Below are 46,043 nucleotides of genomic sequence, written 5' to 3' on the forward strand. Positions count from 1 at the left end.
CTCGGGTGAAGCCGGGGCGTGCGCCACCGGCGCCGCCCGGAGCGCCACCGGGACGCTGGAAGCCACCCGGACGCTGGCCGAAGCCGGTCGGGCGGGGTGCCTGGCCGGGTCCGCCCGGACGCGGGGCGCCGGGACGGGGTGCGGCGGGGCGGGGGATGTTGCTGGGCGAGGACGTGGACGGCGGACGCTGTCCCATGCCCTGCGCGCTCGCGAACGGGTTGTTGCCCGGACGCGGGGTGGGAGTCTTGCCCATGCCCTGGTTGCTGGCGAACGGGTTGTTGCCCGGACGGGCTCCCGGACGCGGGACGCTGCCGCCGGGCTTGGCGGTCGGAGCCGCGTCGCCGTCAGCCTTGGCGGCCGGTGTGGCTGCCTCGGTGGTCGTCTTCTCGGTCGCGGCGGTGCCGGACTCGGCGGCGGCCTTCTCGGTCGCTGCAGCCTTTTCGGCAGCGGCGGCCTTCTCGGTCGCTGCGGCCTGACGCTCCGCTACGGTGAGCGGCGCGGCGGGCATCGGCGGTGCATCCACTGCAGGAGCCTCGACGACGGGTGCGGGCACCGGTGCGGCGGGACGTGCCGGGGACGGACGTGCGCCACCGGGCTTGGCCGTGGTGGTCGACGCGGGCTTCGCGGCGGCGGCAGGGGCCGCCGGGGTGGCAGCGGCGCCGCCGGTGGCGATTCCGTCGGCCTCGAGTGCTGCACGCAGACGGCGGGCAACGGGGGGTTCAACGCTGGAAGACGGTCCCTTGACGAACTCGCCCATCTCTTTCAATTTCGCAAGGGCTACCTTGCTGTCGACACCGAGTTCAGTTGCGATCTCGTGTACGCGTGGTTTCGCAGCCACAATTCTCCTGTTCCGGGCCTGCACCCGGAAAGGGGCAGACCGTTAGTAACGGACGGTTCTCATTTCGAGCCGCTCATTAGTTATCCATTAGCCAAGTCAGCCTGTTCTCTAGTTGTTTTGCGTCCAGGGGGCTGGTCACTCGAAGAGCACGCCCGAAAGCGCGCCGCCTCACGGCCTCCTGGAAGCACGCGATGGTGGGATGAATCCACGCGCCTCGCCCAGGGAGGGTGGCGGTTTCATCAACCACCAGGTCCGAATTCTGGGCGACGATCCTCAGAAGTGAGGAGCGTGAGGCGCGGGAACGGCATCCAATGCACGTTCTAACGGGATCCATCGTACCCCCTATTCGTCGTCCTCCAGAATGCTGTCCGGCTGGATGTCGATTTTTGCGCCGGTCAGTTTGGCGGCGAGGCGGGCGTTCTGACCCTCCTTGCCGATCGCGAGCGACAGCTGGTAGTCGGGCACGAGGGCCCGAACTGCTTTGATCGACTCGTCGATGACGTAAGCGCTGGTGACCTTGGCGGGCGACAGCGCGCTGGCCACGAAGGTGGCCAGGTCCGGCGAGTAGTCGACGATGTCGATCTTCTCGTTGTTGAGCTCCGACGTCACCGCGCGCACGCGCTGGCCGAGCTCGCCGATGCAGGCACCCTTGGCGTTGACACCGGGCTCGGTGGCGCGCACGGCGATCTTGGTACGGTGGCCGGCTTCGCGGGCCAGCGACACGATCTCCACGACACCGCTGGCGATCTCGGGGACCTCCAGCGCGAACAGCCGACGCACGAGCGACGGGTGGGTGCGCGAGACGGTGATCTGCGGGCCCTTCATGCCGCGGCCGACGGCCGTGACATACACCCGGATGCGCGAACCGTGCACGTAGCTTTCGCCGGGCACCTGCTCCTCGGGGGGAAGGATCGCCTCGATGGTGCCGAGGTCGACGTGGATCATGCGGGGGTTGGGGCCCTGCTGGATCACGCCGGCGACGATCTCGCCTTCGCGGCCCTTGAATTCGCCGAGCACCGCGTCATCCGCGATGTCGCGCAGACGCTGATTGATGACCTGCTTGGCCGCGAATGCGGCAATGCGACCGAAGTCGTCGGGGTTGTCAACGGCCTCGCCGATGATGTTGCCCTCTTCGTCGTGCTCAGGAATGTAAATGTCGACGTGACCGGACTTGCGGTCGAGTACGACGCGAGCTCCGGGTTCTTCTTCCGCAGCCTGCTTCAGCGGCTCACCCTGGTGGGTGTGCTTGAGGTAGGCCGTCAGAATTGCTTGCTCGATGATCTGCACGAGTTCCTCGAAGGGAATCTCTTTCTCGCGCTCCATCAGCCGCAACACGCTGAGGTCGATGTCCATGGCCGGCCTCCTCTATTCAGATCTTGCCGCCGCGAAACCGCGCAGCGGGCTTCTCCCTACGGTACCGGAATCCCAGCGCGCCCGTCACCCGCCCGGGTGGTACCCGCAAGGACTCACCGAGGCGCTCTGGTGCGCGCAGCAGCCTGCGCGGTTACGCTATCCCGATGATTACTCGATCCAATGCAGAGTCCGCCGCCAATTCGGCCGGTCATGCCGCGCAGAGCGCCGGTAACAACCCGCACCTGAAGACCCTGGCCAAGGCCGGCTATGCGGTCAACGGCCTGCTGCATGGCCTGATCGGCGCCATCGCGATCGGGCTGGCTGTCGGTGCCGGCGGTGAGAGCGCCGATCAGTCCGGCGCCCTGGGCCAGCTCGCCCAGTCCCCCGGCGGTGTCTTCGTCATCTGGATCATCGTCGTCGGCCTGACGGCGCTGGGCCTCTGGCAGGTTCTGCAGGCTTTCCTGGTGCCGGGCACCGATCCGAAGAAGGTCTGGGCGCACCGGCTCAAGGAGATCGGCAAGGGTGTGGCGTACCTGTTCGTGGCCGGCACGGCCCTGACGGTGGCGCTGACGGGGTCGGCGGACTCATCGGGGAGCACGGCGTCGGCCAGCGCATCCGTGCTCGCCCTGCCCGGCGGGCCGGTGCTGCTCATGATCGCCGGGCTCGCGATTCTGGTGATCGGCGGATACTTCGTCTACAAGGGTGTTGCGAAGAAGTTCACCGAGGACCTCGCCGTGCCCGCCGGCACCCTGGGCACTGTCACGGTGGGCCTCGGCATGGCCGGGTACATCGCCAAGGGCATCGCCGTGGGTGTTGTGGGCATCCTGGTGATCGTGGCAGGCTTCACGGTCGACCCGAGCCAGTCGACCGGCCTGGACGGGGCGCTGCGCTCGCTCGCCGCCCTGCCGTTCGGGGTGGCCATCCTGGTGCTGGTCGGCCTGGGCCTGATCGCGTACGGCATCTACTGCTTCTTCAGGGCCCGCTTCGCCCGACTCTAACCACACCGGCGCGCGAAAGCGGTCATCCGGTTGCTTCAGCGTCGCTGAGGCAACCGGATGACCGCTTTCGCGATTGCGGGTTAGGCGAAGTGGGCGGCCAGCTCCGTGACGGCCACCTGGGTGCGCTCGCCCGAACGGCGGTCCCACAGCTCCACGATGCCGTCGGCCGCGCCGCGGCCCACGATCACGATGGTGGGGATGCCGATCAGCTCGGCATCGCCGAACTTGACCCCGGGCGACACCTTGCGGCGGTCGTCGTAGAGCACGTCGCGACCGGATGCCTCGACCATGGCGGTCACGGCCTCGCTGGTCTCGAAGACGATCTCGTCGCGGCCGGTGGCGATCACGTGCACGTCGAACGGTGCCACCGCCTCGGGCCAGATCAGGCCCTTCGCGTCGTTGTTGAGTTCGGCGATCACGGCGAGGGCGCGGGTGACGCCGATGCCGTATGAACCCATCGTGACGGTGACGAGCTTGCCGTTCTCGTCGAGCACCTTGAGCCCCAGCGACTCGGCGTACTTGCGGCCGAGCTGGAACACGTGGCCGATCTCCATGCCGCGGGCCAACTCCACCGGGCCGGAGCCGTCGGGGGCCGGGTCGCCGGCGCGCACGTCCGCGGCCTCGACGGTGCCGTCCGCGATGAAGTCACGGCCGGCGACGAGGCCGAATACGTGGCGGCCGGCCTCGTTGGCGCCGGTGATCCACTCGGTGCCGTCGACGATGCGCGGGTCGACGAGGTAGCGGATGCCTGTGGCCGATTCGGCGCCCAGCATCGCGCCGGCGGCGGTCCACGGGCCGATGTAGCCCTTGACCAGGCCGGGGCGGCCGGGGCTCTTCGCGAGCTTGGCGAAGTCGCCGTCGTTGGCGGCCTCGACCTCGGCGGGGGCGAAGGCCACCTCCACGCGCTTGAGGTCGACCTCACGGTCGCCGGGCAGGCCGATGACCACGATCTCGCGGCTGCCATCGGGCTGCACGAGGGCGAGCACAACGTTCTTGAGGGTGTCCGCGGCGGTCCAGTCGCGGCCATCCGGGCGCGGCTGGTTGGCGTTGGCCGAATCGACGAGGGTCTGGATGGTGGGTGTGTCCGGGGTGTCGTGCACCTGCGCGGCGGGGAAGCCGGCGAAGTCGATCGGCTCGGGTGCCAGGGTGCGGAACGCCTCGACGTTGGCCGCGTAACCGCCGGCCGAGCGCACGAAGGTGTCTTCACCCACCGGGGTGGGGTGCAGGAACTCTTCGCTCTTGGAACCGCCCATCGCGCCGGCATCCGCCTGCACCACGACGTATTCGAGGCCGAGTCGGGTGAAGATGCGCTCGTAGGCGTCGCGCTGAGCCTGGTAGCTGGTCTCAAGGCCGGCGTCGGTGTGGTCGAAGGAGTAGGCGTCTTTCATGGTGAACTCGCGGCCGCGCAGCAGGCCACCGCGGGAGCGGGCCTCATCGCGGTACTTGTCCTGGATCTGGAAGATCGACAGCGGCAGGTCCTTGTAGCTGTTGTAGAGGTCCTTCACCATCAGGGTGAAGACCTCTTCGTGGGTGGGGGCCAGCAGCAGGTCGCTGCCCTTGCGGTCCTGCAGGCGGAACAGCCCATCGCCGTACTCGTCCCAACGGCCGGTGATCTCGTAGGGTTCGCGCGGAAGCAGGGCCGGGAAGTGCACCTCGAAGGCGCCCGCGGCGGCCATCTCCTCGCGGATGATGGTCTCGATCTTCGCCTTGACCTTCAGGCCCAGCGGCAGCCAGGCGAAAATGCCCGGCGCCTGACGACGGATGTAGCCGGCCCGCACAAGCAGGCGGTGGCTGGTGACCTCGGCATCAGAGGGGTCTTCGCGAAGGGTTCGGAGGAAGTAGTTCGACATACGAATAGGCACGCACCTACTTTACGGCGCGCGGAGACCACCCGTCGGCGCGGGCTGGCCTCGAAAACGGGCAACAGTTGCGGCGCGCGCGGCTGGGTCGGGTGCGGCTAGCGGGAGCCGACGGTCACCACGGGGGCGCCGAGGGAGTCTTCGCTGGGCGGCATCTCGGCGGCCATCCGGTTGGCCTCCTCGATCAGGGTCTGCACGATCTCGGACTCCGGCACGGTCTTGATGACCTCGCCGCGCACAAAAATCTGGCCCTTGCCGTTTCCGGATGCCACGCCGAGGTCGGCGTCGCGCGCCTCACCGGGGCCGTTCACGACGCAGCCCATCACGGCCACACGCAGCGGCACCGTCATACCCTCGAGGCCGTCGGTGACGTCGTTGGCGAGCTTGTAGACATCCACCTGAGCCCGACCACAGCTGGGGCAGGAGACGATCTCGAGCTTGCGTTCGCGCAGGTTCAGCGACTGCAGGATCTGCAGGCCCACCTTGATCTCCTCGGCCGGCGGGGCGCTGAGGGACACCCGGATGGTGTCGCCGATGCCCTCGCCGAGCAGGATGCCGAACGCCGTGGCGCTCTTGATGGTGCCCTGGAAGGACGGGCCGGCCTCGGTGACGCCGAGGTGCAGCGGCCAGTCGCCGCGCTCGGCGAGCAGGCGGTAGGCCTTGACCATGACCACAGGGTCGTTGTGCTTGACCGAGATCTTGAAGTCGTGGAAGTCGTGCTCCTCGAACAGGCTGGCCTCCCACACGGCGCTCTCCACGAGAGCCTCCGCGGTGGCCTTGCCGTACTTCTGCAGGATGCTGGGCTCGAGCGAGCCGGCGTTGACGCCGATGCGGATGGAGACGTCCGCGGCCTTGGCGGCGGCGGCGATCTTGGCGACCTGGTCGTCGAACTTGCGGATGTTGCCGGGGTTCACCCGCACGGCCGCGCAGCCGGCGTCGATGGCCGCGTACACGTAGCTCGGCTGGAAGTGAATGTCGGCGATCACCGGGATCTGGCTCTTCTTGGCGATGATCGGCAGCGCCTCGGCGTCGTCGCGGCTCGGCACGGCGACGCGCACGATGTCACAGCCGGAGGCGGTGAGCTCGGCGATCTGCTGCAGGGTCGCGTTGATGTTCGTCGTCGGAGTCGTGGTCATCGACTGCACGCTGACTTGCGCGTCGCCGCCGACGAGGACCTTACCGACCTTGATCTGGCGGGACTTACGTCGGGGAGCGAGAGTTACGGGGACTTTGGGCGTACCCAGGTTTATAGCGGCCACGAATGTAGCTTACGCGTGCGCGATCCCGTGAAGCTGAACCCTTCCCGAACGCCCCGATGGTGTGGCGTGGGCTCAGCCGAACAGGTTGATCGGCTTGACGATGTCGGCGTAGATGAGCAGCAGGCTCATGCCGCCGAGCACGACCACGACGGCGAAGGTCAGCGGCATCAGCTTGGCCGTGTCGACGGGGCCCGGGTCGCGGCGTTTGAACAGCTTGGCGAACCACCGGCGGATACCTTCCCACAGGGCTCCGGCGACATGGCCGCCGTCCAGTGGCATCAGCGGAACCAGGTTGAAGACGAACAGGGCGATGTTGAGCGAGGCGAGCAGGCCGATCAGGCTCGCGGCCTTGCTGTTGAACGGGATGGTGTCGATGCTGGCGATCTCGCCGGCGACCCGGCCGACGCCCACCACGCTGATCGGGCCGTTCGGGTCCCGCTCCCCCGGCCCGAACGCGGCGTTGGCCACGTCGATCAGACGCTGGGGCAGGTTCAGGATCATGTGGAACACACCGGAGATGTTCTCGCCGACGGCGGGCAGCACCGCCGTGATGGGCTGCTGCACGAGTTCACCCGCCGGGCCGATGCCGACGAAGCCGACATCGATGGTCTGCGGGTCGCCGTTGGCGTCGGTGACGATCTGATTGGCGTCATCCGTCACGTAGCGTTCGGTGAGTTTCGGAGTGATGACCAGGGTCTGCTCGGCACCGTCGCGTTCGACGATCACCTGCAGGGGCGTGCCCGATGACGCGCGGATGATCTCGGTGGACTGGTCCCAGCTGGTGATCGCGGTGCCGTCGATGCTCACCAGACGGTCGCCGGGCTTGAGGCCGGCGGCGGCGCCGGGTGCGACCTCGTCGCCCTCCGCGCAGGTCTGCCGGTCGCTGGTGGCGGGCAGCACGCACGCGCTGACACTGCCGACGGTGGTGCTGGACTGGGTGGTGCCGAAGCCCATCAGCAGCACGGCGAAGAGCACCACCGCGATGAGCAGGTTCATGGTGGGCCCGCCGAGCATGATGATGATGCGCTTGAAAACCGGCAGTTTGTAGAACGCGCGGTGGTCTTCGCCCTCGCCGATGGTGTCCGCGCTGGCCTGACGGGCGTCGTCGACCATGGTGCTCAGGGCGCCGGGCTTCTTGGCGGGTTCACCCTCCTGCACCAGCTGGTTGAAGAAACCGGTGCTGTTGGGTCGGGCGGCACCGTCCTTCGAGGGCGGGAACATGCCGATCATCGAGATGTAACCGCCGAGGGGAAGCGCCTTGACGCCGTACTCGGTCTCGCCCTTACGCTTGGACCACAGAGTGGGCCCGAAGCCGATCATGTACTGGGTGACCTTGACCCCGAACAGCTTGGCCGGCACCAGGTGGCCGATCTCGTGCAGGCCGATGGACAGCGCAAGGCCCACGACGACCACGGCTACGCCCAAGATATATAACAGCACGGTTTCCACATCGGTAGATTAGCCTTCTCTTGCTGCAAGTCGGCTGGCCGTTGACCGGCAGCAGGCTATCCGCAAGATTTGCCACCCACCCGCCAGCATCCCGATTCACCGCCCCGGAGGCTCCCCCTGTCTGCACCGACCGAACCGCTTCGTGATCCGTCGCGGTCAGACAGCCTGATCGGGCTGGTCCTCGCCGACAGGTTTCGTCTGGTCAGGCTGATCGGCACCGGCGGCATGGCCACCGTTTACGAAGCCGCCGACCTGGCGCTGGGGCGCACTGTCGCGCTCAAGCTGTTCAGGATGGACACCGCCGACGATTCGGGCCCGCAGCGGCAGAGCGGCGAGGTCATGGTGCTCGCCAGCCTCAACCACTTCGCACTGGTGACCCTGTTCGATGCCGGCACCGAACACGTCGACGGCGTGACCCGGTCGTTCATCGTGATGGAATACGTCGATGGTTCCGACCTGCGCAGCCGCATCAACCAGGGTGTTGTGGCCCCCGCCGAGGTGGCCCGGATGGGCGCCGACCTGGCCGAGGCGCTGCACTACGTGCACGCGAAGGGCATCATCCACCGCGACATCAAGCCCGCCAACGTGCTGCTGGCCCCGTCGGATTTTCCCGGCCGAGTTTCGCACGCCAAGCTGGCCGACTTCGGCATCGCCCGGCTTTTCGACGCCACTCACCTCACCCGAACCGGCTCGGTGCTCGGCACCGCCGGCTACCTCAGTCCGGAGCAGGCGCTGGGCCAGCCGATCGGGCCGCCCAGCGACGTGTACTCGCTCGGCCTGGTTCTGCTCGAAAGCCTCACCGCCACTCGCAGCTACCCGGGCACAGCGATCGAGTCGGCCATGGCCAGGCTGCAGCGCCAGCCGGAGCTCCCCGCGGAGCTCGGCGCCGAGTGGTGCGCCGTGCTCGCCGGCATGACCGCCCGCGAGCCGGCCGACCGTCTCACCTCGGCGGATGCCGCGGTGCGCCTGCGCGAACTCGTTCCGGCCGGGTCGACTGAGTCCTCCCTCGCGGCAATCCCGGCATCGGCAGACGACTCAACCGAGCTGATGGCGGCCGGCGCTGCACCCATGAATGCGGCGCCCCTGCAGACCGCACCGCTGACCCCCACCGAGAGGCTGCCCGCGGCCACCGGCGACGAACCCACCCGGGTGCTCCCCTCCGCAGGCATGGCGGAGCACACCGCGAAGACCGAGCGTTTGAACGCGGCCGCACCGCTGGACCGCACGGCGGTGTTCCAACCGGCCGGGGCCAGCGTGCCGGCCGCCGGCCACCGGCCGGCCCGTCGTCAGCCCAAGGTCGGCCGGCGACCGTTGATCATCGGGGTGCTCGTCGCGCTGGCCGCGGTGATCGTGCTGGTGTTCCTGGTGCAACCGGGCGATCCGGCCCCGGAGGCACCCACGTATCCCGCGGTCGACGGCGACCTCGGCACCCACCTCCAGCAGCTGCAAGAGAGCGTGAACCCATGACCGCCACCCGGACCATCCGCACCCGGCTCGTCCTGACCGTCGCCGGCCTGGGCCTCGCCGGCAGCCTGCTCACCGGCTGCGCAGGCACCACCGCCGCGCTGGATCCCGCCGCGGCGGCCGACCTGCAGGACGGAGTCCTCAAGGTGACCTCGGCCGCTGCCGCCGGAGACTTCCTCACGGCGCAGACCGAGCTCGGCAGCGTGCAGACCGCCCTGACCGCCGCGTCGGCCGAAGATGCCGTCACCGCGGCCCGGGCCGCCGAGATCCAGACTGCCATCGACCTCGTCGGGGCCGACCTTGCGGCCTCGATCGCTGCGAGCACACCCGTGGAGGTGCCGGTGGAGACGCCGACGCCAGATCCTGTCAGCACGCCTGACGAGGGCAACGACGACGACGAGAAGGACAAAGACAAGGACAAAAAGAACGACGAGGAGGACAGCGACGACAGCGAGGACATCGACACGCCGACGCCTTCTGTAACGCCGGCTCCTGCTCCGGCCACACCCGAAAAGCCCGGCACCGACAAAACCGGAACCGGAGCCTGCGAGAAGAAGGACGACTGCGAGTAGGGGCTGGACGGCCTTGACTGTCGGCGGGCATTGACAAAGAATTGCTGCCAACAGACATCAGGAGGCCCGCCTGACTACTTCAACCGAGCCGATTCGCGAACCGACGCGAACCGATACTGTGCTCGGACTCACGCTCGCGAATCGATACCGCCTCGACGCATTGATCGGGTCGGGTGGGATGGCCGTGGTCTACCAGGCCTCTGATCTGGCCCTGGGCCGCACCGTCGCCGTGAAGCTGATGCGATTCGATGCCGCCGGCGGTGCCGGATCCGCGCGGCACCGCGACGAGGTGGCGGTGCTGGCCCACCTCAATCATTTCGCCCTCGTCACGCTGTATGACGCTGGAGTCGAAGTGATCGACGGCGCCCCGCGGTCGTTCATCGTGACCGAATTCGTCGATGGCACGGATTTGCGTAGTCACCTGCTGGCGGGCCCGATGGATCCCGGCGAGGTGGCGAGGCTTGGCGCCGACCTCTGTGAGGCCCTGCACTGCATGGGCGCACTGGGCATCACCCACCGTGACATCAAGCCCGCGAACGTGCTGCTGGCACCGTCGGATTTTCCGGGCAGGGTCGTTCGCGCCAAGCTCGCCGACTTCGGAATCGCCCGGCTGTTCGACGCCGCCCACCGCACCGAGACGGGCGCTGTGGTGGGTACGGCCGGCTACCTCAGCCCGGAACAGGCCGGCGGCCTGCCGGTCGGCCCGGCCGCCGACGTCTACTCGTTGGGGTTGGTGCTGCTCGAGTGCCTCACCGGAAAACACAGCTACCCGGGCACCGCTGTCGAGTCGGCCATGGCCCGGCTGCAACGGCAACCGGAGATTCCCGACTGGGTCGGCGCAGCGTGGCGAGCGGTGCTCACCGGGATGACGGCGCGTGAGGCCGAGGATCGGCTCCGACCCGCCGAGGCAGCCGGCCTGCTGCGCGCCCTGGTTCCCTCGGTCGACGCTCCTTCGGTCGAGGTTTCCTCGGTCAGCCCCGAGCCGGCAGCTGTGGGGGTCCGAGAAGAGGACAGCGCCACCCGACCGCTCGACCTGCCAACGACGCTGCAGCGTAAAGTGGCACCTTTCGTTCCGACCTCGACGCTTCATCCGCGAGCGGCGCCGGCCACGGCCCCCTCGCGTCGGCCACGCCGGTCGCGCAAGTCCCGCCGGTGGTCGCTCGTCGTCAGCGGAGTGCTGGTGGCGGTGCTCACCGCGGGGGCCGTGTTGTTCGTCGTTCCCGGCGCGGACCCGCCGCCGGAGCCGCCGGCGTATCCGGCGGTCGACGGTCAGCTCGGGGACCACCTCGAGCAACTGCAAGAGAGCGTCGACCCGTGACCCACCGCCGACGTACGCTGGGCAGCCGCATCCGCGCCGGTGTGGCGGCCGGTGTCGTGGTCGCGGGCACCCTGGTGGGGTGCACGAGCAGCACGCCCGGTGTGCCGGCCGACACGACAGCGCAGCTGCAGGCCGCCGTGCTCTCGGTGACGGCAGCCGCCGCGACCGGCGACTATGCGGGCGCGCAGTCCGCCGTGGCCGGGCTGAAGGCCGCGCTGGCCGCTGCCGTCGAAGACGGCAGGCTCACCGAGGCTCAGGCCGCGAGGATCAACGCCGCCATCGCCCTCGTCGACGCTGACCTGATCGCGGCGCTGACGGCCGCGACCCCCGCGACACCGACCGTTCCCAGCACCCCGGCTCCTGCCACCAAAACCCCGGAGCCCAGCACCGAGCCGGAGGTCCCGGCCACCCAGCCGCCCGTGCCGACCCCGGAGCCAACGGGCAGTCCCAGCCCGGCGCCGACAGAACCCGTTCCGACGGCCGAGCCGACACCGCCACCGGAAACGCCCGACCCGGAGCCGACCCCCGAACCAGAGCCAACAACCGAGCCCGTTGTGCCCGACAACTCCGGTGAGACACCGGGCGAGCCCGGCACGGGCGATCAAGGCGCCGGCTGAGGCAGAACCGGGCATCCGACCGGTAGCCTGTCCCCGTCGGCCCACTCTCCTCGGAGGTTCCCATGCCCCAGCACCTCATCGTCGGAGCCGGCTGGATCGGCGGTGAACTGGCCCGCCAGCTCGTGGCCCGCGGCGACGACGTCACCGTCGCCACCCGCTCCGGCACCGCAGTTCCCGGCGCCATCGCCCGGGTGCTCGACGCGTCGGACCCCGTCGCGTTCTGCCTCGCGGCCGAGCGGATGCAGACCATCTTTCTGTGCACCAATCCTCCGTACCCGGATTGGGCCCGCCGGTGGCCGCCGGTGTTCGCGGCGGCAATCGCCGCAGCATCCGTCTCGGGCGCCAACCTGGTGGTGATGGGCAACCTCTACCCCTACGGGTCGCCGGCCGGGCCGATGACCGAGCATTCCCCCGAGACCACGACCGAATCGAAGGGTCTGATTCGCCGTGACGGCTGGCACCGGGTGCGAGATGCGCACGAGCGGGGTGAGATCCGGGCCGTGGAGGTGCGCGCGAGCGATTACTTCGGCGCCGGCGTGGGCGGGACCGCGCATTTGGGCCAGGCGTTCTTCCGCGCGGTCCTGGCCTCTAAGACGGCCAGAGTCGTCGGCCGGCCCGATCTGGTGCACAGCTGGAGCTACGTACCGGACATCGCCGCAACGATGATCGCCGCAGCCGACTACACCGGCACGTGGGGTCGTCTCTGGCACGTGCCGAGCGGCGCCCACAGCCGCACCGACATCGCCGGACAGCTGAATGCGCGCTACGGCAGCCACGGCACCGTGGCCGGCTACCACACCTGGATACTGCGCTCACTCGGCATTCCCAGCCCGTTGATGCGCGAGGTGTACAAGTCCAGCTACCAGTTCCAGGTGCCGTACGTGATCGACTCCGCCGAGACCGAGCGGGTGCTCGGCGTGGCGGCCACGCCGTGGGATGCGGCGCTGGTCGCCGTGGCCGACAGCTACCGCCGGTAGCAGCCGGTCAGCGGGCGATCGTGTCGATGATGGTGTCGGCCTGCGCCCGCGCCCAGCGTTCGGCGTCGGCGAGGGACTCGAGGGTGAGGTCGCCCTGCGCCTCGTGGGCCTCCACCACCCGCTGCACGGTGTCGACGATGTCGAGGTAGCCGATCCGGCCGGCGTGGAAGGCCAGCACCGCCTGCTCGTTGGAGGCGTTGAACACCGCCGGGTAGGTGGCGCCGGCGCGGCCGACCTGCTTAGCCAGCTCCACAGCGGGGAACGCCTCGTCGTCCAGAGGCTCGAAGGTCCAGGTGTGCGGGGTGGTCCAGTCGATAGGCACACCGACCGCGGCCACCCGGTTCGGCCAGTCCAGGCCCAACGAGATCGGCAAGCGCATGTTCGGCGGCGATGCCTGCGCGATGGTGGAGCCGTCGATGAACTCGACCATCGAGTGGATGAGTGACTGCGGGTGTACGACAACGTCGATGCTCTCGTACGGCACGTCGAAGAGCAGGTGCGCCTCGATGATCTCGAGCCCCTTGTTCACCAGGGTGGCCGAGTTGGTGGTGATGACCAGTCCCATGTCCCAGGTGGGGTGCGCGAGGGCCTCGCGCGGGGTCACGTCGGTCATTTCGGCGCGCGACCGGCCACGGAACGGGCCACCGGAGGCGGTGAGCACCAACCGGCGCACCTCGTCGGCGGTACCGGAACGCAGCGCCTGCGCGATGGCGGAGTGTTCGGAGTCGACCGGCACGATCTGGCCGGGGGCGGCGAGCGCCTTGACCAGGTCGCCGCCGACGATGAGGGATTCCTTGTTAGCCAGCGCCAGCGTGCGGCCGGCCTTGAGTGCGGCGAGGGTCGGGCCCAGCCCGACCGACCCGGTGATGCCGTTGAGCACGACGTCGGCGTCGACATCCCGCACCAGCTGCTCGGCCTCGTCGGCGCCGACGGCGGTGTCGTCGACGTTGAACGCGGCGGCCTGCTCGGCCAACAACGTTCGGTTGCTGCCGGCCGACAGGCCGACCACCTCGAACCGGGTGGGGTTGGCTTTGATGACGTCGAGCGCCTGGGTTCCGATTGAGCCCGTGGACCCGAGAATGATGATTCGCTGCACGCCCCCATGCTAGGCGCACCGCGGATATATGCCCGGTGCGACTTACCTCGCGCTGTAGGGTCGTTGAGTGACCGGAGCCAAGCACGACCCAGCATCCGAACCCGCAACCGTGCCGGAAGCCCCTGCCGAACAGGTGCCCACCACCGACGAAATCGTCGAGATGCCGGTCAAGGCCAAGCGGCCCGGGTTCGTCTACTTCCTCGGTTACGGCATCATGGCGCCCATCGCACGCCTGGTCTTCCGGCCGCGCATCACGGGTAAGGAGAACATCCCCCGCGAGGGCCGGGTGATCCTGGCCAGCAACCACCTGTCGTTCATCGACAGCATCGTCATCCCGCTCACCGCACCGCGGCGCGTGCAGTTCTTGGCCAAGTCCACCTACTTCACCGGCACCGGCTTCAAGGGTTGGGTCTCGCGCCAGTTCTTCACCTCGATCGGTGCGGTCGGCGTGGAACGTGGCGCCGGCCAGGCCGCCCAGGACGCGCTCGACGCCGGCAAGGACATCCTCGACTCCGACAGCGCCTTCGCCATCTATCCTGAGGGCACCCGGTCGCTGGACGGTCGTCTCTACCGCGGCCGCACCGGGGTGGGCTGGCTGGCGCTCACCACGGGGGCCGTCGTGGTGCCGGTGGGCCTGATCGGCACGCAGGAGATCATGCCGGTGGGTTCGAAGATGCCGCGCATCCGCCGCATCAGCGTGAAGTTCGGCGAGCCGATCGACGTGAGCGGGCACGGCACCGCCGACTCGGGACGCGCCCGTCGCAAGGCCACCGACGAGATCATGGCCGCGATCCACGAGCTGACCGGGCAGGAACTGGCACACAGCTACAACGAATCACCGCCGACGACCGTGGTGCAGCGCGTCAAGCGCGCCATCTGGTGGCGCGAACTACGCTAGCCGCACCGGTCGTCCCCCTGGTGTGACGCACGAATACCAGGACGAAGTGCGCAAAAAAGGCAGATATCCGGTATTTCGTCCTATTAGACTTCCGGATTCCTAACTTCGTGGCGCGCGGGCCCGTGCCCGGATGCGTCTTCGATACGTTGAGGGCATGTCTCACACGGTTTCCCTCATCCGCTCAGCCGACCTGTCCGATGTTGCAGAGTACGCCTACGCCGCCACGGCTCCCGCTGAGGCGCGCCTGATCTTCTTGGCCGGTGCGTGCCCGTTGAACCGCGATGGCAGCACGGCCGGAGCGGGAGATTACGCAGCGCAGGCCGGCAAAGCGATGGAGAACCTGGTTGTCGCGCTGAAGGCGGCGGGAGCCGAGCTCGATAACGTCGTGAGCACCCGGGTTCTTGTGGCATCGTCCAACCGGAACGACCTCGTCGCCGCGTGGGAGGTCGTCCGTGCGGCATTCGGCCGGCACGACGCGCCGAGCACGCTCATGGGAGTGACCGTGCTCGGGTACCCGGATCAGCTCGTCGAGATCGAAGCCGTCGCGGCCGTGAGCGACTGACGAATGTGCGCGAGAGCTGTTGTGGTCGGATTCGGCCGTGCAGCCAGCGGCCTGGTGATCGCGACGGTTCTCGCTTACTTCTACGCCGTCCGCATTGCCCTCGGCGACGGCAACCCATTCGACTACTTCGGCTACTTCACCAATCAGACGAGTCTGCTCGCCAGCCTCATCCTGATCGCTACCGGGGTGCTGGTCGTCCTCGGCCGAAGCGTTCCTCCGGCACTCACCCTCGTGCGAGGAATCATTACGGCGTACTTGCTTGTGGTCGCCGTGATCTACAACATCCTCGTCCCGGGAACAGGGTCGGCACCGCCGTGGGTGAGCGCCCTCCTCCACCTCGTCTTCCTTCTCCTCGTCGCACTCGACTGGCTGCTCGTCGGCGACCGTCCACGCTTGCCCTGGCGACGGCTATGGATGCTGCTCCCCTACCCGGTCCTGTGGCTGACCACGGTCCTGATTCGCGGCGTGACCGACGGTTGGGTTCCCTACGGGTTCCTGCTTCCCGAACGCGGGATCGCCTCGCTCATCGTGCACATCGTCGGGCTGCTCGCGGCGATCATCGCCGCGGGCGCACTCGTCTGGGCTGCCAGCCGATCACCCGGCCTCAACGTCCGAGCCGCGGAACTATCGCCGCACCGCGCGTAGAGCGCTCCTTTTCGCCAACGCTCACGATCGCCGGGCTCGGATCATCCGCCGGTGTACATCTCCATGGCCATCTCGTCACCCGACGCGGCGCACGCATCCGACAGCTCTTGCACGGCACTGATCCACTCCGCGGACCCGATTCCGGTCGTTCCCATGGCACCGAGATCAACCATCGGCGCAACGTCCTTCAGCGCGGCGGTCACCGAATAAGAGTTCCGGCAATGATCCGGATCTGTGACAGGACTGCCTTCGCGTTGGCCCGCTCCAGAGTCTCCGGTCGAGCCAGGCAGTCGATGTGCCGCCCCAGGCCGGGGTGAGCGAGCGGACGAAGGACCACCCCCGGATGCTCACGCAAGTCGGTCGTATACCGGGGCATCAGGGCGACGCACCCGCTCGCTTCGACAACCGAAGCAGCAACGGAGAACTCGTTGATCCGGTGCAGGATGCGCGCCTCGCTCCCGCCGATTCCCGCTATCACGGAGAGAGCCTGCTTGAGCGGGAAGCCTTCGTGCACGGCGACCCACGCCTCGTCGAGAAGATCCGCCGGTTCGATCGCAGCCTTCACCGCGAGTGGGTGATCGCGTCGGACAGCGATATCCAGGGGCTCGAACAGAATCGGTTCCACCCGCACCGACCCCGGCCACGACGGGCTGCCGACCAGCCGGTGTGCGAGGACCAGATCATGATCGGCGGTGAGAAGGGGGAATTCTTCCTGAGCCACGTCGAAATCGCTCAGCCGGACATCAGGCAGCTCCGGACTCGCGCACGCGGCTACCAGCGGACCGAAAATCGCCAGGCCCGCGCTGTGGAACGCCACCACTGAAACGGTGCCCAACGGATCGTCTTGGAACAGCTCCACCGCCTGTCGGGCGCGCTCGAGCGCCACTTCCACGTCGATCGCCGCCAGGGCCAGCGCGCGCCCGGCGTCGGTAAGCGCGGTCCGCCGCCCGTCCCTGAACGTCAGCGGGGCGGCAGAGTGGCGTTGCAAGGCGCTGATCTGTTGTGATACCGACGACGGCGTGACGTACAGCGCGGCGGCGACGGCGGCGATGCTGCCCCTGTCGCCCAGCTCTCTTAGTGCGCGAAGCTGACCCAGTTCCATAAGTTCAAACTAAAGCATTCGACATCAAACTCCTCTCTTGTCTTACGCGAGGGGGAACCGGACGATGGTGGAATGCCTGCTCTCCTCCGCCGATTCCACGTCGACCTGCTCCTGCTCCTGGTCGCCGCCTCGTGGGGATCGACCTACCTCGTGGCCAAGGAACTCGTGCAGCAAGAGTCCGTGGTGGCGCTGCTGGCGCTCCGGATGCTGCTCGCCGCAGCCCTCATGGCGGCGATCGTGGCCGCTCGGCGGAACCGGATCACCGCGGCAGAGCTCTGCGCGGGCGTGTTCCTCGGGGCGATCTTGGCCGCCGTGTTCGCGTTCGAAACCTTCGGGATAGCCCACACGTCGGCCACGAACGCCGGGCTCATCATCAGCCTCACGATTGTGTTCACCCCGATTCTGGATTCCGCGGTTTCCGGCCGCCAACTGCCCGGCAGGTTCTTCCTTGCCGCCACGATCGCGATCGGTGGAGTCGCCTTGCTCGCCAGCAACGGCGTGTTCCACACGCCGAGCCTCGGCGACCTGCTCATCCTCGTCGCCGCGATCATTCGCGCCATCCACGTCACCTCGATGTTCACACTCACCGGCAACAAGCCGATGAATTCGCTTCACCTCACGACGGTCCAACTGGCCACCTGCGCGACACTGTTCTCGGCGGCATCCCTGTTCTACGGCGACTCGATCCCGCACTTCCTGGCCAACCTCGACACCGCGCGCGCAGTCCTGTTCCTCTACCTCGTTCTCGCCTGCACAGTCTTCGCGTTCCTGGTACAAACCTGGGCGGTCCGGCGCACCTCGCCCTCCAGAGTGAGCCTCCTCCTCGGAACCGAGCCGATCTGGGCGGCAATCGTCGGAGTTGCGATCGCTCGTGACACCGTGACCCTCCCTGGATACTTCGGTATCGCACTCATTCTGGCGGGTACAGCATGGGGCCGTTCCCTCGAGCAATGGCATCGCCTCGACGAACGCGCAGGGGACGAAGCGTCTCTCAGCGTCGTGGAAAGGTCGCCCAGCCGGGCGGCGGTGTTCGGTGCCTCAGGTTCGGTCGTGGAGGGTGACCTGGTAGCCGTCGGGGTCGGAGAAGGTGAACGTTCGACCGAATGGGCCGTCGATCGGGGCCGAGACGATCGTGTGGCCGTCGGCGACGAGAGCGTCGTGGATGGCCTGGACGTCGGTCGCGTGGAGCCAGATCGCGGCGCCGATGCCGGGCTGGGCAACTGACGCGAGGTCGGTGCCGGGAACGAGGTCTCGCAGCGCAAACGCAATCGGGGTCGTTTCAAAAACAACGGCGTGAGGCGGACCCGCCAGCGAGCGGACCAAGCCGAGGTACTGCTCGTAGAACGCCTGCGAAGCGGCGAGATCGCGAGCTTGGAGGGAGATGAAGTCAGGGCCGGTGACAGGCATGGGGATGCTTCTTTCTGTTGCATTTGTGTCAGTTAGCTGACACGGACACTGTATGTCAAAATACTGACATGAGTCAAGACGGAATCGACCTGGAGACGTCACTGGGCTACCTGCTGAAAGAGGCGTCGAGCGCCCTCCGCGCCGCCATGGAAGCAGTACTGCGCCCGCTCGGGATGACCGTGACGCACTACTCCTGCCTCGAATTACTCTCGCAGCGCCCTGGCCTGTCCAACTCCGAGCTCGCGCGAGGAGCGTTCGTGACACGGCAATCGATGAATGTGCTGCTGCAGGCTCTGGAACGAGACGGCTACGTGTCCCGCCCGGCGCAGGCTCGAGTTGGGAAAGTTCTTCCCGCACAGCTCACGCCACGCGGTCGACGAAGCCTCGAGAAGGCGACCGCTATGGTTCGATCCGTCGAGGTCAGGATGCTGGGCGGCCTGACGCCGGAAGAGCAGTCCGATGCGCACAACATCCTGCAGAGCATGATCCGTTCTTTGCGCAACGACGACGAGGGTGGAACGTAACCTCACGGTTCGGGCGGATCGGTGTACTCATCGTCAGCAATAGACATCGAAGTGCCCGCTGCCAAGGGGCCGTTGCAGACTCCGTGCACGAATGCCCAGCTGCCGCGGCGGCACGGGGCACCCACCCAGCCGACGTCCGTAAACTGGGGGCATGTCTTCTTCCTTCTCGGTCAGCCAGGAGCGCAAGCTCGTCACCGCCCTCCCGGGCCCACGGTCAATCGCGCTGCAGGAACGACGCGTTCGCGCCGTGTCTGCCGGTGCCGGCACTCTTGCCAACATCTACATGGACCACGGCGCGGGAGCGATCCTGGTGGACGTGGACGGCAACCAGATCATCGACCTGGGTTGCGGCATCGGTGTGACCACCATCGGCCACGCGAACCCGGAGGTCGCCGCAGCCGCCGCCGCACAGGCCGGCAAACTCACCCACACCCTCTTCACCGTCACCCCGTACGAGAACTACGTGCGCGTCGCCGAGAAGCTCGCCGAGATCACCCCCGGTGACTTCGAGAAGCACTCGATCCTGGTCAACACCGGAGCCGAAGCCGTGGAGAACGCGGTGAAGATCGCCCGCAAATACACCGGCCGCCGCGCCATCGTGAGCCTGGACCACGCGTTCCACGGCCGCACCAACCTCACCATGGCGATGACCTACCGTCCGTGGCCGGAGCGCGTGGGCATGGGCCCGTTCCCCGGTGAGATTTACAGCGTGCCCACCAGCTACCCCTACCAGGACGGCCTGTCCGGCGAAGAAGCGGCCGAGAAGACCATCGACTACATCCAGACCCACATCGGTGCGTCGGAAATCGCGGCGTTCTTCGTCGAGCCGATCCAGGGCGACGGCGGCATCGTCATCCCCGCTCCCGGCTACTTCAAGCGTCTGAGCGAGTTCTGCACCGAGAACGGCATCGTCTTCGTCTCCGACGAGATCCAGGCCGGCATCGCCCGCACCGGCGCCTGGTACGCCATCGAGCACCACGGCGTCGTCCCCGACCTGGTCACCACGGCCAAGGGCATCGCCGGCGGATTCCCGCTCGCCGCCGTCACCGGCCGCGCCGAGATCATGGATGCCGTGCAACCCGGCGGCATCGGCGGAACCTTCGGCGGCAACCCGGTTTCGACCGCGGCGGCCCTGGCGGTGTTCGACATCATCGAGCGCGACAACCTGCTCGACGAGGCCAAGCGCGTGGAGAAGGCCCTCTGGGCCCGCATCGGCGACTGGGCAGACAAATTCGACATCGTCGGCGATGTACGCGGCAAGGGCGCCATGTTCGGCGTTGAGCTTGTGCACCCCGGCACCAAGAAGCCGTTCCCCGAGGCTCTCGCGTTCGTGCTCAAGCACGCCACCACCAATGGCGTCATCGTGCTGGATGCCGGCAGCTGGGACTCCGTGCTGCGGATCATGCCGTCGGTGGTCATCTCCCAGGCCCTCATCGACGACGCCGCCTCGGTGCTCGAAGAGGCCCTCACCCTGTTCGCGGCCACCCAGAAGTAAGCGCCGCACCTCGCGAAAGCGGTCCAGTGGTCACCTCCGCTTTGCGGAGGCAGCCACAGGGCCGCTTTCGCGGTTTAAGCGGGCGGGCTTAGAGCAGCGAGGCCGGCTCGGCGATGATGATGATTGGTTCGTGACCGACGGGAAAATTGACCGACGCCGCGATGAAGCAGGCCTTGGACGCCTCGGAGTGCAGGGACTGAGCCAGCTCCGCCTGGTCCGGGTCGGCGATGGTGACCCGGGGACGCAGGGTGGCGGCGGTGAAGTGGCCACCGCCATCCGCCGTCTGCGCCATGGTGCCGATGGCGTCGTCGGAATAGCCGACCACGACCACCCCGTGTCTGGCGGCCACGTGCAGATACGAGAGCAGGTGGCACTGGCTGAGCGCTCCCAGCAGCAGCTCCTCGGGGTTCCACCGGTCGGCATCGCCGTGGAAGGTGCGGTCGGCCGAGCCGGCGATCGGTTCCTTGCCCGACGAGGTGAGAAGGTGGTCGCGGCCGTACGCCCGATAGCTGCTGGTGCCGGTGCCGCGGTTGCCCGTCCAGTGGATCTGCACGGCATAGTGATGTACACCGATCATGGCGTCTCCTTCGGGTTTCACGCTTACTGGTAATTCTCGCAGGGAATGGCCCGGCTGCTCGCTGGTGCGGGCGGTAAACTGGCGCGATCATGACTGACACGCTGACTGATTCCGCTGCCGCATCCACCCCCTCGTCCCCGGTCTACACGGTGACCCAGGAACGCAAGATCGTGACGGCCATCCCCGGCCCGCGATCCACGGAGATGCACCAGCGACGCCTCGCCGCGGTTTCCACCGGCGTCAGCTCCGCTCTGCCGGTCTACATCAAGAAGGCCAGCGGCGCGATCATCGTCGACCTCGACGACAACCAGTTCATCGATCTGGGCGCCGGCATCGGCGTGACCACGGTCGGCCACTCGGAAACCAGCGTCGTCGCCGCCGCGACCGGCCAGCTGAACGACTTCGTGCACACCCTGTTCACCATCACGCCGTACGAAGAGTACGTGCGCGTCGCCGAGCTGCTCGCCGCGCACACCCCCGGCAGCTTCGCCAAGAAGACCGTGTTGATCAACTCGGGCGCCGAAGCTGTGGAAAACGGCGTGAAGATCGCCCGCAAGTACACCGGCCGTCGCGCCGTGGCCGTGCTCGACCACGCGTACCACGGCCGCACCGTGCTCACCATGGCGATGAACTACAAGGCCGCCCCGTACGCCACCGGCTACGGCCCGCTGGCCGGCGACGTCTACCACGCCCCCAGTTCGTACCCGTATCACGACGGCCTCAGCGGCGCCGAAGCCGCCGCCCGCACCATCGCGTACCTGGAGAAGGTCATCGGCGCCAGCGACCTGGCCTGCCTGGTCGTGGAACCCATCCAGGGTGAGGGTGGCTTCATGGTTCCCGCCGAGGGTTACCTGCCGCTGCTGCAGGAATGGTGCACCGCGAACGGCGTCGTGATGATCGCCGACGAGATCCAGAGCGGCATGGCTCGCACCGGCGCTTACTTCGCCAGTGAGCACTTCGGCTGGGAGCCCGACCTGGTGCTGATCGCCAAGGGCATCGCCGGCGGCATGCCCCTGGCCGCCGTGACCGGCCGCGCCGAGATCCTCGACGCGTCGCAGCCCGGCGGGCTCGGCGGCACCTTCGGCGGCAACCCCGTCGCCTGCGCCGCCGCGATCGCGGTATTCGAGGCGATCGAGAACAACAACCTCCTCGCCGAGGGCCAGCGCATCGAGAAGACCCTCCGCGCCGGCCTGACCGCCTTGGCGGACAAGCACGACATCATCGGCGACATCCGCGGCCGCGGCGCCATGATCGCCATCGAGCTCGTGCAGCCCGGCACCCAGACCACGACCAAGGCACCCAACGCCGCCGCGGTCACCGCGATCGCCGCCTACGCGGCGCAGCACGGCGTGCTGCTGCTCACGGCCGGCACCTACGGCAACGTACTGCGGTTCCTGCCCAGCCTGGCCGTGACGGATGCCCTACTGACCGACGCCCTGTCGGTCATCGACGACGCGATGGCGACGCTGTAATCGTGACCACGCCGACCTCTCCTGCCGCCTTCGGTGCCGCAGCGCCCTCCACCTCAGGCACCATCGAAGTGATCGACGCCGTCGAACTGGCCGTCGTGGAACGCTCCGGCTTCATCGAGTCCCGCCACGCGGGCGCCGCCGTCGTGCTCGGCACTGACGGCGCCGTTCTGCGCGCCCTCGGCGATGTGAACGCCCCGGTGTTCCCGCGCTCGTCGATGAAGCCGTTCCAGGCCATCGCGGTGATGGCCAGCGGCGTGGTGCTGCGCGGTGAGGATGCCGCGATCGCGACGTCCAGCCACTCCGGCACCCAGAAGCACACCGACCTCGTGCGGGGCCTGTTGGCCCGCGCCGGGCTCTCGGAGGCCGACCTCGGTTGCACGCCCACCTGGCCGGGCGACTCGGGTACCCGCGACTCGCTGGTGCGCCAGGGCGCCGGCCCCGCCCCGATCTACTCGGACTGCTCGGGCAAGCACGCGGCGATGCTCGTTGCCTGTGTGCAGAATCACTGGCCGGTCACCGGGTACCTGGACACCGAACATCCGCTGCAGAAGCGCATTCTCGACGTCGTCGAGCGGTTCACCGGCGAGCGTCCGGCCGCGACCGGCGTCGACGGCTGCGGCGCCCCGGTGCACGCGCTGTCATTGACGGCCCTGGCCCGCGGCATCGCCCGTATCGCCACGTCGAAGTCCAGCTCACCGTTCGCCATCTACCGCGAGGCCGGGTTCCTGGCCGAGGCGGTACGGGAAAACGGCTGGGTGATCGCCGGACCCGGATTGCCGGACTCGATCGCGATCGAGCGCCTAGGTCTGTTCGTCAAGGGCGGGGCAGAGGGCATCATGGTGGCCTCGGCCGAGAACGGCACCACGGTGGCGTTGAAGATCCTCGACGGCAACCTGCGCGCGGCCACCGTCGTCGCGCTGAGCCTGTTGGCGGATGCCGGCGCGGTGCCTCGGGCCGACATCGATGCGATCATCCCCGAACTGAAGGTCGCCGTGCACGGTGGTGGCCAGCCGATCGGCCAGATCCGCGCCAGCTACGTCTAGGGACGCTCAGTCTCGTCGGCTTCCTGCGCCATCGCCAGCGAAGACGCCCCCGGCACCCACTGCACGTCACCGTGCTCGGCGTTCGCACCCCTGGCCAGCACGAACATCAGGGTCGATAGCCGGTTCAGATAGCGCGCGCACAGCGGGTTGACCGTCGTGGGGTGCGCTTCCACGGCGGCCCAAACCGTGCGTTCGGCGCGGCGCACGACGGCCCGCGCCTGATAGAGCAGCGACGCGGCGACGGTGCCGCCGGGAAGCACGAAGCCGCTGAGATCGGTGGCCTGCTGCTCGAAATGGTCGACGGCGCGTTCGAGGCGGGTGAGGTGCGATTCGCTGATTCGTGCGCTCACGGCACGTGGGTCGTCCAGCGGTACGGCGAGGTCGGCGACCAGATCGAACAGGTCGTTCTGCACGCTGGCGAGGGTGGACGTCACCTCGATCGGGAGGTTACCCACGGCCATCACCACGCTCACGGCAGCGTTGGCCTCATCGCAGTCTTCGTAGGCGGCGACGCGCACGTCGGTCTTGGCGACGTCGCCGTGCCGCCCGAAGGTGGTGCGCCCCGAATCCCCCCTCCCGGTGTACAGCGCCGGTCCGGCAGTTTCGAGATCGTCGCGATCAGCCATAGCGGCAACTATAGTAATGTCCCCCGCATCCGCGTAGCGTTGAGGGACGTCGCGAGCAGGTTTTTTGCGCTTCTCAAACCTGTTCGCACCGAGCATCGATCGACGAGTGTTCGATCAGCGAGGACGGACATGTCCAAGGACCCTTCAGACGACAGCATCGAGGCCGCGCTCGGCGACGCGGTCAGTGAACCCGCCCGCACCGGCTGGGCCACCGTCGACAAAACCGTCTTCGGCGTCTCCGCAGGCATCATCGTGGTGGTCTGCCTGCTTGGGGTGCTGTTCACGCAGACCGTGGGCGACGCCGCCGCATCCGCTCTGGGCTGGGTCACCGGCAACCTGGGCTGGCTGTTCATTCTCGGGGCGTCGGGCTTCGTCATCTTCGCGCTGGTGCTGGCCTTCGGCCGGTACGGCAGCATCCCGCTCTCACGGGAAGGGCAGGGCACCGAGTTCTCGACGCTCTCCTGGGTGTCGATGATGTTCAGCGCCGGCATGGGAATCGGCCTGATGTTCTACGGCGTCTTTGAACCGGTCACCCATTTGGCGTCGCCGCCGCCCTTCGTCGACGCGGCACCGAACAGCCCGGATGCCGCCAACGCGGCCATGGCGTACACATTTTTCCACTGGGGACTGCACCCCTGGGCCATTTACTCGGTGGTGGGCCTGGCCCTGGCGTACTCGACCTACCGGATGGGCCGCGGCAACCTGATGAGCGCACCGTTCCAGGCCATTTTCGGCAAGGACCGGATCGAGACCAAGGGCTGGGGCAAGCCGATCGACATCCTGGCGATTATCTGCACCAAGTTCGGGTCGGCGACCTCGCTCGGTCTCGGCGCCCTGCAGATCGCCGCTGGGATCTCGTTGCTGAGCACCGGCACGTTCTCCGACGACCCGGGCACCGCCTTGCCGATCATCATCATCTGCGTGCTGACCGTGGGTGTGGTGTTCTCCGCCGCGAGCGGCCTTGCGAAGGGGATCAAATGGCTCAGCAACACGAACATGGTGCTCTCCGCCGTGCTCCTGCTGTTCGTCTTCGTGGTCGGACCGACCGTGTTCATCCTGAATCTGCTGCCGTCGGCCATCGGTGCGTACCTGGCCGACCTTGTTCCCATGAGCTTCCACTCGGCGGTGTTCGGCGGCAGCGACTGGCTGGCCAGTTGGACGATCTTCTACTGGGCCTGGTGGATCTCCTGGACCCCGTTCGTGGGCACGTTCATCGCGAGGATCTCCCGCGGCCGCACCATTCGCGAGTTCGTTCTCGGGGTGCTCCTGGTGCCGACGGCGGTCAGTATCCTCTGGTTCGTGGTCTTCGGCGGGGCCGGGCTGCACTTGCAACTGAACGGTGTCGACATCGCCGGCACCGGCAGCGAGGCGGCGGGGTTCTTCGCGGCACTGCAGCAATACCCGTTCTTCATCGGCTCGGCCCTGGTGGTGATGGTGCTCACCGCGGTGTTCTTCGTCAGCGGGGCGGATGCCGGTGCCCTCGTGCTCGGGACGCTCTCGAGTCGCGGCCGCAAGGAGCCCTGGAAGCCCCTGGTGATCTTCTGGGCGGTGCTCACCGGCGCCGTCGCCGCGGTGCTGTTGTTCGTGGGCGGGCTGGGCGCTCTGCAGACCTTCACGATCCTGGCGGCGAGCCCGTTCGTGGTGATCATCGTGGGCCTGTGCGTATCGCTGTATGTCGACCTGCGCCGCGACCCGTTGCGCCAGCGCACCCTCGGGCCGGTGCGCACCTCGTCGGAGGTGCTCGGCTCGGTGCCGTTCACTCGGCCGGCCACCGACGGCGACGGCCCGCCACCGGATGCCTCGCCGCCACCACCCGTCGACAGGTCCGGCTAACCGAGGCGGGCCTGTCGCTTGGCCCGGGCTGCGGCGGACACCTGCGCGGTCACGACAATCACCAGCGCCAGGATGAACACCGCAGACGCGATCACGTTGGCCTCCGCCGGGATGCCCCGCGACGCCGAAATGTAGATGTACTTCGGGAAGGTGGTCACGGCCCCGGAGTTGAAATTGGTGATGATGAAGTCGTCGAAGCTCAGCGCGAACGACAGCAGCGCGGCGGCGAGGATTCCCGGCAGCAGCAGCGGGAAGGTGATCCGGGCGAACACCTGGCCTGGCGAGCCGTACAGGTCCCGGCCGGCCTCCTCGAGCGCCGGGTCCAAACCGGCGACGCGGGCCTTCACCGTCACGACCACGAAGCTGATGCAGAACATCGTGTGCGCCAGGATGATCGTGAGCATGTCCTTGGGCACGCCGAGCGAGAGAAACTGCGCGGCCAGCCCGGCACCGAGCACCACCTCGGGGGTCGCCATCGGCAGGAACAGCAACAGGCTGGTACTGGAGCGAAACCTGAATCTGTAGCGCACCAGGGCGATCGCAATCATGGTGCCGAGGGTCGTGGCGATCAGCGTGGCTGCCAGACCGATGATCAGGCTGTTGCCGAAGGCCTGGCACACGGCGCCGTTCTGCACCGCGCAGACGTTCAGCCATTTGTCGAGGGTGAAGCCGCGCCAGGTGATGTTGGACTTCAGCGAGTCGTTGAACGAAAAGATGAAGGTGTACACGATCGGCACCATCAGGAAGATCAGCGCGAGCGCCGTGTACAGCGGCAGCAGCCACTTGCCGAGCGAGAGACGACTCACAAGAGCTCCTCGGTTCCGCTTCTCTTCACGTAGACGCCCACGATCACGAGGATCACGGTCATCAGGATGATCGACAGCGATGCCGCCGCGGGATAGTTCAGCAGCACCAGGAAGTTGGCCTCGATCACGTTGCCGATCATCTGGGTGTCCGCCCCGCCGAGGAAGTCGCGACTGGCATTGATGTAGTCGCCGGCTGCGGGGATGAAGGTGAGCAGGGTACCCGCCACGATGCCGGGCATCGACAGCGGGATGGTGACGGTGCGGAAGGTGTGGAACCCGCTGGCGTACAGGTCGTTGCCGGCCTCGAGGTAGCGCAGGTCCAGCCGCTCCAGGGTGGTGTAGAGCGGCAGGGTCATGAACGGGATGAAGTTGTAGGTCAGGCCGAAGATCACCGAGAACGCGGTGCCGGTGAGATGGGCGTCCGGGGCCAGCAGCGAGACGGCCTTCAGCGAGGTGACGAGGAACGATTCGTCGGAGAGCAGCTGCTTCCAGGCCAGCGTGCGCAGCAGGAAGCTGATGAAGAACGGTGCGATCACGAGCACCAGCATCAGGCTCTGCAGCAGCGGCCAGCGCCGGGCGGTGACGCCGATGAAGTACGCCAGCGGGTAGCTGAACAGCAGCGCCAGGACCGTGGCGATGAGCGCATAGCCGAACGAGCGCAGGATGTGCGGCCAGTACTGGCCGATCACCTCGACGTAGTTCTCCCAGCGGAACGCGTAACTGTACATGCCGATGTCACCGAACTCGCTCGGCGCCTGCAGCGAGGTGAGGATCAGCGACACCAGCGGAGCCAGGAAGAACAACACCAGATAGAGGATGCCCGGCAGCAGCAGGAGCAGCGCCACCGGACTGCGGCGGCGCTGCGGCGCATCCGTTGGCGCGGCGGCGGTGCTGGCGAACGCGGCGAAGGCCATCTAGGCCTCCTCGAGCTCCGTGACGAGAGCGGCGCGACGCTGTGCGGCGATGCTCTTGGTGCTGGTGTCGGCGACGAACCTGGGGTCCGGTGCGACGGGGTCGTCGTCGAGGCCGAAGCCGTGCTCGACGTTCCAGGTCACCCATACCTCGTCCCCTTCGCCCTCGACCGGCCCGAAGGAACGGTTCTGTTCGAAGACGATCAGGACACCGACGCCGGGCACGCTCACGAGATATTGGGTGCTCACACCGGTGAAGGACACATCCGTCACCCGGCCCGGGCCCATCACATTGTGGCCGGAGTCGTGGACCGGTTTGTCCCGGTGCAGGGTGAGTTTCTCCGGGCGCACCCCGATGGTGACGTCGCCGGCGTGGCGGTGCGAGCGGGTCTTGGGCACCACGATGCTGCGACCGGCGATGTCCACGGCGATGGACGTGCTGGTCTCCCCCACCACGGGCCCGGTGAAGAGGTTGGACTGGCCGAGGAAGTTCGCCACGAACGCGGTCCGGGGGAGCTCGTAGAGCTGCTCCGGCGCGCCCAGCTGCTCGATCCGGCCCTTGTTCATCACCGCGATGGTGTCGGCCATGGTCATGGCCTCCTCCTGGTCGTGGGTGACATGCAGGAACGTGAGACCGACCTCCTCCTGGATGGTCTTGAGCTCAAGTTGCATCTGCCGGCGCAGCTTGAGGTCCAACGCACCGAGCGGCTCGTCGAGCAACAGCAGCGCGGGCCGATTCACGATCGCCCGGGCCAGCGCCACCCGCTGTTGCTGGCCGCCGGAGAGTTGCACGGGCTTGCGCGCGGCCAGGTGGTCCAGTTCGACCAGCCGGAGCGCCTCATGCGCCTTGCCGAGGGCATCCGTGATCTGGCGCCGTCGCAGCCCGAAGGCCACGTTTTCGAGCACCGTCATGTGCGGGAAGAGCGCGTAACTCTGGAAGACGGTGTTCACCGGCCGCTGGTAGGCCTTTTGGGCGGTGACGTCAGTTCCGCCGATCAGGATGCGGCCGCCGGTGGGGTCTTCCAGTCCGGCCACCAGGCGCAGGGTGGTGGTCTTGCCGCAGCCCGACGGGCCGAGCAGGGCGAAGAACGAGCCGGCGGGAATGACGAGGTCCAGGTGTTCGATGGCGGTGAAGCCGGGGAAGCGTTTCTGGATGCCGACCAGCTCGAGGTCGGCACCCCGGTCGGCGAACGCGCCGCTTGGCACGGTTCAGGCTCCCAGCAGGATGCTCTGGAACTGCGCGCCGTAGGTTTGTTCCTCGGCGCCGGTGAGGGTGCGGAACACCTTGGCCTTGGCGAGGGTGGCGTCATCGGGGAAGATCAGCGGGTTCTCGGCGAGCTCGGGGTCGATCTCCATGGCCGCCTCCCTGGCGCCGGCGACGGGGGTGATGTAGTTCACGTACGCGGCGACCTCGGCGGCGACGGCCGGGTCGTAGTAGTAGTTGATCAGGGCTTCGGCGTTGGCCTTGTGCGCTGAACCGATCGGCACCACGAAGTTGTCGTTCCAGATGGTGCCGCCCTTCTCCGGTACCACGAAGCCCCACTTGTCGCCGTTCTCGGCATTGAGTTGCACGATGTCGCCCGACCAGACGATGGCCGCGAGGCTGTCGCCGTTGACGAGATCTTCCTTGTAGGAGTTGCCCTTGATGTTGCGCACCTGGCCGTCACTGACCTGCTTCTTGAGCACGTCGATCGCGGCGGTGAACTCGTCGTCGCCCCAGTCGCCGGCGATGTCGACGCCCGCATCGAGCATGATCAGGCCCATGGTGTCGCGCATCTCGGAAAGCACGCCGACACGGCCCTTGAGCTCGGGAGTGTTCCACAACTCCTCGACCGAGCCGATGCCGCCGGGGAGCTTCTCCTTGTTCCAGCAGATGCCCGCGAAGCCGCCCTGCCACGGCACCGACAGCGCCCGGCCGGGGTCGAAGTCCACGTTCTTGAGGGTGGGCAGCAGGTTCGTCAGGTTGGGGATGTTCGCGTGGTCGAGTTCCTGCAGGTAGCCGAACCTGGCGAGCCGGCCGACCATCCAGTCGGTCAGGCAGACGGTGTCGGCGCCGATGTCCTTGCCGAGGGCGAGTTGGTCTTTGACCTTGCCGTAGTAGGTGTTGTTGTCGTCCACGGCCTCGGTGTAGTTCACCGTGATGCCGGTCTCGGCGGTGAAGGCAGCCAGGGTCGGGTAGTCCCCGGCGTCGTCCACGTCGATGTACAGCGCCCAGTTGTCCCAGCGCAGCGTCTTCTCGCTCTCGGACGCGTCGGCCGCCGCTGTCGGTTGCGCCGCACTGCCGGTCGAACACGCGGCGAGCGCCAGTGCCGCCGCTCCTGCCCCCGCGCCGGTGAGGAGCGCGCGCCGGCCCAGCTGGGCCTGCCTGGCCTGGCGGACGAGCTGCTGGATCATCGGGTCTGCGGGTATCGGCCTGGGCGACATGGACGGTCTCCTTGCATTCTTCAGCGGCGTCGAAAGGCGTCGGGAACGCCCCGGCCCGCTGCGTGACGAGTGGACCGATAGTGGCACAGTCGAAACCGAACGCGCCATAAAATGACCAAAACGTTAACATTCCTGCAATTTTCAACCGATTTCGTCGCTGTCGCTCGGTCGTTGCGTTCGGGATCGACGATCCAGCCACAGTAGGCTGCTCCCAGGCTGGCCCCCACCAGACTGTCCCCACCAGGCTCAGGAGCGTCATGCGAGTTGCAGTCCCCCGCGAGATCAAAAACAACGAGTTCAGGGTCGCGATCACCCCGGCCGGCGTCCACGACCTGGTGCTCCACGGGCACGAGGTGCTCGTCGAGACCGGTGCGGGCGTCGGCTCATCGATCACGGACGCGCAGTACCGCTCCGCCGGAGCCACGATCATGCCTGACGCCGCATCCACCTGGGCCGGGGCCGAGTTACTGCTCAAGGTGAAGGAGCCCGTGCCCAGCGAGTACGGCTACTTCAGGCCCGATCTCGTGCTCTTCACCTACCTGCACCTGGCCGCGGAAGCCGGCCTCACCCAGGCGCTCCTGACGGCCGGGGTCACCGGCATCGCCTACGAGACCGTGCAGCTGCCCAGCCGGGCACTGCCCCTGTTGGCGCCCATGAGCGAGGTCGCCGGCCGGCTGGCTCCGATCGTCGGCGCGAACGCCATGCTCAAGCCCAACGGCGGGCCCGGCCTGCTCGTGCCGGGTGTGCCGGGCACTCACCCGGCCAGGGTCACGATTCTCGGCGGCGGGGTCGCCGGAACCGCCGCCATGCAGGTGGCAATCGGCCTGGGCGCCGAGGTCACGGTTTTGGACACCAACCTCTTCCGTCTCCGCGAACTGGATGCCCTGTATTACGGGCGGGTGAAGACCATCGCGTCGAACGCGTTCGAGATCGACACGGCGCTCGTGCAGTCCGACCTGGTGATCGGGTCCGTGCTGATCCCGGGCGCCAAGGCGCCCAAACTGGTCAGCAACGAGCTGGTGTCGCGGATGAAGCCGGGCAGCGTTCTCGTGGACATCGCCGTCGACCAGGGCGGCTGCTTCACCGACACCCACGCCACCACACACACCGAGCCCACCTTCACCGTGCACGGGTCGCTGTTCTACTGCGTGGCCAACATGCCGGGGGCGGTGCCGAGCACGTCAACCTACGCCCTCACCAACGCCACCCTGCCCTACGTGCGGGCGATCGCGAACCTCGGCTGGCTCGAGGCTCTTCGCTTCGACGCCGCGCTGGCGCTGGGATTGAACACCCACGCCGGTGTTCTGACGAACGCGCCGGTCGCCGCCGCCAATACGTTGCCGTTCCGGCCCCTCGCCGAGGTGCTCGCCTAGGCGGCTGCCTGCCCCGACCTACGGCACCGTGACCCTGTGCACGGTGCCGTCAGGGCGCAGCAGCCAGCCCCGCGAACCGGCCGGAGCCAGCGGCGGCGGCAGGTCGCGCCGGCGGGTCAGCAGGCGGAAGTCGGCCAGGCTGGCGCCGTCGAAGACCAGCGGAGCCACGCCGCGCAACCCGGTCAGCAGCGACCAGTGCGCCTGCCAGGTGTCTGCGTCGCCCACCAGCACGGTGCCGGCGGCGACGTCGGAGACCACCAGGCGATCCTCCCGGGCTCCGACCGACGGGTGCGCGCCGAGCAGCACGACGTGCGGGAAGGCCGGCGAAGCGGCAGCCCGGATGGCTGCGGCGGTTCGTGCGGCGGACCCCGCGACAACGAGCAGCACACGGGTGGACGCGCTGGCGTCGTCCAGCGCGGACGGGACGACGGCCGGCTCGTAACCGTGCCCGGCGGGCTCGGCGAGCATCAGCTGGATGCGCGCACCCCGCCAGCGCCCGCCCCCTGGCGGCACGGTTTCGTCGTAGCTCGCTGCCGGTTCTCCCACAGCCTGGTGCTCGTACACGCTGGGCAGTCGCAGCACCAGGCGGCTCTGGCACAGGGCGGGCAGGGCCTGCAGCGCCCCGGTGAGCCGTTGCCCGGTGACCACCAAGTGCAGCCCGCCCTGGCCGCCGTCACGAAGGAGTCCGGTGAGCAGGTCAACGGCTGCCGCACGGTGTTCTTCGCCCCACCGGGCGAGCACGGCGTCGATGTCATCGAAGAGCAGCAGCCGGCTTTCCGGCCCGGCGTCGTGTCGCCGGCCACCCGCCGGTGCAAGGCCGGCCGGGCCGTCCAGTGCGGCCCTCGCCCGCACCAGGGCGTCCCAAGTGCCCTCGACATCGGCCGGGATGAGGTCGATCCGATGCGGGGCCTGGGCGGCGATCGCGGCCAGCAGTGTCGACTTACCCGTTCCCGCACCTCCCACCACCAGCAGGTGCCCGTCGGCCCGTGGGTCGTACCCGGCCACGGCGTAGCGCTGCTGCTCCGGCTCATCGATCAGTCCCAGCACGAACGGCGGCGGCGGACCCTCGGCGGCGAGCGCGGCGACCTGGGCCGGCGTGACCAGCCGAGGGAGCGGGTCCAGCCAGGGCCGCCGCGGCGGGTCTGCGGAAGCAGGTGCGCCGTTCAGGACCGCCTGGATGTCGGCGTGGGTCGTCGTGGCCACCTGGCAGGTTTGCGCGGGCGCCGACCCGCTGCGCACCACGCATCGGCCAGGCCGGCCGGCGTCGATCCGGGCGGCGGCATCCGACCCGATCACGGCCAGGCTGTCGGCGGCGTTGTTCACCCGTAGCGAGAGCCGCAGACTGCAATTGGCCAGCAGGGCGTCACGCGCCACGCCGGCGGGTCGCTGCGTGCACAGCACCAGGTGCACGCCCAACGACCGGCCCCGGGCGGCGATGTCCACGAACTGGGCGTGCAGCGTGGGAAAGGCGTCCAGCATGGTGGCGAATTCGTCGATCACGATGATCAGGCGCGACAGACGCCCGGCGCTGCGCGGGTCGGTGATGTCACGGCCGCCGGCGTCACGGAGCACCCGTTCCCGGTGCCGCAGCTCAGCGGCGAGGCTGCCCAGGGCCCTGAGCGCCTTGCGGTCGTCGAGATCGGTGATCAGCCCCACGCAGTGCGGCAGCTCCCGCACGAAGTCGAATGCCGCCCCGCCCTTGAAGTCGACGAGCAGGAAGGTGACCTGGCTCGGCGGATACCGGGCGGCCAGCGCTGCCACCCAGGTCACCAGGAGTTCGCTCTTGCCGCTGCCCGTCGTGCCGCCCACGAGGGCGTGCGGCCCATCGGCCACGAGGTCCACACTCAGGGGTCCCCGCTCCCCCACCCCGATGACGCAGGCGAGGCCGGCCGGCGTATCGAGGGGGTGGTCGGCTCCCCCATCGGGGTCAGTGGCCCACTGAGAACATAACGGTGCGAAGGCGACGGTCTCCGGCAGCGCGTCCCCCGAGTCGACCACGCCGGCCGCCTCGGCCGCACGGCGGAGCATCGCACCGAATCCGGCGGTCTGCTGTTCAGCCACCAGGTGCGGCACGAAGTGCAGCGCGGCCGGACTCCCTCCCAGCCGCACGAGTTCAGCGTCGCTCGCCCCGTCCACCCGCACGATGGTCGCGCACCCTGGCGGGAGAGCGGCGCCGGTTTCGGCGAGCGCGATCCGGAAATCGGTGTCGGATCCCCCGGACGGACCGGACTGACCGGGCCGGGCCGGGCCGGCTGGCGTGCCCCCGGTGATCGTGAGCCACCGGGCCGGGGACACCGCCGACCGGTGCGGGAGGCCGGCCGCCCAGGCCCAGTCGTCGCCGGCCGGAATCCGGATGCCCAGGGCGCGGGGGCTGAGCTGGCCGACCAGTTGCACCACCAGGCTGCGGGCCAGCGACCTGACGACCAGGCCGGGTCCGACCAGCCCGATGCTGCCGGCCGGGTCCACGATGATGGGGGCGCCGGTCAGGATCGCCGCCCTGGCCCGCAACTCGCGCTGCTCGGCGTTGGCGCCGCCCTCCAGGCGCAGGCCACTGGGGACCGGTCCGGCCCCGAGCACCAGAGCGGCCGTCGCCGGATCGGCCCAGCGGGTCGGGTCGTGGGCGTCGCCGAGCATCCGGTGCGCCGCGGGTGCGGCACGCCAGGCATCGCGCCGCAGCCGGGCGAGGCTCTGGTCGACGGTATCCTCCGCCTCGGCCATCCGGGTCGCGTAGCCGGCGGCGTCCCTGCGGCGTTGCCGAGATCCGGACCGGCGCCCGTCGACGAGCCCCGCGACGGCGATGATGGGGCTGAGGACCGCGAAGACGAGCACCAGCGCCGATCCGGTGATCGCCCAGATCAGTCCGGCGGCAATCAGGGGTGCCACGCAGGCGATGAGCGGAAAGCCGGGGCGTCCGGGTGGCACGGGCGGGGTCGGCAGCCGGATCGGGTCGATGGTTGGCGGCTCGGGGGCGACGGTCATGTCTCCAGCACACCCGAACGGCCGGCCGGGACGACCGATGCGGCGGTCCCGGTGCAGAACGCGGGAACCGACCGGGGTGTGGAGGAGGGGCGAGGCCTTAGAGCACCATGAAGAACTGGTCGCCGATCTCGACCCTGGCACCCCGGCCCACCAGATACCGCCGGCCCGGCTCGCAGCGCAGCGCCGGCGCCGGCGCCCGCCGCACGACGGTGCCGTTGCCGGAGAACCTGTCGTTGACCCAGAACTCGCCGTCGTGCTGGCCGAATTCGAGGTGGCTCTTGGACACCGACATGCCCAGGTCGGTGATTTGGATCAGGTGGTCGAACTGTTCCGACGGCTGGGGCAGCGGGCGGCGGCCGATGAGACCGCTGCCGCGCACCGAAACGGTTTCGCCGGTGCTGAACTGCAGGGTGTACCGTGCGGGCTCCGACTTCTCGGCCGGTGCCGCCGCGTGAGCGCCGGCGGGGCGAACGGTCGGGGGCCCGCCATCGGCCGGCTGGTCATCGGCAGGGCCGTCACCCGCCGGCCACCACGGCACCGAGATCACCGTGGTGCGGGGTGCGAGCGGCTGGATAATGGTGGTGTCGCTGGGGCGCGGGTCGGCGCGCTTGCGGGTGATGGGGGTCGCCGAGGTCGAGCTGCCGCAGCCGCCGCAGAACATTGCGCCTTCTGGCAGGTGCGCCCCGCAAATTTGGCAGTTCACTGACCCGGTCCCTTCGTGCTCTCGCGAGCTCCCCACAGCCTGCGCCTGCGCCGGCCATCCCGCCCGGCAGTTCTCTTAGCGTAGCGACCGAATGACCGCACCGAGATGACCGCGCGCAGGCGGTCCCGACTGTTGAGTCCGGCCCGCAGGCCGTTCTGCAGCTCCCGCACCGACACCCAGATGCCGTCAGGGTCGATCTGCGCCGCCCCGTCGGGAGCGAAGACGGCCCGGTCCACCTCCCGGGCCAGCCAGAGAGCGCGCACTCCGCCGACGGATCGGGCCAGCTCGGTGCGGGTCGCCAGGGGCGGCACGAACAGGCCGTGATCGGTCACGCTGTCGGCGAATTCCCGCCAGCCACCCACGATGCGGTCGATCGGCCGGTGGGCCAGACGGCGCTGTCGGCGACGCCGCCACTTGGCGACAACGATGCCGAGCAACGGTGCAGCGAGAAGGCCGATCCCGAGCAGGGACCAGGCCGCTATGCTCACGATCAGCCTGACCACAGCCCAGAACGGGTCGGCAGCGGCGGGCGGGTCGGTGGTCTGGCTTTCCGGCTGGCTGGGCTCGGGTTGTTCGGCGGTCTCCGGCACCGGCGGGGGCAGCACGGTCTGCGGGCGGGAGATCGGAGCGGGGTCGTCGGGTTGGCGGGCCGGGATCTCCCGGACGGGCGGGTTGGGATCCAGCGCCACCCAGCCGTCGGCCTGGGTCTGCACCTCGATCCACGCCGAGGCGTCGGCGCCGGTCACCGGGGCGGTAGCTCCCTCCGCGGCGGGTACAAAGCCCACCACCACCCGCGCCGGAAAGCCGATCTGCCGGGCCATCAGAGCCGCCGTGACCGCGTATTGTTCGCCATCGCCGAGCATCGGCTGGTCCTGCAGCAGCTCGTCGATGCGGTCAACACCGTGCCCGGACCGGCTGACGGGTTCCCCGGCGGTGCCGTGGCTGACGTATCCGGTCGTGGCCAGGAAGTCGAGCACGGCCTGCAGGCTCTGGCCCGGTGTGTCGCCCGGCCGCAGGACACCGGCCAGGGTCTCTTCGAGGCCGTCGGGCAGCACCGCGGCGGGCGGTAGGACCGCGGAGCCGGGCCGGGCATCTGCCAGGTCACCGACGAGAGTGGGCACGACGGCGGTGCTGGTGTAGCTGTCGCCCTCCTCCAGGCCGGTGACCACGGCGGCGGTGCCACCGAGGTCGTTGTACACGAACGACTCCTGGCGGGCGGCCGCGGTGGCGCCGGTGAACTCGATCTGTTCCAACGCTCCGACGCCGGGCACCCAGACGCCGTCGTACTCCCGGATCGACACCGACAGGGAGACCTCGTCGCCGCGCACGGCACTCTGGTCGAGACGGTAGGGCAGCCTGGTGAAGGTGCCGGAGTCCGGCCCCGCCGCATCCGCGGTGCCCACCGAATACACCACCCCGTCGTAGTCGTCGAGGGTCGCCAGCCGGATGCGCCCGCCGGCCGGGAGCCCCTCGACCTCGAAGAGCACGGTGTCGGCGAGGTCCGGCTGCTGGTAGTTGCGGAACGCGGACAGCGGACTCGGGTAGGCGCGGGCGTCGAAAGGCGCCACCACCCGGGTGCGCAGCACGTCCCTGGCCGCGGTGGGCGGCAGGGCGACGGCGGCGACGGTGCCGGCCAGGACCGCCACCGTCAGCCCGAGAGCCGCGACGACCACGGACCGGGCCGCGCCCATCCGCCGGTCGGCCGCCGGCAGCCGCGCCGCGGTCGCCGACACCAGCAGGCGACCCCGGCGGCGTTCCAGGTTCAGCCAGAGCAGCCAGAGCACCAGCACGGCGAACAGCGTGAGGCCCAGCAGGGTGGGCGCCGTGGCCTGGCTGGGGCCGAGTGCGATGCCGGCCACGAACAGCAGCACCGGCGCCAGCAGGGCCGGTTCCGCGGCCCGGCTGCGGAGGGCCACCGAGAGCCCGGTGACGCTGCTGAGTAGCACCAGGATCAGCGCGGGCACCAGCAGAGCCTGGTACGACCCGACCGGCAGCACGATGGTCACGAGTTGCTTCCAGCCGAGCGCCGTGGCCGGCACCAGCTCGGCGAGGCCGGCCAGGCTCGGCAGCACCCCGTAGAGGGCTCGGCCGGGCACGGCCAGCGGAACCCCGACGAGGAGATAGCCGCCGATGGTCGCGAGGCCGACCACCCAGGCCGGCCAGCGGAACGCGGTGCCGACGAGGGCGATGCCGCAGCCGAGCACCGCGGCGACGGCGACGAGCAGCACGAAGGCGCCGGTCTGGTAAATCGGCCACAGGGCGGCGGCGGCCACACCGGTGGCCGCCAACAGGGCCACGGTGTTGCCGATGATGAAGCGCACGCTCATGCGGCGGCCCCCCGGGCCAGGCTGTGCTGCAGGTCGTCGAGGAAGCCGATGGTGAGCAGGCTCAGTCCGCCGGCCCGGCGGAGGCCCGGGCGGGCCCCTGGCTCGCAGACGACGGCGACCACCTCGACTCCGAGCGGGAATCCCGCCGCGGAGGCACGCAGTGCGGCCAACGGCGTCGCAGATCCGCAGAGCAGGAACGCCACCGACAGCCCGTCGACCACGGCGGCGGCCCGCCTGGACAGTGCGCGGACGCCGTCGGCGTCTGGCGCCAGGTCGACGCCGCTCAGGTCGTCGAGCAGCCGGGTGGGGGTGAGCGTGCTGAGCTGGCGCGAGCTGGCCAGCACCGACACCGTGCGTGCATCACGGATCGCCCGGATGCCCAGCGAGCCGGCCGCGCTGACGGCGAGCTCGAATTCCTCGTCGTCGGCGAAGTCGCCCGTGGCCAGGCTCAGGGCCACGAGCAGGTGGCTGCGGCGGGTCTGCTCGTATTGGCGCACCATGAGCCGGCCGGTCTTGGCGGTGCTCTTCCAGTGGATGCTGCGCCGTTCGTCGCCGCTCTGATACTCGCGCAGCGCGTGGAACGCCACGTCACTGGCGGTGAGGTCGCGGGTGGGTTGACCCTCGAGGTCGCGCACGAAGCCCTGGCTCATGCTGGGGATGGCGATGGTGCGCGGGTGCACGTAGAGGTCGATCCGCTGGGCGAGCACCGTCTCCAGCCGCACCAACCCCACCGGATCGGCCCGCATTGTGTGCACGGGCCCGATCGGGATGATGCCCCGGCGTTCGGCGGGAACCACGAACACCTCGTTGATGCCGGCTCGGGCGGCCAGGGACGGCATCGGGAATTCGGCCAGCCCGGCGCCCACCGGTACCTGAACCGTCACGGCGGCCAGACGTCGGCCGGTCGGGTTGTGCACGTCGACCTGTCCGGGCACCCGCTCCCCCGCGACGACCCTCTCGACGGGCAGGGTCAACGTGATGTGGTGGCCGCTCTGGCCGAGCAGGTGCGCGAGCGCGCCGACCACCAGGACGGCGGCCGCCCAGCCGATCGCGGTGAGTTCGGCCCAGCCCAGGCCGTAGCCGGCGCCGAGAAGTGCCGCCGCGCATCCGGCGACGCCCCAGCCGAGCGGTGTGACGGCCTGGAGCAGCCGGGTTCGTCTAGAGGACATCCGGCCTCTGGTCCTCCCCGCTGCGCGGCGGCGGCGTCTCGACCAGGATCCGGCCGATCACGCTCGACGCGCTGACCCCGTCGAATTCGGCCTCCGCGTCCAGCAGCAGCCGGTGCGCGAGCACGGGTTCGGCGAGCGCCTTCACATCGTCGGGGGTCACGTAGTGGCGGCCCTGGGAGGCCGCGTAGGTCTTGGCGGTGCGGATGAGCGCGAGGGCACCCCGCACGCTGGCGCCCAGGCGGACCTCCGGGCTGGTGCGGGTGGCGTCGACGAGTCGGGCGACGTAGTCGTTGATGGTCGCGTCGACGAACACGGTGCGGGCCAGCGCCGCCACTTCGACGACGGACTCGGCCGAGAGCACCGGCGCCAGGCGGCCGTCGTGGGCGCGCCGGCCGGCGCCTTCCAGAATGCGCACGGTGGCCGCGTGGTCGGGGTAGCCGATCGAGGTCTTCATCAGGAACCTGTCCAGCTGGGCCTCCGGAAGCCTGTAGGTGCCGGCCTGCTCGATGGGGTTCTGGGTCGCGATCACCATGAACGGGCCCGCCACCCTGTGGGTGACACCGTCAACGGTGACCTGGCCCTCCTCCATCACCTCGAGCAGTGCGGCCTGGGTCTTGGGGCTGGCCCGGTTGATCTCGTCGGCCAGCACGATGTTGGCGAACACCGGTCCGCGGTGGAATTCGAAGGTGGCCGTTCGCTGGTCGAAGATGCTCACGCCGGTGATGTCGCCCGGCAGCAGGTCGGGAGTGAACTGCACCCGGTTGCTGGTGCCGCGCACGCTCTGCGCGATGGCACGGGCCAGTGAGGTCTTCCCGGTGCCGGGAACGTCCTCCAGGAGCAGGTGGCCCTCACTGAACAGGGCGGTGAACGCCAGCCTGATGACGTGCTGCTTGCCCAGCACGACCTCCTCGACGCCGCGCACCAGCCTGTCGAACAGGGTCGCGAACTGACCGGCTTCCTCGATGCTCATCAGGTCGGCGTCGCGGCGGGCGCCCGGCTGGCCTGGGCTCACACGATCGGGGGTCAGGGTCATGGGGTGATCGCTTTCTTCGGGATCGGGCGGGAGTAGTCGAAGGTGTGGCCGTCCACTGTCACGGTGAGCAGCACTGTGCCGGATTCGGGCAGCGGGCCGGGCAGGGTGCAGGTGGTGGCGCTGTCGGCCGGAGTCGACGCCGATCCGGCGACCGCGCACGCGAAGGTCGCCGCGAGGGTGCCGTTCTGCGGCGCGCCGGTCCAGGAGAACCGGCCGGACGGGCCGTCGTAGGCCAGTCCGGTCACGGTGAAGGTGACGGATGCCTCCGGCGCGGTGGTGGTGCCCGACCACGGCCCGCAGGAGCCCCACACCGTGCAGGCCTGCAGCTGGAAGGCCACCGCGGAGCCGAACGGCAGGCCGAGCAGGTCGCGCGGCCAGGTGCTGCCGCCGAAGCGCTGTACCGAGCCGGAGCCATCCGCGGCTCGGATGTTGTAGTGGTCGACACCGGCTGACGGGGTCACCCCGGTGAGGTGGTAGTCCCAGGCGTCACCCTGCTGCTCCATCGCACCCTGCACCTGGCTGATCGCGCCGGGAGCGGGCCGCACCAGGACCGTGGCAACGGCGGTCGCCGCGCAACCGGCCCGGTTGTACCCCCAGACCACGAATGAGTAACTGCCATCGTCGGCGAGCAGGCCGTCGAACACGGCGCTGCGCCCGCCGGCCGGCACACTCTTCTGGTCGAGCACCACCCCGCCGGCGCGGGGTGCCGTGACGGTGCCGGGCGCGGGGCTCGACACCGAGCAGGCCTGCGCGCCGGTGGGCTGCCCGCCGCCGCTGATCCGCTGCACGAAGTAGCCCGCGACGGCGTCGCCGCGATCGGCGAAACCGTCCCAGGTCACGGTGACGGCGCCGCTGACATCGGTCGCCGTCGCGGTGATCCCGCCGGCGACCGCCGCACCGTACGGCGTTCCGGTGGCGGCGGTGGTGTTCCAGCTCGACAGGGCGGGGTAGGCGTCGTTGCGGGCACTGACGGTGTAGCCAATGCTGGTCCCGTTGGCCAGGCCGTCTACGCGCAGGGTGCAGCGGGCGGCCGCGCAGCGGGCTCCGGTGGCGCTCACCTCGGGTTGGGCGACCCCGGCGACACTGACCTGGTAGCCGCGGATGGCGGTGCCGCCGCCCGTCGCCGCCACGACGTCCCAGCCGAGCAGCAGGGCACCGTCTTCGGGCACGGCGGTGAGCCCGGTGGGTGCGGCCGGGATCACGTCTGACCAGACCGTGGCGGCGAGGGTGACTGCCGTCGCTGTGCCGACGCCGTTCTGCGCGGCGACGCTGACGCGCACGGCGTTGGCCTGCCCGTTGCCGGGTGTGGCGAGGGTGCAGGAAGTGGCCGCGCACACTGTGCTGCCGAGGGTGCGGCCGGAGGCGGCGTCGAGGGTGGTCACCTGGTAGCCGGAGATGGGCGAGTTGTTGGCGGCGCCGGGGTTGAAGACCACGGTGACGCGCCCGTCGGCGAAGCCCGTGGCCCGCAGCCCGGTGACGGCGTCGGGAACGTCCTGCACCGATACCCGCACGGTGCCCCAGGTGTACCGGTCGGGGTCGTTGGTGGCGTCAGCGACCTGGTACTGCAGGGTGCTGTCAGTGGGCTGCGCGTCGGCGGACACCCGCACGGTGAGCCTGCTGTTGTCGGCGCTGGGGGTGATCGTCACCCCGGCGGGCAGTGCGGCCGCATCCAGCCCGCGTACCGCGAGCACGCGCAGTGGGACCGCGGGGAACGGGTTGGTGGCGCCGTCGTTGGCGAGCACATCGATGACGGTGCTGCGCCCGCGGGGCGCGATGGCCGCATCCGTGGCCGGCAGCGCGAGGGGTCTGGTGGAGGCCACGACCTTCAGTTCGACGCGCCCGGCCTTTCCGGTGCTGAGGTCGTCGCGCACCCCGATCGTGACCGCGCTGGTGCTGCCCTTCGGGGTGCCGTCCAGAGCGGTCACGGTGAGCAGGCTGCCGTTCAGCGTCTGCTCGAAGCCGGTCGGCACCGGGTCGAGCACAGTGTAGGCGAGTTCGTCGCGGTCCTCCGGGTAGGGGTAGGAGGTGAGCTTGGCCAGGTCGATGACTTTCTTCTGGCCGGGTTCGAAGTCGATTCCCGCCCCGTCGAATGCGGGCGGCTGGTTCTCCCGCGGTGTCACGGTGATCGGCAGCACTATCGTGGCAGTGCGTCCGGCGGGGTCGGTCGCGCTGGCGCCGTCGGTCACCTCGAAGGAGATGGAGGCGGGCCCGAAATACTGGTCCGCGCTGGTGAACGCGAGGGTATGGGCACCCGTTGCGAGTTCGGCGCCGTTGGCGTGCGTGGCACGCACGGTGTTGCGGTCGGTCAGTTGCACGGGCTTGTCGCCGACGGCGACGACGTAGTCGTTGATGTCGATGTCGATGGTGGCCTCGCTGGCCACGACGAGTTTGGCGGCCCCGGCCCGCAGCTGCGGGAGGGCGTCGTCGGTTCCCGGTACCCAGACGAACGCGTAGGCGATGATCTCGGGGTCTTGGGGGTGGCTGACGCTGAACGGGATGATCTGGCTGGTCTTGGCGACGGACACGCGGATCCGGGCGGTGTCGGTGACCGTCGCCGCGCCGTCGTAGCCGGGCAGGACGGCCAGCAACAGGTCCCTGGCCGACCCTTCCGCGAAGAACACCCTGGCGAGCACGTCGACGTCAACGGTGTCGCGGCCCAGCACATCGGAGAGCCTCAACCGGGTGTCGGCGGCCTCGGGGAGGGCCCGGGGGGCGTCCGGGGTCACGACGACGGTGAGGAAGGCGGAGCCGGTGCCGCCGCGCTCGTTCTGGATCTGATAGACGAAGCCGTACCGGCCGCTGACGTTCGGGGCGCGCACCACGACGAGGTCACCGTCGACGACGGCGGTGCCTGCGGCCCCGCTCGCGGCACCATCCGTCGCCTCGACCGCGGTGATGCTCAGTGCGCCGCCGTCGGGGTCGGAGTCGTTGCCGAGCACCCGCACCGACACCCGGGATCCGGGCCGCACGGTCACCTCATCCGGCACGGCGACCGGGTTGCGGGCCCCGTCCGGGCGCGGGCTGATGCCCACCCGCACGGTGCCGGTGGCACGGGCGCCGAGGGCGTCGATGACGGCGTAGCTGAAGGTGTCTGTGCCCGCTGAGTAGTCGCCGGCCCGGTAGCTGAGCGAGTCGGCGTCGACGGCGGTGACGGTGCCCTTCTCGGGGTTGGTCTCCTGGCCGAGCAGCTGCACGGAGTCACCGTCGGGGTCGATCCCGGTGCGCGGGATCTGGATGCGCACGGTGTCACCCGCCAGCACCCGGGCGGTGACGGTGGGCGGCAGCGGCGGGTTGTTGGTGGCGGCGTCGGTCTCCCGCACCGAGATGCGCACCTCGGCGTTGGCGAACTGCCCGTCAGGGGCGCTCACCCTGTACACGGCGGTGAAGTTGCCGGTGCTGGCCGGGGCGAGGTAGCGCAACACCCGGCCGGAGGCGAAGAGCAGCCCGGCGCCGGCGGGCAGCGGGGTCGAGAGCACGGGGTCGAGAGTAAGCGGGTCGCCGTCGGGGTGTTCGTCGTTGACGAGCACGGGGATGTCGATGGTGTCGCCGACCCGGACCGACACCGAGTCTGCCGCCGCGACGGGCGGCTGTCTGGTGGTCGCCGCGGGGATCTCGATCACCGTGACGGTGCCGGTGGCCGAGGCAAGGCCGTTGCTCACCGTGTAGTCGAAGCTGGTCGTGCCCGACTCGAGCGGGCGGGTCAGGGTGACCCTCAGAAGGTGCTGGTCGAGGATCTCGACGGTCAGTCCGCTGCCGGCAGGCACGTTGGAGCTTCCGGTGACCAGCAGCACTCCCCCGGCCGGATCGATGTCGGTTGCGAGCACGTCGATGACGGTGGGCTGCTGCGGGCGCAGGAAGGCGGTATGCGGCACCGTGATGGGCCGGCCGGGGCTGTCAGGGGCGGGGTCGACGTCGACCCGGATCAGCCCGGTCACGGTGGTCGCGCCGTCGGTCACCGCGTAGTCCAGGTAGTGCACGCCGACGGTGTCGGTGGCGAACCTGAAGGTTCCGCCGGCGAAGTCCGCCGTGATGCTGACACCGGGCTTGTCTGGCACAGCGCCCAGGCGGAGCGGACCATTGCCGCCGCGGGCGTGCTCCAGCGGAGCGACGGTGACCTCGCTGCCCGCCGTGGTGCGCACGGCGAACGCGTCGGCGACGATGGGCACGGTCCCGGCCGCACGCACCGTCACGTCCAGGGTCCCCGCGCCGGTGAGGCTGCCGTCCGAGACGGCGAGGCCGACCTGGGCGGCGTCGCCGCCGTCGCCGGCATCCGTGAACAGCACGGCGCCGGCCGGCGCCGAGGTCGCGGTGTCCGGGGCCGCGGCGGTGGCCGCGGTGAGGTAGAACGGGTCACCGTCCGGGTCGATCCAGTCGCCGAGCACCTGGGTCTCGACGCTGCCGCCGGCCGCGACGGTGGCCCGGGTCTGGCGGGCCTGTGCGGGGGCGGAGTTTTCGTCCGGGCTGCGGACCGTGACCGTGACGGTGGCGTCGGCGGTGCCGCCGCGTCCGTCACTGACCGTGTAGTCGAAGCTGAGGCTGCCGGACGCCTCAGGGGTGAGGGTGAGCTGCAGCTGCTGGTTGCCGGCGACCAGGTCGATGCGGCCCTGATCCGCCGGCGGCGGTTCCACACCGTCGACGACCAGCACATCGTCGTTGGGGTCGTAGTCGTTCAGGAGCACCGGCAGGGTGACCGTGCGGCCGGGGCGGGCGCCGAACGCGTCGTCGATCGCGACCGGCGGCAGCTGGGTGTCCTCGTAGTCCGGCGGGGTGTCGTCGGTGGCGCTGGTCACCTCCTGCTGGTCGGAGACCGGGTCGATGAGGTCGTCCCAGTTGTCGATGAGTTCGTTGTCCCGCTGCACGTTCCAGGTGGCGCCGTTGCGGGCGTCGTTGAGCAGCAGCCGGGTGCCGTTCTGCCGGTATTCCAGGCGCGCGTCGCCGGCGAGGCCGGCGAGGGTTGCCGTGGTTCCAGCCGGCGAGCCGATGCCGCAGGCCTGCCAGGCGGTGCCGTCCGTCCACGCCGCGTAGGCACATCGACCGTCCTGGGCGGGCGCGGCCGGGCTGCCGGCGACAGACTGGTCGGCCAGGAGTTCGGTGGCAGCCCCACGGTCGAGTGGCACGCTGAGCAGACCGCTGCGGTGCGCGATCAGAACCCTGTCGCCGGCCGTCGCCGGCTCCTGCAGTCGGGGCAGGTCAGTGAGGCTGCCGCTGAGGTCGACGGCGCGTTGGGGTAGGTGCAGGATGCCGGTAGTCGTGTTCAGCAGCGCCCAGCTGCCGTTCACCTGGCTGAGCTGGTAGACGTCTGAGGGGTCCCCGGCCGATACCGTCCTCGTCTCGGCGACGGCATCCGGGTGGTCGGGGTCGATCCGCACGAGGGTCTGCGTGGCCGGGGTGAACGCGAACAGGACGCCGACCGCGTCGAGGCTGAACAGGGTCCCGGTGCCCAGCGCGAGGGCGGGATCTGTGGTGCTGTCGAAAGTCGCCAGGTCGGCGCTGTTCGCCCGCCAGAGGTCGCCGTCGGCCGAGATCGCGGCGAGGTCGCCCGCCAGACGCACCTCGGGGGCATCCGGCGGCAGCGCCACACTGTCGGTGACCGTCGCGGTGGCCGGGTCGAGGATGTCCAGGGTGCCGTTGCCGGCGTCGACCACGAGCACTGTCCCGCCGTGCTGCACCACGGAGGTGCGGTCGGATTCGACGGGAACCACGGTGTTCAGTTCGGCGATCTCGGTGTTGACTCTGCCCACCAGCTGCCGGGTTTCGCTGGCCACCCACACGGCTGCGTCACCCAGGTCGACTTTCTGCGCGGTGTAGCCGCCGGAGACCACCGCGACGGTGACCACCAGGGCGGTGACCAGGGTTCCGCCGGTGATCGAGGCGGCGAGGGAGCGGTGCGTGGCCAGCCAGCGGCGGATCATTGCGCTCCCGTGGCCGGGTCGACGCACTTCTCGGTGCTGGCGGCGCCGGTGCGTCCGTCGCGGTTCACGCTCACGGTGACGCAGACCGGCGTCCGGGCACCGCTCGGCGCGGTGTCGGTCTGGACCGTGAACTGGGTGCCGCGCTGGATGCTGCTCTCGCCGCTCCGCAGGCTGACCACGTAGCTGTCACTGTCGCGCAGGCCCGGGTCGGCCCAGCTGAACACAATGGTGCCATCGCCCGCGCGGCCGGTGACATCGCTGACCCGCGGCAGCGCGGAGTCCCCCGGGCTCGCGGGAGCGCCGGAGAGCACCGGGCCGAGCAGCAGGGCGCCGGCGACGACGCCGAGCCCGACCACCAGCAGGCCGCCGGCGACGACGGCCGCGAGAGTGCGCCGCCGCTGGGCGGGGCGCGGACGGTCGGC

At 69.3% G+C, this 46,043-nt stretch carries 37 protein-coding genes and 2 pseudogenes; 16 read left to right on the top strand and 23 right to left on the bottom strand.

The window, feature by feature from the left end; all coding sequences use genetic code 11:
• The 3 genes from E3O57_RS07725 to nusA form a co-directional block, all read right to left on the bottom strand.
• On the bottom strand, window positions 1–838 hold an 838-nt coding region (locus E3O57_RS07725), incomplete at its 3' end, for a translation initiation factor IF-2 N-terminal domain-containing protein (protein WP_174776321.1).
• 76 nt (window positions 839–914) lie between these two features.
• Window positions 915–1,172: a YlxR family protein gene (locus E3O57_RS07730; protein ID WP_088455501.1), complete on the bottom strand. Its 258-nt coding sequence runs from the start codon at window positions 1,170–1,172 to the stop codon at window positions 915–917.
• Between the two features lie 8 nt (window positions 1,173–1,180).
• A complete protein-coding gene (gene nusA, locus E3O57_RS07735; protein ID WP_088455500.1) occupies window positions 1,181–2,191 on the bottom strand; it encodes a transcription termination factor NusA in 1,011 nt (336 codons plus the stop codon).
• 164 nt (window positions 2,192–2,355) lie between these two features.
• Between nusA and E3O57_RS07740 the strand changes: the two genes are divergently transcribed.
• Entirely contained in the window at window positions 2,356–3,189 is an 834-nt protein-coding gene (locus E3O57_RS07740; RefSeq protein ID WP_103479718.1) for a DUF1206 domain-containing protein, read from the top strand.
• Between the two features lie 80 nt (window positions 3,190–3,269).
• Here the strand turns inward: E3O57_RS07740 and E3O57_RS07745 are convergent, their stop codons facing one another.
• The 3 genes from E3O57_RS07745 to E3O57_RS07755 all read right to left on the bottom strand — a co-directional run bounded on the left by E3O57_RS07745 (window position 3,270) and on the right by E3O57_RS07755 (window position 7,756).
• Window positions 3,270–5,039 (bottom strand): proline--tRNA ligase, encoded by a 1,770-nt coding sequence (locus tag E3O57_RS07745; protein WP_103479717.1) that lies wholly within the window; start codon window positions 5,037–5,039, stop codon window positions 3,270–3,272.
• Window positions 5,040–5,146: 107 nt separating this feature from the next.
• A complete protein-coding gene (gene ispG, locus E3O57_RS07750) occupies window positions 5,147–6,307 on the bottom strand; it encodes a flavodoxin-dependent (E)-4-hydroxy-3-methylbut-2-enyl-diphosphate synthase (RefSeq protein WP_088455497.1) in 1,161 nt (386 codons plus the stop codon).
• Window positions 6,308–6,379: 72 nt separating this feature from the next.
• Window positions 6,380–7,756, bottom strand: coding sequence for an RIP metalloprotease (locus tag E3O57_RS07755; protein WP_198416817.1), 1,377 nt, complete (start codon window positions 7,754–7,756; stop codon window positions 6,380–6,382).
• Window positions 7,757–7,825: 69 nt separating this feature from the next.
• Between E3O57_RS07755 and E3O57_RS07760 the strand changes: the two genes are divergently transcribed.
• The 5 genes from E3O57_RS07760 to E3O57_RS07780 all read left to right on the top strand — a co-directional run bounded on the left by E3O57_RS07760 (window position 7,826) and on the right by E3O57_RS07780 (window position 12,704).
• Window positions 7,826–9,223, top strand: coding sequence for a serine/threonine-protein kinase (locus tag E3O57_RS07760; protein ID WP_241990345.1), 1,398 nt, complete (start codon window positions 7,826–7,828; stop codon window positions 9,221–9,223).
• A complete protein-coding gene (locus tag E3O57_RS07765) occupies window positions 9,220–9,792 on the top strand; it encodes a hypothetical protein (protein ID WP_103479716.1) in 573 nt (190 codons plus the stop codon). Before E3O57_RS07760 ends, E3O57_RS07765 begins: the two co-directional genes overlap by 4 nt.
• A 118-nt stretch (window positions 9,793–9,910) precedes the next feature.
• Entirely contained in the window at window positions 9,911–11,110 is a 1,200-nt protein-coding gene (locus tag E3O57_RS07770) for a serine/threonine-protein kinase (RefSeq protein WP_241990346.1), read from the top strand.
• Window positions 11,107–11,727 (top strand): hypothetical protein, encoded by a 621-nt coding sequence (locus tag E3O57_RS07775; RefSeq protein WP_103479714.1) that lies wholly within the window; start codon window positions 11,107–11,109, stop codon window positions 11,725–11,727. The genes E3O57_RS07770 and E3O57_RS07775 overlap by 4 nt, the downstream gene beginning before the upstream one ends.
• A gap of 62 nt (window positions 11,728–11,789) precedes the next feature.
• Complete coding sequence (locus tag E3O57_RS07780; protein ID WP_103479713.1) at window positions 11,790–12,704, top strand: NAD-dependent epimerase/dehydratase family protein; 915 nt, start codon at window positions 11,790–11,792, stop codon at window positions 12,702–12,704.
• A gap of 7 nt (window positions 12,705–12,711) precedes the next feature.
• Here E3O57_RS07780 and dxr read toward each other — a convergent pair whose 3' ends face one another.
• A complete protein-coding gene (dxr, locus tag E3O57_RS07785) occupies window positions 12,712–13,800 on the bottom strand; it encodes a 1-deoxy-D-xylulose-5-phosphate reductoisomerase (RefSeq protein ID WP_103459605.1) in 1,089 nt (362 codons plus the stop codon).
• 160 nt (window positions 13,801–13,960) lie between these two features.
• On the opposite strand from dxr, the gene E3O57_RS07790 reads away from it, so the two are divergent.
• The 3 genes from E3O57_RS07790 (at window position 13,961) to E3O57_RS07800 (ending at window position 15,905) form a co-directional block, all read left to right on the top strand.
• Window positions 13,961–14,698, top strand: a complete 738-nt coding sequence (locus tag E3O57_RS07790; RefSeq protein ID WP_088457900.1) for a 1-acyl-sn-glycerol-3-phosphate acyltransferase — start codon at window positions 13,961–13,963, stop codon at window positions 14,696–14,698.
• 154 nt (window positions 14,699–14,852) lie between these two features.
• Complete coding sequence (locus tag E3O57_RS07795; protein ID WP_103479712.1) at window positions 14,853–15,260, top strand: RidA family protein; 408 nt, start codon at window positions 14,853–14,855, stop codon at window positions 15,258–15,260.
• Window positions 15,261–15,281: 21 nt separating this feature from the next.
• Window positions 15,282–15,905: a Pr6Pr family membrane protein gene (locus E3O57_RS07800; protein ID WP_241990347.1), complete on the top strand. Its 624-nt coding sequence runs from the start codon at window positions 15,282–15,284 to the stop codon at window positions 15,903–15,905.
• 41 nt (window positions 15,906–15,946) lie between these two features.
• Here E3O57_RS07800 and E3O57_RS18665 read toward each other — a convergent pair whose 3' ends face one another.
• Window positions 15,947–16,108 (bottom strand): hypothetical protein, encoded by a 162-nt coding sequence (locus E3O57_RS18665; RefSeq protein WP_165787971.1) that lies wholly within the window; start codon window positions 16,106–16,108, stop codon window positions 15,947–15,949.
• Window positions 16,105–17,007 carry a LysR family transcriptional regulator gene (locus E3O57_RS07805; protein WP_103479711.1) on the bottom strand — a complete coding sequence of 301 codons (903 nt, stop codon included), beginning with the start codon at window positions 17,005–17,007 and terminating at the stop codon, window positions 16,105–16,107. The genes E3O57_RS18665 and E3O57_RS07805 overlap by 4 nt, the downstream gene beginning before the upstream one ends.
• A 72-nt stretch (window positions 17,008–17,079) precedes the next feature.
• Here E3O57_RS07805 and E3O57_RS07810 point away from each other — a divergent pair.
• Window positions 17,080–17,925, top strand: a pseudogene (locus E3O57_RS07810) (DMT family transporter); the annotation flags it as partial.
• A gap of 120 nt (window positions 17,926–18,045) precedes the next feature.
• Here E3O57_RS07810 and E3O57_RS19100 read toward each other — a convergent pair.
• Window positions 18,046–18,414, bottom strand: coding sequence for a VOC family protein (locus tag E3O57_RS19100; protein WP_088455485.1), 369 nt, complete (start codon window positions 18,412–18,414; stop codon window positions 18,046–18,048).
• Between the two features lie 68 nt (window positions 18,415–18,482).
• Between E3O57_RS19100 and E3O57_RS07820 the strand changes: the two genes are divergently transcribed.
• Both E3O57_RS07820 and E3O57_RS07825 read left to right on the top strand, forming a co-directional pair.
• Window positions 18,483–18,938 carry a MarR family winged helix-turn-helix transcriptional regulator gene (locus E3O57_RS07820; RefSeq protein ID WP_103479709.1) on the top strand — a complete coding sequence of 152 codons (456 nt, stop codon included), beginning with the start codon at window positions 18,483–18,485 and terminating at the stop codon, window positions 18,936–18,938.
• Window positions 18,939–19,089: 151 nt separating this feature from the next.
• A complete protein-coding gene (locus E3O57_RS07825; protein WP_103479708.1) occupies window positions 19,090–20,433 on the top strand; it encodes an aminotransferase class III-fold pyridoxal phosphate-dependent enzyme in 1,344 nt (447 codons plus the stop codon).
• A gap of 88 nt (window positions 20,434–20,521) precedes the next feature.
• On the opposite strand, the gene E3O57_RS07830 is transcribed toward E3O57_RS07825, so the two are convergent.
• On the bottom strand, window positions 20,522–21,010 hold the full coding sequence (locus E3O57_RS07830) for an OsmC family protein (protein ID WP_088455482.1): 489 nt from the start codon (window positions 21,008–21,010) through the stop codon (window positions 20,522–20,524).
• Window positions 21,011–21,099: 89 nt separating this feature from the next.
• On the opposite strand from E3O57_RS07830, the gene gabT reads away from it, so the two are divergent.
• Window positions 21,100–22,482, top strand: a complete 1,383-nt coding sequence (gene gabT, locus E3O57_RS07835; RefSeq protein WP_088455481.1) for a 4-aminobutyrate--2-oxoglutarate transaminase — start codon at window positions 21,100–21,102, stop codon at window positions 22,480–22,482.
• A gap of 2 nt (window positions 22,483–22,484) precedes the next feature.
• Window positions 22,485–23,525 carry an asparaginase gene (locus tag E3O57_RS07840; protein WP_088455480.1) on the top strand — a complete coding sequence of 347 codons (1,041 nt, stop codon included), beginning with the start codon at window positions 22,485–22,487 and terminating at the stop codon, window positions 23,523–23,525.
• On the opposite strand, the gene E3O57_RS07845 is transcribed toward E3O57_RS07840, so the two are convergent.
• The gene (locus E3O57_RS07845) at window positions 23,522–24,151 is read right to left on the bottom strand and encodes a cob(I)yrinic acid a,c-diamide adenosyltransferase (protein WP_088455479.1); all 630 of its coding nucleotides are present in this window, start codon (window positions 24,149–24,151) and stop codon (window positions 23,522–23,524) included. The genes E3O57_RS07840 and E3O57_RS07845 overlap by 4 nt on opposite strands.
• 129 nt (window positions 24,152–24,280) lie before the next feature.
• Between E3O57_RS07845 and E3O57_RS07850 the strand changes: the two genes are divergently transcribed.
• Window positions 24,281–25,984 carry a BCCT family transporter gene (locus E3O57_RS07850; protein ID WP_103479707.1) on the top strand — a complete coding sequence of 568 codons (1,704 nt, stop codon included), beginning with the start codon at window positions 24,281–24,283 and terminating at the stop codon, window positions 25,982–25,984.
• Here E3O57_RS07850 and E3O57_RS07855 read toward each other — a convergent pair.
• The 4 genes from E3O57_RS07855 to E3O57_RS07870 are packed head-to-tail and all read right to left on the bottom strand — an operon-like array spanning window position 25,981 to window position 30,125.
• Entirely contained in the window at window positions 25,981–26,790 is an 810-nt protein-coding gene (locus E3O57_RS07855) for an ABC transporter permease (RefSeq protein ID WP_240632393.1), read from the bottom strand. The two genes, E3O57_RS07850 and E3O57_RS07855, sit on opposite strands and share 4 nt — an antisense overlap.
• Entirely contained in the window at window positions 26,787–27,704 is a 918-nt protein-coding gene (locus E3O57_RS07860; protein ID WP_088455477.1) for an ABC transporter permease, read from the bottom strand. The genes E3O57_RS07855 and E3O57_RS07860 overlap by 4 nt, the downstream gene beginning before the upstream one ends.
• The gene (locus E3O57_RS07865; protein ID WP_088455476.1) at window positions 27,705–28,907 is read right to left on the bottom strand and encodes an ABC transporter ATP-binding protein; all 1,203 of its coding nucleotides are present in this window, start codon (window positions 28,905–28,907) and stop codon (window positions 27,705–27,707) included. It lies immediately after the preceding gene.
• Window positions 28,908–28,910: 3 nt separating this feature from the next.
• On the bottom strand, window positions 28,911–30,125 hold the full coding sequence (locus E3O57_RS07870; RefSeq protein WP_103479706.1) for a spermidine/putrescine ABC transporter substrate-binding protein: 1,215 nt from the start codon (window positions 30,123–30,125) through the stop codon (window positions 28,911–28,913).
• A gap of 257 nt (window positions 30,126–30,382) precedes the next feature.
• Here E3O57_RS07870 and ald point away from each other — a divergent pair, with 257 nt between their 5' ends.
• Complete coding sequence (gene ald / locus E3O57_RS07875) at window positions 30,383–31,498, top strand: alanine dehydrogenase (protein ID WP_103459615.1); 1,116 nt, start codon at window positions 30,383–30,385, stop codon at window positions 31,496–31,498.
• Window positions 31,499–31,516: 18 nt separating this feature from the next.
• On the opposite strand, the gene E3O57_RS07880 is transcribed toward ald, so the two are convergent.
• The 7 genes and pseudogenes from E3O57_RS07880 to E3O57_RS18670 form a co-directional block, all read right to left on the bottom strand.
• Window positions 31,517–34,477 carry an FtsK/SpoIIIE domain-containing protein gene (locus E3O57_RS07880; protein ID WP_103479705.1) on the bottom strand — a complete coding sequence of 987 codons (2,961 nt, stop codon included), beginning with the start codon at window positions 34,475–34,477 and terminating at the stop codon, window positions 31,517–31,519.
• A 97-nt stretch (window positions 34,478–34,574) separates the two neighbouring features.
• Window positions 34,575–35,138 carry an FHA domain-containing protein gene (locus E3O57_RS07885; protein WP_241990348.1) on the bottom strand — a complete coding sequence of 188 codons (564 nt, stop codon included), beginning with the start codon at window positions 35,136–35,138 and terminating at the stop codon, window positions 34,575–34,577.
• Window positions 35,139–35,176: 38 nt separating this feature from the next.
• Window positions 35,177–37,507, bottom strand: a complete 2,331-nt coding sequence (locus E3O57_RS07890) for a transglutaminase domain-containing protein (RefSeq protein WP_103479704.1) — start codon at window positions 37,505–37,507, stop codon at window positions 35,177–35,179.
• A complete protein-coding gene (locus E3O57_RS07895) occupies window positions 37,504–38,676 on the bottom strand; it encodes a DUF58 domain-containing protein (RefSeq protein WP_103479703.1) in 1,173 nt (390 codons plus the stop codon). The genes E3O57_RS07890 and E3O57_RS07895 overlap by 4 nt, the downstream gene beginning before the upstream one ends.
• On the bottom strand, window positions 38,666–39,646 hold the full coding sequence (locus E3O57_RS07900; protein WP_103459661.1) for a MoxR family ATPase: 981 nt from the start codon (window positions 39,644–39,646) through the stop codon (window positions 38,666–38,668). The genes E3O57_RS07895 and E3O57_RS07900 overlap by 11 nt, the downstream gene beginning before the upstream one ends.
• A gap of 59 nt (window positions 39,647–39,705) precedes the next feature.
• Complete coding sequence (locus tag E3O57_RS07905; protein WP_103479702.1) at window positions 39,706–45,621, bottom strand: Ig-like domain-containing protein; 5,916 nt, start codon at window positions 45,619–45,621, stop codon at window positions 39,706–39,708.
• Window positions 45,618–46,043: pseudogene (locus tag E3O57_RS18670) on the bottom strand (hypothetical protein); the annotation flags it as partial. The gene E3O57_RS07905 and the pseudogene E3O57_RS18670, both read right to left, overlap by 4 nt.

It is taken from the genome of Cryobacterium sp. TMN-39-2 (assembly GCF_004402745.1).
In the GTDB taxonomy this organism is placed as follows: Bacteria; Actinomycetota; Actinomycetes; order Actinomycetales; family Microbacteriaceae; genus Cryobacterium; species Cryobacterium zongtaii.

Excerpts from the sequence above, each read along its gene's own strand:
- gabT (WP_088455481.1), top strand. The coding sequence starts at position 21,100 with ATGACTGACACGCTGACTGATTCCGCTGCCGCATCCACCCCCTCGTCC.
- E3O57_RS07890 (WP_103479704.1), bottom strand. The coding sequence starts at position 37,507 with ATGAGCGTGCGCTTCATCATCGGCAACACCGTGGCCCTGTTGGCGGCC.
- E3O57_RS07850 (WP_103479707.1), top strand. The coding sequence starts at position 24,281 with ATGTCCAAGGACCCTTCAGACGACAGCATCGAGGCCGCGCTCGGCGAC.
- E3O57_RS07885 (WP_241990348.1), bottom strand. The coding sequence starts at position 35,138 with ATGTTCTGCGGCGGCTGCGGCAGCTCGACCTCGGCGACCCCCATCACC.
- E3O57_RS07730 (WP_088455501.1), bottom strand. The coding sequence starts at position 1,172 with ATGGATCCCGTTAGAACGTGCATTGGATGCCGTTCCCGCGCCTCACGC.
- E3O57_RS07820 (WP_103479709.1), top strand. The coding sequence starts at position 18,483 with ATGAGTCAAGACGGAATCGACCTGGAGACGTCACTGGGCTACCTGCTG.
- E3O57_RS07880 (WP_103479705.1), bottom strand. The coding sequence starts at position 34,477 with ATGACCGTCGCCCCCGAGCCGCCAACCATCGACCCGATCCGGCTGCCG.
- E3O57_RS07795 (WP_103479712.1), top strand. The coding sequence starts at position 14,853 with ATGTCTCACACGGTTTCCCTCATCCGCTCAGCCGACCTGTCCGATGTT.
- E3O57_RS07830 (WP_088455482.1), bottom strand. The coding sequence starts at position 21,010 with ATGATCGGTGTACATCACTATGCCGTGCAGATCCACTGGACGGGCAAC.
- E3O57_RS07740 (WP_103479718.1), top strand. The coding sequence starts at position 2,356 with ATGATTACTCGATCCAATGCAGAGTCCGCCGCCAATTCGGCCGGTCAT.
- E3O57_RS07870 (WP_103479706.1), bottom strand. The coding sequence starts at position 30,125 with ATGTCGCCCAGGCCGATACCCGCAGACCCGATGATCCAGCAGCTCGTC.
- E3O57_RS07780 (WP_103479713.1), top strand. The coding sequence starts at position 11,790 with ATGCCCCAGCACCTCATCGTCGGAGCCGGCTGGATCGGCGGTGAACTG.
- E3O57_RS07805 (WP_103479711.1), bottom strand. The coding sequence starts at position 17,007 with ATGGAACTGGGTCAGCTTCGCGCACTAAGAGAGCTGGGCGACAGGGGC.
- E3O57_RS07765 (WP_103479716.1), top strand. The coding sequence starts at position 9,220 with ATGACCGCCACCCGGACCATCCGCACCCGGCTCGTCCTGACCGTCGCC.
- E3O57_RS07845 (WP_088455479.1), bottom strand. The coding sequence starts at position 24,151 with ATGGCTGATCGCGACGATCTCGAAACTGCCGGACCGGCGCTGTACACC.
- nusA (WP_088455500.1), bottom strand. The coding sequence starts at position 2,191 with ATGGACATCGACCTCAGCGTGTTGCGGCTGATGGAGCGCGAGAAAGAG.
- E3O57_RS07905 (WP_103479702.1), bottom strand. The coding sequence starts at position 45,621 with ATGATCCGCCGCTGGCTGGCCACGCACCGCTCCCTCGCCGCCTCGATC.
- E3O57_RS07825 (WP_103479708.1), top strand. The coding sequence starts at position 19,090 with ATGTCTTCTTCCTTCTCGGTCAGCCAGGAGCGCAAGCTCGTCACCGCC.
- E3O57_RS07790 (WP_088457900.1), top strand. The coding sequence starts at position 13,961 with ATGCCGGTCAAGGCCAAGCGGCCCGGGTTCGTCTACTTCCTCGGTTAC.
- E3O57_RS07900 (WP_103459661.1), bottom strand. The coding sequence starts at position 39,646 with ATGAGCATCGAGGAAGCCGGTCAGTTCGCGACCCTGTTCGACAGGCTG.
- E3O57_RS19100 (WP_088455485.1), bottom strand. The coding sequence starts at position 18,414 with ATGCCTGTCACCGGCCCTGACTTCATCTCCCTCCAAGCTCGCGATCTC.
- E3O57_RS07745 (WP_103479717.1), bottom strand. The coding sequence starts at position 5,039 with ATGTCGAACTACTTCCTCCGAACCCTTCGCGAAGACCCCTCTGATGCC.
- E3O57_RS07895 (WP_103479703.1), bottom strand. The coding sequence starts at position 38,676 with ATGTCCTCTAGACGAACCCGGCTGCTCCAGGCCGTCACACCGCTCGGC.
- E3O57_RS07860 (WP_088455477.1), bottom strand. The coding sequence starts at position 27,704 with ATGGCCTTCGCCGCGTTCGCCAGCACCGCCGCCGCGCCAACGGATGCG.
- ald (WP_103459615.1), top strand. The coding sequence starts at position 30,383 with ATGCGAGTTGCAGTCCCCCGCGAGATCAAAAACAACGAGTTCAGGGTC.